Here is a 57671-nt window from a genome sequence, read left to right as displayed (position 1 = left end):
ATTACATCATTAATCAATTCGGCTTCTTTTTCTCCCTCAATCAGGTGAATCTCCATGCCTAATTCATTTCTGATTCTCTCTACGATATTGGCTCCGTTTTCGGCTTCCCGCATGGCCGATGTGGCACAAATCATGTAGGCATCTACTTCGTGAAGCTCCATCAGTAAGCGGTAGGCCATCAGCAGTTTTTTAATCCGTGCCTCGCTTTCGTAAGATATTTTTCCTGTATTGAATACGTCCATTCCCAAACGCAGGGCAAAACGCACATATTCTACCTTTTTAAAATTGATTTTCTTTTTATCATGCAATACCGACGAAATCTGCATTCGGGCTGCATTTGAACCTATGTCAATGGCTGCAATTTTCATTGAATCTGCTTTCCGTATTTAGTGGATTTGCAAAAGTACGTTTTTTATGAAAAAATCTGGCGATTAATTCCCTAAAACCTCCCAAACTTCGTCTTTATAACCTCTGCCAATCGGAATTTGTTTGCCATTTATCTCCACATCAGTAGCCGAATACGCTTCAATTTTATCTTTTGCCACAATAAAAGACCGATGCACCCGCACAAAATGCTCGTTTTGCAGAAGTTCTTCCACCTCATTCAAAGCTAACTTCGTCAGAATAGCCTGCGTTCGGGTAGCAATTTTTACATATTCTCTCTGACTTTCTATGTACAGTATTTCGTCATAAAATACTTTTACCATCTTTTTATTCACATTAAAAAAATGGTATTTCCTATCATCTGTCTGGGTAGAATTAGTAGTTGCGGCAGGAGTAGTGAGTTTATTGACTGCTTTCAGAAATCGGCTGAATTCAATGGGTTTCAGCAGATAATCCAATACATTGTGTTCGTAGCCTTGCAGGGCGTATTCATGGTAGGCAGTAGTAAGAATAATAGCAGGCGGACGTTGCAGGGTCTTGATAAAATCAAGCCCTTTGAGTTTGGGCAGATTAATGTCTAAAAAAATTAAATCTATCTGATTATTTCTGAGGATTTCTGTGGCAATGATAGCATTGGCACAAACGGCCTTTAGCTGTAAAAATGACACCTGAGTTACATAGTCCTGCAATATTTCGGCCGCCAATGGCTCGTCTTCTACAATAATACAGTTAAATTTTTGCATGGTTGTTCAGGTTTAATTCCAATACAATAGTGAAAGTAGAAGAAAGGTTTTCGATACTCAGTCGGTGGTCAGGATACATCAGTTCTAATTGACGCCGTACATTACTTAATCCAATTTTTTCGGTAATTACCAACTGACTATCTTCTGATTTAGAGTTTTCTATACTAAAATACAGATTCCCTTGCTTGAGTAGTATTTCAATCCTGATAGAAGATTCGTTGATAGACTCACCTGCGCCATGCTTAAAGGCATTTTCTACAAAGGGTAATAAAATGAGTGGCGCAATAGGTTCATGTTGGTTATCAACTGTTGCACTGAAATCTATTTTCAGCCGTTGGTTATAGCGTATTTTTTCCAGTTCAATGTAATCTTCCATTACCTTTAGTTCGTCTTCAATAGAGATAGAAGGCTTATTGGTTTCATACAGCATAAATCGTAAGAGCTTCGATAATTTCATGACGACCTCAGCCGTATCGTCAGACTTCTTGCGGGCAAGCCCGTAGATATTATTAAGCGTATTGAATAAAAAATGTGGATTGGTCTGTGCTTTCAGAAACCTCAGTTCGGCTTCTAACCTTTTTTTACTCATTTCCTGTTCGGCTTCTCTTGTACGGATATGCTGCCTGATTAATTTTAAGGTTAAGGCAATGCCGCTGGTAAACGACAACAGGAAAAAAGCATACAAGAAACTGGCAAAAGAAAAATAGTTCTCATTTTCCATCGAACGTTTCAGCACATACTGTTGCAATAGGCCTGATATATACAAAAACGCAATGATTGCTAAGAAAAAAGCTAAAAACAGAATGAAAATGGTTTTAAGCACATTCCATTTTTTGGAAAGAAACTGTGCAGTTATGTAGAAAACGGCATAAACCAGTGGGATTTTGATAGGGAGATAAGCTGATTGAATACCCACTGCTAAAAAGAACAGGTAGAATACACTTTCTTTAGGCATATTGTATTGCAACGACTCAAAATTGAGATAGGATTTAAACAAGACGTATGCTACCCAGAAAGCTATATGATACAATATTCGTTTTTGCATTAAAAGAAATTGGCTGACTTTAAAGAACATAAAATTATAAGAAAATATTCTTATAAAAAGATTTTGGTCTATCAATAGCAACTTCCTTACTATCAATAACAGTTTTTGTTGCAATTTCCACAAATAACCATACAAACGGCTTTCTATGGGGTGATAGTGGTTGTTTGTGCTGACTGATAGATTTTATAAAATGAAGCCTATACTTTTATGTTGATAAACCGAATAGCTATGCTTCTGAACAAAAAACTTCTATCAACATTTGTAATATTTATTGGTTCTTTGGCATTGAACGCCCAAAAAACGATTGCTCTGACTAACCCTCCGGCGCAAGCCGAAATCTTTGGAATGAGTACCGGATTCGGCGAACGTGATTTTGCTATATCGCCCGACGGTACCGAAATATTTTATACGTTACAATCGCCACAAGGTGTTTTCCAGACTATTGTGTATCGAAAGAAAAACGCAGATGGTACCTGGAGTAACCCCGAAATTGCTCCTTTTGCCGGAAAATTTAGTGATCTGGAGCCGGCTTTCTCTGCCGATGGAAAGAAACTCTACTTTGCTTCTAACAGGCCTACACAAGGCACAACCCCAAAAGATTTTGATATATGGGTAGTGAGCCGCGAAAATGGACAATGGGGCGAAGCACAAAACTTAGGCTCGCCTGTTAATACACCGGAAGATGAATTTTACCCGGCCATTGCCCGAAACGGAAATCTATACTTTACGGCAGCTTATAAAACTGCAGTGGGTAAAGAAGATATTTTCGTATCGAAGTTTGAGCAAGGTAAATACACGCAGCCTGTTCCCTTAGACACGGCCGTTAATTCAAAAACCTATGAATTTAATGCCTTTGTTTCGCCCGATGAAGATTACATCATTTTTACCTCTTATGGACGGAAAGACGACAAGGGTAGAGGAGATTTATACATGAGTATCAAAGACACCTCAGGTAAATGGCTGCCTGCACAGCATTTGAGTATGCTCAACTCTAACCGTATAGACTATTGCCCCTATGTAAGCCCGGATAAAAAGATATTGTTTTTTACCAGCGAAAGAATCAATATCCCGAATGCTTATGCAGGAAATGCCGCAAAGATTGATGATTTATTGAAAACTTATACCTCTCCGCAGAATGGCTCAGGAGATATTTATTGGGTAAGTTTTGAGAAGGTGATGGAAGGTTGGAAAAAGTAAGAACTTGAAAGTAAGGTTGTTTCAAATATTTTGCGAGTGAAGTGTATTAATTATGAGAAAGCTATTACTATTGATGAGCAAGGTACGGATATTTATCATATTCGTACCTCTGTTAAGTAGTTGTCGTAATTCAGAAAACCATAAAGTCAATGCAGAAACTATTATCACTCAATCGCTGGATGCTGTTGGACAGAAAGCGAGCAGAGATAAAATTGAGACTATTATCGCTTTCGCCAATTGTACTTCTCCTAAAGGTAACTACACTACCCAAATACACACCAGCGCCAAAGGTTACTCTTATTTCAAACAAACCTATAGCTATAATCCGCAGGATTTTGAAGTAAAAATATACAACAATACAAAAGGATTTGTGGTAGGCGATTCAACGCAGCCACTTACGAAAGAGGCCATATTTGCTATCAAAAGCCATGAATTCTATAACCTGATATTGGATATTCATGAACGGTTTAATGATTTTTCTGAGCCGGAAGAGCTGAAGGCAGATAAGCAACCAGTATATAGAATTGCGGCAAAAGACGAGTTAAATCACCTGAGCCTATTATTCTTCGACAAACGTACAGGTTTCTTAAACGAAATACATCTTCAGAATCCTGAGAACGAAAAAGAACTATTAATCATACGATTTTCAGACTGGAAAAAGGTAGATGATTTACAGTTACCAACTCATATATTAATTAACCAGAGTGAGAAACTATATACTTTTGACTTTACACAAATACGCTTCAATGCCCCTGATTTTGAAAAGATAACTTTGAAATAAACTTCACATCAATACATTTTAGAAACAATACTTATGAAACCCAATAATTACTTGCTCTCTTTTTTATTCCTCTTTTTTTATGCTTCAACCCTTGCCAATCAGGGTACAGATACCGTTTGGGTAGATGCCACAAAAATAAATACTAAATTTCTGAAAGAAGGCAATAACCGCTATCTGGTGTATTTTAAACTGAGTAAAGAGGGAGCGAGGGCAAGACCTCAATTCTGGACAAGAAATGTATCATTTGAAAACTACAATGGTAAAGAAGCCATAGTGGTAAAACAGGAATGGGAAGACCGTGATAGTGTAGTACATACCGTGAAATCGGTGTGTGATAAAAAGACTTTTGCCCCATTATATCACCAGAGTTGGTGGAAACAACGAGGCACAGGCGAATATGATTTTATTAATAAAACTGCTAAAATCAACGATTTACCCCTGACCGATGCCGATACTGCCAAAAATAGAAAAGGCCCCTGGCAGGCATTTCAGCAAGCCGTAACACAATATACACTCAACTGGCACCTCGACCTTGAGGTGTTTCCACTATTGCCCTATAAAATCAATACTACATTCATGATTCCTTTTTATGACCCGGGCTATATTGCGCCAAAATTTGAGGCCTATACCGTAACAGGCTCAGGGCAATTAGAAGGGTACGATAACCAGAAAGTAGATTGCTGGCTACTCACCCATGAGTCAAGAGGTTTGAAAGAAGTATTCTGGATAAGTAAGAAAACACAGGAGGTACTCAAATTAGAGAATGAAATAGGCAAAGACCGATGGAGATATAAAGTTAAATTAGGTTTCAGCGTATAACCACCAAATACCATGAAGCAATTACTTTATGTGTCAGGCATATTGTTGGCAAATACACTCTATGCCCAGGTTGATAGTTGTAGCTGTGCCGCTAACTATAACGATTTGGTTAGTAAAACCGAAGAAAACTACATTGCCTACCACCAGAAAGTGAAAGGTAAGCCAGCCGAGGAAAAAAAGTACGAAAACTTTAAGCAAAAACTCCAAAAGCAATCACTCATTACTGAAACCACAGCCTGTATTGAAGTATTAGAGAACTATGTAAAATATTTTAAAGACGGACACTTATTTGTAGCAGAATACCCTAAATATAACGAACAACAACTAAAACACTTTAAGAGCCAGCTAAAGGAATACCCATTGACGGAACCGGAAGCCCTTGCATATTTTAAGAAAAATCAGCCTCATTTAGACCCGATTGAAGGAGTATGGTATGCCGAAAATAATGCCTATCAGTTAGCAATCATACAAAACCCTGACAATGCAAGGCAATTTCTGGCAGTAGTACTAAACTTAACAAACACTAACTGGAGGCCGGGGTATATTAAGGCCGTTTTTACGAAAAATAAAGAAGGTTATCTTACTATCTATCTGTCAGGTAATTTCAGCCCTGCCCGCTATGTTGCTAACATTCATAAAGATGCTGTGATGAGTATTGGTTCCTCTATTTATTGGGGTAAATCGTATCCTTCTATTACAAAAGAGCAAGCATACATTCATAAAAACAATGCTTCATTGCCCACTCTCAACAGAGTAGATGCTGATAATATATTGCTGAGTATTCCTTCTTTTCTGGTAGAGTACAAGTATTTAGATAGTCTGATTAGGGCTAATAAAACCGCTATTACCTCAACTAAAAACCTGATTATTGATATCAGAGGTAATGGCGGCGGCAATGCTATCTATTTCCCTTTGATAATGCTTTATTATACAAACCCTTTTCAGGATAGTCAGGGGCTAGCCCTTTCTTCGCCTAACACAATAAAGTATTTCGAAAAACTGGCTTCTTACCAGAAGAAAGTGCCGGGCGATACAACGCTGAATTTATATGCCCGTGTAGTAAGAGATATGAAAGCCAATCGGGGTAAGATAGTAAAAGGTCCTCTATATCCGCAGAACTCAAGCCCTGCCATTTCTGAGTTTCCGAAGCAGGTTTGTATCCTTATAGACAGGGCTTGTGCCAGCGCAGCAGAATCGTTCATTTTGCATTCAAAGGGCTTTAGCAACAGGGTTACTACGTTTGGAGATAATACTTTTGGTATGATTGATTATACAAGTACTACAGCTGTGAGCCTATTATGCAAAACACAGAACTATTACCTGAGCTACCCTACAAGTACCTTACATAAAGATATACCTGAAAATGGCTATAATGCCCGTGGCATTGCTCCTGATATTAAAATACCCGATACAAAAAAAGATAAAATTCAATTTGTACTGAACTGGTTAAAAAAGAAATAATCGCTATGCCTGCTTATCTCAGAATCACCCTTTTGTCGTTTGTAACGCTACTGTTTTTGGTCAGTATGCAAAAAACTAAAGATACCAGACCTGAATTTTTGTTAATAGGAACCTTTCATTATATTCCTGATAGCCTTTCTTGTAACTGGTCAGACGCTTACCGGAAACTATTACAGTATAAGCCGGACCAGATTGCGGTGGAAGAAGTAATGCCAACAGATGAAGCAAGTCTGATACAGAATTATACTAAAAACTACCGTGCCGTGTGGGATTCTTTGATTCTGGTTTGGGTTGGTAAACACATAAACCCTGCCGATAGTATCAGGCATTACACGACCTTACTTAGTGTAAAAGAAAACCCTAAGCATCGGTTACAATTATGGAAGTATTATCACCTGGGTTTAGACATGGGCAACAGGAATTTTCAGAATTACCTGATTGCCCAGAATAGCAGGCAGTATGAGTCACTCATAGATACTACCAAAGGTTGGGATAAATACTTCTGGACAAGATACAAGCGTATGATAGAAGATAAAAAAGATAGTGAGTTTTTTAAACTGATTTACCCATTGGCTATAAAATCAGGTATTACCTACCTGTACCCGACAGATGATAGAATTACTTTCCCGATTCAAAGTGAGGCTTATAGTAAATTTGCTGAAGAGCTTGAAGGCACAGCCGCCATGAAAAAATTAGAGAATTTCTGGGCTGAATATAAGAAGGCAGAAACAGCGCAGTTAAGGCAATGTAATGCTATGCTTGCTATTAACTCAAAAGAGTGGGTAGCCAAAACAGATTATGGGCAGGCACATATTTTAGACGATACCCATAACAAACATTACAAAGCCTATGCTGATGTATGGTATCAAAGAAACCTATCTATTGCCAACCGAATTATAGCTGCTGCCAGACAGTCTAAGGCAAAGAAAATGGCTGTTTTCTATGGCAATATGCATATATTTCCGGTTAAGAAATACCTGGAAGAAAAGGGATATAAGGTAAAGTTATTAGAAGATATTTAGATGCAATAACCACCAATTTTAACAAACCAAAATCAGCCAAAATACGTTTATATTAAAAGAGAAATGATTCCATTTAATATAAAACCTTATGAATAAAGCTATTGCAAGTATCATTACGGTTGGGGCATTTATAGGCGTTTTTTCCTGTAGCTCAACTATGGATTCAACTAATGAAAAGACCGAAAAATATAAAGTTCCGGCAGTAGATAGAACCTCTTATGGCAAATTAGATACTGCCTATTTTGCCTCCGGTTGTTTCTGGGCAGTTGAGGGCATATTTGACAGCCTGAAAGGAGTGAAAGAAGCCGAGTCGGGATATAGTGGTGGAAACACCAGGAATCCTACCTATCGGGAAGTAAGCAACGAAACCACGGGCCATGCAGAAACGGTAGCAGTTTATTATGACCCAAAGATTATCAGTTATGCCACTTTATTAGAGGTTTATTTTGCTTCGCAAGACCCGACCCAGGTAAACGGACAAGGACCTGACCACGGTGATTCTTACAGGTCGGTAATTTTTTACAGCAATGCCGAAGAGCAGAAATCAGCTACTGATTATAAGAATAAGTTAGCGGCATCGGGCAAATATAAAAAGCCGATAGCTGTGCAGATTGTACCATTCAAGGCATTTTATAAAGCCGAAGCATATCACCAGAATTATGACCAGCACCACGCCGACGAGCCTTATGTGGCATCAGTTTCAATACCACGTATCGAACGAGCTCAGGCCATGTTTCCGAAGTTGTTGAAATGACCCCATCCTAACCTTCCCGCGCGGCGTCCGCCCAACAATGGGAAAGAACAAAAAAAGTCCCTCTTCCCATTGTTGGGGAGAGGGATTTAGGGTGAGGGGTCAACCTCCACGAAGGAATATCTTATATGTCTTTTTGGGACTTTATCACAAGTCTTTTATTACCAGAAATACCAGTATAAGAAAACAAGAATCACTACTACAGCCGTTGCGCCAACAGCAAATGTACCTTGTACTTTAAACATACTGGCATCTATTTCCAAGCCTTTGCCTTCGTCAGGTAATACAAAGCCTAATATGAACATCACGGCTACACAAATCAGGAATACGATTCCCATACGGTCAAGAAATGGTACGGTTGTCCAGTCAGTGATTGCAGAAAATGGTGGCCAGTTGTTGTGCATCGAAAGTGCAATCAAGAATCCACCCACAATGGCAAACAAAGCACCTGCCGAGTTGGTACGTTTCCAGAAAAAGCCCATGATGAAGGCAGCAAAAATACCCGGTGATAATAAACCGGTCATTTCCTGAATAAACTGAAAACCACCTTTTTTATCAATACCCATGTAAGGAGAAATGACAATAGCTAAAATCATGGATACAATAATGGTTACACGACCAATCCAGACAAGGTGTTTTTCGGTAGCATTTTTGCCGATATAATTTTTGAAAATATCTAATGTAAAGATAGTGGAGATACTATTAGCCTTACCTGCCAACGAAGCCACTACAGCCGCTGTTAAAGCCGCAAACGATAGCCCTTTCAACCCAATCGGCAACAGGTTTAATAAAACAGGATAGGCATTATCCTGATTCAACGTACCATCAGCCCCAAGCATTTCTTGTTGGAACAATCCTTTTTGATACAGCGTATAAGCCGCAATACCCGGAAGCGTTACAATCACAGGCATTAATAATTTCAGGAATGCTGCAAATAAAATCCCTTTACGGGCAGTATCAAGGTCTGCTCCGAGGGCACGTTGTGTAATGTATTGATTACATCCCCAGTAATTCAGGTTCACAATCCACATACCGCCAATCAGCACCGTTAAACCCGGTAATGCCATATAATGCGTATCTCCTTTCTTGAAAATCATATGGAAATGGTCTTCTGACTTTTCAGTCATCAATTTCAATCCATTGGTCAAACTCTCCACTCCATCATATTGACTTGAAACCAACATAACAGCCAGATAAGTAGTAGCTAAACCACCCACAATTAGAAAGAACACCTGAATTACGTCAGTAAAACCGATTACTTTCATCCCCCCAACGGTAATAATGATGGCAAAAATTGCCAATCCAATCATACAGGCCGTGAAGTCAATACCAGAAATACCTGATACCGCCAAAGCCCCCAGGTACAAAATAGAAGTAAGGTTTACTAAAATATATAATGCCAGCCAGAAAATAGCCATAATCAAGCTCACAGTAGAGTTGTAGCGTTGATTAAGGAATTGTGGCATCGTAAAAATCTTGTTTTTCAGATAAATAGGCATAAAAACGATACCTACTACAATAAGTGTAGCCGCCGCCATCCACTCGTAAGTAGAAATGGCTAACCCCATTGAAAACCCATTGCCCGACATCCCAATCATTTGCTCGGCCGAGATATTGGAAGCAATCAAGGAAGCACCAATGGCCCACCAGGTAAGCGAACCCTCTGCCAGAAAAAAGTCTTTGGTAGAAGTTTGTTTGGCCTGTTTTTTCCTATAAATCCAGTAGCCGTAACCTGACACTAAAATAAAGTAGAAGAGAAATACAACGTAATCGAGGGTTTGTAATTTTTGCATAGTGCTTAGGGAAATGAAAAACTTTAATTTTATAGAATAAGATTCTTTGAGCAAGGCAAATAAAGGTAGAAAATTTGCTTTTTCAAAGGGTAAACAACGATTTTAAAAGAATATTTAGATTTTACATCACTTTTTTAATAACCACTCACTAAACTTCTCATTAATTTTTTGTCATTAATTCTTCTTTTATCTAATTTTACGAAAAAACTATCCCGTTTTGAACAGAAATACCATCCGACTTCTGATTATACTCGGCACGCTTTCGATTACGGGAATTATTGCAGTGCAGGCCTATTGGGTTAAGCGTGCTTTCGATTTAAAAGAACAACAGTTTCGGCAAACTGTAATGATTTCTTTACGAAATGTTGCGAACAAAATCTCTTCACTGTACAAACTATCCAGTATCGAAAACCCCGTCAGTCAGCTTTCTTCCGATTATTACGTAGCCAATTTAAGAATCCCTTTAGATGCCGACGTTTTAGAGCATTACCTGAAAGAAGAATTTAAAAAACAAAACTTACAGACTGATTTTGAATATGGTATCTACGACTGTGATACCGACAAAATTGTAGATGGGGCGCATATCAATTCTGATTTTGAAGAGAGTACAGCCTTGAAAAAGACTTTACCTAAAACCGATAAATACCTTAATTATTTTGGTGTCAGGTTTCCGAGTAAAACAAGTTTTCTGGCGGCTCGTCTGGATATATGGGTCATTTCATCGCTTATTACTTTAGTGGTAACAGCCTTTTTTGGCTATTCAATGTTTGTGATTCTGAGACAGAAACGCCTGAGCGAAGTACAACGTGATTTCATCAATAATATGACGCACGAGTTTCAGACACCTATTTCAACCATCAGGGTAGCCACAGATGTTTTGAGCCAGACTAAAATAATGGAACAGCCCGAGCGTTTGAAAAAGTATGTGCATATTATCAGGCAGGAGAATAACCGACTGAAAAATCAGGTAGAATCAGTGCTGAATACAGCACGCATGGAACGTGGCAAGATGGAACTGGATATTCGGTTACAGGAACTCCATTCGGTGATTTATGATGTAACAGAGGGGGTAAAAGCAGAGCTGGAAGATGCGCTGAGTATAGAACTGAATGCCACCCGCACAAGTATCTATGCCGACCGTATCCAATTGATAAGCCTGATAAGAAACCTGCTCGAAAATGCCATCAAGTATTCGGGCAAGAAACCCTGTATACGGATAAAAACAGAGAATATTGCGGATACGCTCGTGTTTTCAATCAGTGATAATGGTGTGGGTATAGCTAAAGAACACCAGAGTAAGATTTTTAATAAGTTTTACCGGGTACCTACCGGAAACACCCATAATGTGAAAGGATTTGGTTTAGGATTAAGCTATGTAAGAGAGATTGTAAGAGCACATAAATGGGCCATAAAAGTGGATAGCGAACCAAATAAGGGGAGTACATTCAGTGTTATTATAAAACAAGAAGTTTGAAAACCATAAAATATGCCCAAAATATTATACGTCGAAGACGACCCTAACCTTGGCTATGTAACAAAAGATAATCTTGAAATGGAAGGTTATGAAATTGTCCATTTTCAGGACGGAAAAGAAGCCTGGAAGAGCTTTACCAAAGAAAAATATGACCTTTGTCTGCTGGACGTCATGCTGCCCGAATTAGATGGTTTTTCATTGGCCGAAAAAATCAGAAAACAGAACCAACAGATACCGATTATATTTCTGACTGCCAAAGGAATGCAGGAAGACCGCATTGCCGGACTGAAAGTAGGCGGAGACGACTACGTAACCAAGCCCTTTAGTATTGAAGAACTCAACCTGCGCATTAAGGTATTTCTGAAACGAAAAGAGGTAAACAAAGAAATAACCGAAGGAAACGGCAAATGGAAATTAGGCGATTATGATTTTAATTATGACCAGCTTTCGCTGAAATCAGACCATAAGGCCGAGCAACTGACTCACCGTGAGGCGGAGGTATTGAAGTACCTATGCGAAAGAAAACATCAGGTAATTAAACGGGACGAGATACTGACAGCCATCTGGGGCAGAGACGATTATTTCTTAGGCCGAAGCCTGGATGTATTCATCACCCGACTGAGAAAAATGCTCTCCGACGACCCAAAAATCAAAATCGAAAATGTACATGGGATTGGGTTCAGGTTTACTTGTTAAGCATTAGATAAGATGATAGATATGAATCCCATCGGCTTGGCTGGTGGGATTTTTTTTGTGGGGAATTGACCGATACATAAAATCAGCAGTTTTAATTAGGTAGCTTATAGTGCCAAATTTATATTTGTTTACTACTATATTAGGAGTACAAATACATAGAAAACAAAATTTAGAAATTATGATAAAAGTTGAAGCACAGAAATTTGCAGAGGAATGGGTAGCTGCGTGGAACTCGCATGATATGGATAGAATCATGAGCCATTACAGCAATGATTTAACCATTACGACTCCAATGATTAAAACTATTATGGGGATTGAAGAGGGTGCTTTATCAAATTTGGAGGCTATCAGAAACTATTGGGAAACAGCTCTTAAAAAAGTACCTGATTTACATTTTGAATTATTCGATGCCGTAGCAGGCGTAAATTCAGTAGCAATCTATTATAAATCTATTATGGAGAAAAGAGTGATTGAAGTGATGTTTTTGGATGATAATGGGAAAGTGAATAAGATGTATGCGCATTATTCATGAGGGGAGTTTTAAAGATACTGTAATCCCATCGGCTTGACTGGTGGGATTTTTTTGTGGGTAAAAAGTACAAATATGCCTTCCAATTAACAAGTTTTCTGCTTATATTTGTTTTATGTATCTGATACTACGAGCAACTCAGGAACGCATTGAAGCAAGGATTGATTTGTTGGATACAAATGACTTGCTAAAACTTAAAAAAGGCTGGCTTTTCGACTGGAGAAAGGAATATGAAGCAGATGGTAATTATGTTTATAAAGTAATTACTCCTAATAATGATGTGATTCATGGCCTTCTTTCTGTAAAAAGAAAAAATGACCATCTATATGTTAATTTGTTAGAAAAATCAAACCTTAATAAAGGTAAAGAAAAAGCCTATGACAATGTTGCGGGAATTTTACTGGCTTTTTCCTGTCGTTTAGCATTTGCTTACGATTATGATGGTTTTGTTGTCTTTGACTCAAAAACTATTCTTATTAATCATTACAGCAAATTTTACGGAGCAAGAGTATTAAGCGGGCAAAGAATGTATTTTGATACAGTAAGTGCTAAATTATTAATTGAAAAATTTTTATTGTAATGAAAAAAACAACTTATAAAGACCCGGATGTAGATATTTCAATTCGTTCAAGACCCCTAACAAAAGAGGATGAAAAAGAAATATCTGAGTTTATTGCAAAAAGGAAAAAGCAGTTGCAAAAAATGGGTAAGTTAGCAAGTGCTTGATAATTTAGTTCTCTGATTGATAAATACAATGAAAAAACAATATTCAGGGCTATTTCATTAAGAGATAGCCCTTTTTTATTAATTTGGTATATAAATTAAACCTGCTATGATGAAAGGATTTTTATTTATTCTGTTTATTGTATTGGTGGCATCTTGTAACTAGCCAAAAAAGGAAGACAAAAGGCTTGTGAAAGATAGTGTTGTAATAGACCAATGGGTGCCTTATGATACTACTACCAAGAGTGTAACCATGTGTAAAATAGACGGTAGAGTATATTTTTATAACACTCTTGCTGATAAGTCGGTATTCAAAGAAGAATTGCTCCCTGATACCATAGAAACAGGCGTAAAGTTGACCTATATGAATCCGGGCTTATCAACTATGGGCGAGTATTATCTGATTGATAAAGAAGGTAAACTAAGATATTTTGGCGCAGATGGTACCGAATATTCAAAAGAGGTACCTAAGTTCTGACATGAGACAGAAGAATAGTATTTTGAGACTACACCCTTTTTTGTTAATTTTGAGGTTCATATTTAAACCTAACCTGATGGGACGATACTTACTGTTGTTTTTTGTTGTGATGCTTACATCGTGCGGACAATTAAAAGAGAAAGCCCAAACTGTTCATGCGGCTGATAGCACAGCCCTCGGGCAATGGAGACCACCCAATGAAAGTGTTGTAGATGTAACCATTTATAAAAAAGAGGGCAAGGTGTTTCTTCATGAAAATTTTAATGACCAATCAATATTGAATGAAGAAATGGTAGTGGAGTCAACGGAGAATGTGATAAAATTAAAATACAAAGAAGTAATAGCAGAAGAATACATGATGATTGATAAAGAAGGAAATTTGAGGTGGTACACAGGCGAAGGCAGAGAATTTGCCAAATCAAAGCCTAAACAATAAAATGTAGTATGAAAATTGCTTAAATTACTCACACAAAACTGATTTTTTCCAAAAGAGCCACACAAAAAATCCCTCAGAATTGCCTCTGAGGGATTTTTTGTGAAGCGATTAAACGTTACCGTTAACAATTTTTAATAATTTCCTACAACACCGTCTTAATCTTCAATTCGTCCATTTGTTTCTGGTCAATGGTTGAGGGTGAGTCAATCATCATATCACGGCCTGAATTATTTTTAGGGAAAGCAATGAAATCCCGGATTGAATCGGCTCCACCAAAGATTGAACAAAGGCGGTCGAACCCGAATGCAATACCTGCATGAGGGGGTGCACCAAATTCAAAAGCATCCATCAGGAAGCCGAATTGTTTTTTGGCTTCTTCTTCCGTAAACCCTAATATCCCAAACATCTGTTGTTGTAAAGGTCTCTGGAAAATACGAACAGACCCCCCTCCTACTTCTGTGCCATTAATGACCATATCATAAGCATTGGCTCTTACTTTACCTAAATCTCCGGTCTCTAATAGTGGAATATCTTCCGGTTTCGGACTCGTAAACGGATGGTGCATGGCAAACCAACGGTCTTCTTCTTCGCCATACTCCAACAACGGAAAGTCTAATACCCACAACGCCTTAAATTCGTCAGGCTTGCGTAAACCCAGACGGCTACCCATTTCCAGACGTAAATCATTGAGTTGTTTACGGGCTTTGTTGGCTTCGCCTACGATAATCAAAATCAAATCACCCGGTTTTGCATCAAATTTGTCAGCAATGTTCTTCAAAGCGGCTTCATCGAAGAATTTATCGAACGATGATTTAAGCGTACCGTCGGCATTGAATCTGATATAAGCTAATCCTTTTGCTCCAACCTGCGGACGTTTCACCCATTCTGTCAATTCATCTAACTGTTTACGGGTATATTCCGCACAACCAGCAGCATTGATACCCACTATCAGTTCGGCAGAATCAAATACCACAAAGTCTTTGCCTTTAGCCACGTCGTTCAGTTCTACAAACTCCATCCCGAATCTGGTATCCGGTTTGTCTGAACCATACAGGCGCATGGCATCTGCATAGGTCATACGAGGCACTTCGGGCATATCAATGTTCTTCACAGTCTTGAATAAATGACGAATCAAGCCTTCAAACATCTGTAGAATATCTTCCTGTTTCACAAACGACATTTCGCAGTCTATCTGTGTAAATTCCGGTTGGCGGTCGGCACGTAAGTCTTCATCACGGAAACATTTGACTATCTGATAATAACGGTCGAAACCTGATACCATCAATAATTGCTTGAAAGTCTGTGGCGATTGCGGCAAAGCATAAAACTCACCGGGATTCATACGGCTCGGTACTACAAAGTCTCTGGCACCTTCCGGTGTCGATTTAATCAATACCGGCGTTTCTACCTCAATAAAATCCTGTCCATCGAGATAAATACGGGTTTGTTGTGCCATTTTGTGGCGCAACTGTAAGTTCTGACGCACGACATTCCGGCGTAAATCGAGGTAACGGTATTTCATCCGAATATCGTCGCCGCCGTCTGTTTCGTCCTGAATCAGGAATGGAGGTAATTTGGCCGGGTTCAATATCTCTAAAGCTGAAACTTTAATTTCAATATCACCTGTGGCAATTTTATCATTTTTTGATACCCGCTCAACCACTTCGCCCATAGCCTGAATCACAAATTCACGGCTTAATGTACGCGCTTGTGCAATTACGTCAGTATCGCTGCTATTTTCATTCAATATTAACTGTGTAATACCATAGCGGTCACGGAGGTCAATATAAATTATACCACCTTTATCACGAACAACTTGTACCCACCCGCATAAGGTAACTGTCTGATTTACATCTGCGACACGCAATTGTCCACAGGTATGAGTTCTTAACATTAGGTCTGAAGAATTATGTTGAGCAATTTTTTTGCAAAAGTAAGCATTTTAAAGCAAAGGTTTTAGCGCACCTTTAAAAATTACCGCTTTTCTGAAAATACCGGATTTCAGCTAAATACTACCAACTACTCGCCTAACCTACCAAATACTCATTTAGGCTTTCAGCAAATTTTACAATTCATTTATTTAGCGTTCTCAAACGCTTCTAAACCAGTTTTTGCCATGAAAAAAATCTTTACCCTTTTGGTTACCTGCCTGATAGCCAGTACTTATGCTATTGCCCAACACTCAGAGGCTACCCCCGGAACACTAAAAGCGTCTACCCTTGCGGGGGTCGGCAAACGTCCTGTTTTTTCAGATACTGCCGGGGTATTGGTGAATCAGTTCACAGGTAGCGAATTGTATCTTTCAATTCCGGCTGCCGACTTCCGCAGTATCAACGACCAGGGACCTGTTAATTTTACTATTGGTGAAATAGCCGGCAATGGGGGTACCAATATGCGGTTGATAGCCCCTGCCGGATACTTACCTTATATAGTAAGAGTAAAGAAAATGCGGGTTTGTGTGAAAGACAATCTACCCTCAAATTTAACGGTAGATTTATATCAGGTGTACCCCGACCCAAGCCTTACCGCACTTACCACAACAACGCTGACTACTGTTGCCTCCTCAGGTGCTGACCCTAAATACCGTTGCTTCGATAAAGAAGTCAATCAGGTTTTCGACTATTCCAAATTCAGTTATTATTTACAGGCAAGACCTGTTCCCGGTGGAACAGATAATGGGATATGGGGGTATAAAATCGAAGAAATGTCGTTAGTGCATGTGATTCTGTTCTATGAATATTTATAGTAGTAGAATTGGAGAAAATATCACCATTAAATAATTTTAACTCGGATTTGTTAGAGCTAAATTTTAGCTTACCACAACTTTACTAATCATTGATGAATAAGTATGTACATTTTTAATAAAGTGGTATCAAACTTATTTTAATATGAAACACATACTTTTGATAATTTTAGGAAGTTTGTTGTTTGGAGCTTGCAAAGAAGCAGTGCCTCCAACAAACGCTGACGGTTTTCTGCTTGAAAGAGAGAGAGCCGAGTTTCGTGGTATATATCTGGACAAAGAAGTAGTAATTATCGAAAATGATTCTACTATAAAAAACCTTTCCGGTAAAGTTTTATCAGGAGGCAACCCTAACGAATTTTATACTGAGTTTCCTGTTGGTATTATACTTTCATGGAATAATGGTAGGCAGTTTTTAGGGATTCAGTTGTACCCTGTGCGATTTTATGCTCGTGATGGAAATAAAGATAGTAGTTTTAATCAATTAAAGAAATTATGCACATTAGGAAAAAAGCCAAAACGTAATGAACAATGGTCTATTTTTAGAGAAAATCCAAATGGCATAAACTTAAACTATCTTTATGGTAACGGAGATATTGAAATTATTGATGTTCGCGAAGTACCAACCGAAAAAATCACGATTGCTTCCGGTTATCATCCTAAAACACTATGGGTAACATATAAAATAAAGGTCAATTTCGAAAACTCAGATTCAATTGATGGAACATTGAAAGTGAGATATAGTATATATTGGTAATTAGGCTATACAATTCTATAGGACTTTATATTTATAGTTATCAGTAGAAATGTAACTACAGAAAAACCATAAAATCGTAAGGAAATCTGAATGATTTGATGCAGATAATCGACACATTGGACAGATTTGTTGTCTATTAAAAATATAAGTCGTAACTTTCCACTTTAGTCACAGCAAAACATTTTGGAATAGGGCTACTCACTTGAGTAGCCATTATTTTTTTGCGTAACTTCAAATGCCAATTCAGGAGCAGAAAACAGGAGAATTGTGTTCGTGATTTTTTTTGTTTCCGGATTTTACGTAATTGCGGATAACTATACAGGCTTCGAAATATTCTTTCATTTCGTAGAAGCGTAGCAGCTCATGAAGTTCTTCCATATCCAGGCCACATACAAATTGACCTAAATCTTCTAAGGATAAGCTCAACAGCAGTTTTTGTGACGGCAATGTAAGCACATTGCCCCCATTTCGTTGGTAGGGATTTGACATTTATCTGGGATTCTATTAGTAAAAGTAACTCGGGCTATATCGAAATTGTTTAACAAAAATAAAAAATATTATGTAATAATTTACACAATTTAAAAAATAGCATTTGTTATTTAATCTTTCCCTCGTTTACCACCTTATTAACCATATCAAAAAACCGCTCTAATTCTTTTTCCCTGCCTCGTAGCCATACCATTCGCATTTCAGATTTTGCCCTGATGTCTGTCAGTTCAATATGTCTTATATTCATATTCTGCCCGCTCAGGGCCGATTTTGGCTCTATAGAAACGCCAACGCCTGCCTCTACCAATCGCAAAACTGTATTGGTATTGCCTGATTGATAAGCTACTTTCGGAATAAATCCATAATTCTGGCAAAGTGCCTCTATGCTTTCTACATAGCCCGAACTCTCACTGCGTGAGGGCAATATAAAATTCTCGTCGGCCAACTGGGCTAATGAATGAAAATTGCTATCATTCAGCCAATGGTTTTCGGGGAGTAATATCACAAAATTTTCGGCATAGAGTGTACGTGCATTGATTTCTTTAGGTACAATCATGTTGGGGCCAAAGCCTACATCAATGGTTCGGTTGAGTAATGCATTGATTTCATAAACATTGGTTGACTCCAACAGCACGGTTTGCATAGAAGGTATTTCTTTCTGAATTCTGGTCAGAATAGCCGGCAATAAAAACTGCATAGACGAACTTGAATGGGCAATACGAATCTCTCCACCCTCGCCCCTATGTATCTGGGCGGTGTGCTGGCATACCCTTTCAAAATCTTCTAAAATTCGTTTGGCTTCGTCTCTGAAATAAATACCAGCCTCAGTAAGTTCTACCTTTCTTTTGTGGCGGTTAAAGAGTACTACTCCTAAATCTTCTTCCAATTGCATTATCTGACGGCTCAAAGCAGGCTGGGCAATATAAATATCTTCTGCGGTTCTACGATAATTGAGTCTTTCGGCCAGTTTTAAAAAATTCTCTATGGTCCGTAAATCCATAACGTCTATTTAAAAAGAAAAATAAATAATGCCTTAAACGCATCATTTAATCAAAATTAAGTATTTTTTGTTATCATAAATAACTATTTGCTTTGCAGTTGTAAATCATACCTCTATGCAAAAGCTATTACAACCCATTACCCTTACAGAGAATCTTGAGATTATACAGGCCGATTCAGCACACGTTGCCGCAGTTGCCGAATTATTTGATGCTTACCGCCGATATTATGGACAGGCATCAGATATGGAAGGAGCTAAAAAGTTTTTAGCAGCACGCATAGACAATCAGGAATCGGTTATTTTTTTAGCCTTAGAAAACAATCAGCCCATCGGATTTACCCAGTTATATCCCATGTTTTCGTCGGTTTCCATGCGTCGCTCCTGGACACTCAATGATTTATTTGTGAAAGAAACTCTCAGAAGCAAAGGCATTGGCAAAGCCTTGTTAACTACTGCACAGCATTTTATCACACAACAAGGGCATAAAGGTTTATTATTAGAAACCACACCCGACAATACCCAAGCGCAAAGTTTATACGAGCGTTTAGGTTGGGTACGTGAGCAAAACCATTACTATTTCTGGCAAGCCTGAACATTTATAGGTTGTCAGTTATTAGAAAAAAATAGAAATTATAGATTGAAACAGTTGCAGTAAAACAGATATATGGCATGGAATCTCCCTTACAAAAAGCATTTTCTTCAGATAGTTTCCGTCAACAGGCACATACTTTAGTTGATTTACTGGCTGACTATCTCGAACAGGTCCAAAGCGGTAGTTTAGAGACGGTTATCCCCTATAAAGACCCTGAAGAAAACCTAACTTTCTGGCAGGAAGATTATGAGCAAGGGCAAGGTGATGTAACTGAATTTTTCAGAAAAACTATCAATCATTCTATTCATCTGCATCATCCACGCTATATGGGGCATCAGGTTACCCCACCTGTACCTGTTTCTGCATTGGCAGGTATGCTTACCGGGCTGCTTAACAATGGCATGGCAGTATATGAAATGGGCCTGGTCTCAAATCCTTTAGAACGTATTCTTTCTGAATTATTAGCCCAAAAGATAGGATTCGATAACCATGCCAATGGCTTACTTACTTCGGGTGGAACTTTGGCTAATCTGACGGCTTTATTGGCGGCAAGAGCTGCTAAAACCGATGTATGGGAAAATGGCAATACTGAGCATCTGGCAGTAATGGTATCAGAAGAAGCACATTATTGTATAGACCGGGCGGCACGCATTATGGGTATGGGCAGCGAGGGAATCATTAAAGTACCTACTAACGAACGTTTACAGATAAGAACCAATTTATTAGAACAATACTATCAGGAAGCAACAGACAAAGGTTTGCAGGTAATAGCTATCGTTGGTAGTGCCTGCTCTACCTCAACCGGAAGTTACGATGATTTAGAAGCCATTGCCGCCTTTGCACAAAAGCATCAACTCTGGTTTCATGCCGATGGAGCGCATGGGGGTGCCGTTGTTTTTTCTGACCGATACAAGCATCTAATAAAAGGCATGAATCAGGCTGATTCAGTGGTGATTGACTGGCATAAAATGCTGATGGCGCCTGCCTTAACAACTGCTTTAATTTTCAAGCGTGGTGATGATGCTTTTAAAACTTTTCAGCAAAAAGCGCAGTACTTATGGGCGAATCAACATTCGAAAGACTGGTTTAATTCGGGCAAGCGTACGTTTGAATGTACCAAGCTGATGATGAGCGTAAAAGTTTATGCCATACTGAAAGCACACGGCGAACAGATTTTTACAGATAATGTTGAATATCTCTACGACTTGGGCAAAACATTTGCCACACTCGTGAAAGCCAGACCCAATTTTGAATTGGCTTTAGAGCCTGAAAGCAATATTGTCTGTTTCCGTTTACTCCATGAATCAGCATCTTTGAATGAATTAAATGCCAATATCAGAAAAAGAATATTAGAAGAGGGCAAATTCTATATTGTGCAAACTACTTTGGGAGATAAATTATACTTAAGGGTATCCATCATGAATCCACTTACTACTGAAACAGATTTAGTGGCTTTGTTGGATGAAGTAGAAAGGTTGGGAAAAGTTGTTGCTTCTTAAATTAGTCAAAAAACGCTATCTTCGCCCCTTTTAAAGCATAAAAGGGTGCCAAAATCTTATTTCCAGTTCAAGCAATTCATCGTCCATCAGGATAAATGTGCCATGAAAGTGTGCACAGATGCCTGTATTTTAGGTGCCTATGCTGATGTATCAGCAGCAAATAAAATTCTGGATATTGGCACCGGGACAGGGCTTTTGTCGCTCATGCTTGCTCAGAGAAGCAAGGCAACTATTGATGCCGTTGAAATAGATAATGATGCCTACACACAGGCAAAAATCAATATTGCCGAAAGCCCATTTGCTGAGAGGATAACCCTTCATCAGCAACCTGTTCAGCAATTCAGCCGTGAACAGTCAGGTGATGTCAATCCTCTATACGATTTAATTATCTCAAATCCGCCTTTTTATCAGAACTCCCTGCCATCGCCTGATGCGCAGACCAATAAAGCACTACATGCTGAGACTCTGACTTTCAGTGAATTAATTGAGGTAGTTGTCAGCTTATTGGCTGCTGATGGTCGTTTTATTGTGCTACTCCCACCGTTTGAGGCAGACCAATTAACAAGAGTAGCTCAGAAAAAAGCATTATATTTGTCAGAAAAACTACTGATACAACATAATCCTCAGAAAGCGGTGTTCAGGGTTATCATGACCTTTCAGAAAAGGTCTATATCAGAATACCGGGAAGATACGTTAGCGATTCATGAAAAAAATTCAAATACGTATGCGGATAAATTCCGTCAACTGTTGAGCGATTATTACACGATTTTTTAGAACTTTGCCTTTAATGAACCAAGCACTTCAAATATCAGTCGTTATCCCTTTATATAACGAAGCAGAATCTTTACCCGAACTACACGACTGGATTGTGAGGGTGATGCAGGAAAATAACTTTACTTACGAAATTCTTTTTGTTGACGATGGCAGTAATGATGATTCCTGGGAAGTAATTCAGAGCCTTGCCAAGCGAAATACCAAAGTAAGAGGCTTTAAGTTTGTGCGTAATTATGGTAAAACTGCTGCTTTACAAACGGCTTTTGTACAAGCTAAAGGCAAAGTTGTTATTACAATGGATGCCGACTTACAGGATAGCCCCGACGAAATTCCTGAATTATACCGGATGATTACCGAAGAGAAGTATGATTTGGTATCAGGATGGAAAAAGAAACGCTACGACCCTATTACCAAAACACTTCCTACCAAATTATTCAATGCGGTATCCCGTTGGGTGTCGGGTGTACATTTACACGATTTCAACTGCGGGTTGAAGGCTTATCAGTCGAGAGTAGTAAAAAATATTACGATTTATGGCGAAATGCACCGGAATATACCTATTATAGCCAAATGGAATGGTTTCAGGAAAATAGGTGAGAAAGTAGTACAACACCGGGCCCGTAAATATGGCACCACCAAATTCGGATTAGAGCGTTTTATCTTTGGTTTTCTCGATTTACTGACCGTTGCCTTTGTTAATAAATTCGGTCGCCGCCCTATGCACTTTTTTGGTACGATGGGCGTACTTTCGTTTATGGTAGGTACAATACTGGCACTCTACCTGATTTTTGAAAAATTGTATAATATCAGTCAGGGATTACGCTACCGGAATGTAACCGATAACCCGATGTTTTTTCTGGCATTAGTAGCCATTATTATCGGTTCACAATTATTTTTAGCAGGCTTTATCGGCGAATTATTTGTTAAACAGACTTTTAAAAAAGACGAATATCTGATTGAACAAAAAACAGACGATTAATATTTATCAAATTCATCAAACTAATATGCAAATCATCAGACTAACCCTTATCCTCTTTCTTATCACGTATGTCTCTCAGGCTCAAAAGGTCAACAAACTCATTAAAGAAGCAGAAGTAAAACGCATCATCAGTACTTTAGCAGCCGATGATATGATGGGAAGAAACTCCATGCAACCCCGGCAGATTGAAAAAGCCACCGCTTTTATTGCTGATGAATTTAAGAAAATTGGCTTACAGCCCTTGAAGGGGCTGAGTGGCTATCGGCAGGAGTTTCCGATTACCAAAATTGACGGATTTGTGAGTGCAGAGGTAATGATTAACGGTCAGGTGATACCTAAAGATAAATATGCGTTATTGTCGGATAATGAAGAAATAAACTGGACGTCGAATATTCCTGTAGTAATCGTAGGCGCAGGCGATACTTTTAATCCTAACCAGTATATGAGCGATTCTACCAGTAAAATAGTGGTAGTAGATGCCGCCCATGAGTCTAAACTGGCAGGTATTAAACGTTTCCTGAATCGCACGAGATTATTGTCTAAGCCTTATCCGAAAATGGCAGGTAATATTTTGCTTGTATCGGGTATCAGTTCGGTAGAAAATTATTCTGTAAAAATCAAACAACGCAAAGAAGCGTTTATGATGACCAACGTAGTAGGTGTGTTACCGGGCAAAAGCAAGCCTGATGAAATGGTTGTGTTTTCAGGTCATTACGACCACCTCGGTATTCAGAAAGCGGTAGATGGCGACTCGATTGCGAATGGTGCTGACGACGATGCTTCGGGTACAACGGCAGTTATTGCTTTAGCCAACTATTTCAAAAAGCTGAAAAATAACGAAAGAACCATCGTTTTTGCAGCCTTTACAGCCGAAGAAATCGGTGGTTTTGGGTCTAAATATTTCTCGCAACAATTAGATGCCGACAAAGTAGTGGCCATGTTTAACATTGAAATGATTGGTAAAGCCTCTAAATGGGGTATCAATTCAGCCTTTATTACAGGCTTTGAACGCTCTGATTTTGGCACTATCTTACAGAAAAACCTGAAAGGTACTGCTTTTACGTTCAACCCCGACCCGTATCCGCAACAAAACCTTTTCTATCGTTCTGATAACGCTACGCTGGCTCGTCTGGGGGTTCCGGCACATACCATTTCTACCGACCAGATTGATACGGATAAATTGTATCATAGCGTAAATGACGAAGTAGAATCATTAGATATACAGAATATTGTGGCTACTATCAGAGCCATTGCGCTGAGTTCTCAAACCATTGTAGCAGGCACAGATACCCCTACAAGGATTGATAAGAGTACGGTGAAGTAAAATATGAATTACATACAGAGTAACAGCGACTGAAGTCGCCGGCTAAGATAACAAAGGTAATTTTTGATACACGCCCGACTTAAGTCGGGCTTTTATATAAAAATATTCCTTTGTTTTTTTAGCCACCGAATTCATTCGGTGAAATTCATATTAATAAGTTTTTTAACAACCCTACCCCACACAATAATTAACCAAATCTTTCGTATGATAGGTATCATTTGCATAGGTTATATGTACAGAAATTGAGATTTTAACCCTGTAACCTTTTGCAACAATACACAAAAATGCTTACGTTTGCTTTATATAACACCCTTTCCTCACCAAAATGAAGTTTACATTCCCGGAATTAGAAGCAGGTAGATATAAAAAAATCATTTCAAGAATCTGGAAGTTTACAGGCTTTACAGCACTGGCAGTTGTTGTATATCTGATAGCCGTGAGTTTCAACCTTTTCTGGCTGTTTGGTAAAATGCCCAGCCCCGAAGAAATCGAAAACCCGAAAAGCGATGTAGCTTCTGAAATTATTTCTGCCGATGGAAAAGTAATCGGTAAGTTTCTTTACGAAAACCGTAGTCCTATCGAGTTCAGTGAACTCTCTCCCAATATTATTAATGCCTTGGTAGCTACCGAAGATGCCCGTTTCACGGTACATTCAGGGATTGATGCCCGTAGTACTCTGCGTGTGGTAACAGGGCTTTTTACAGGCCAGAGAAAAGGGGGCGGTAGTACTATTTCGCAACAGTTGGCTAAAAACTTGTTTAAACTGCGTGAAATTGATTATTACAAAGGTCCTTTGTATGCAGTGCCGGGTATCAGACAGATTATTATTAAAACCAAGGAATGGATAACCGCCATTAAACTGGAGCGCAGATATACCAAGCAGGAGATTATGGAGAAATACCTGAACACGATTGAGTTCAGTAGTGGAGCTTTTGGTATTCGTTCGGCCACCAAAACTTACTTCAAAAAAGAACCAAGCGAAGTAACCCTTGAAGAGGCCGCCGTATTGGTGGGCATGATTCAGAACCCTTCACGTTTCAATCCTAAATTTCATCCGCAAGCCTCTAAGGGTCGTCGTAATATTGTTTTCGACCAGATGGTGAAATATGACAAGTTATCACCTGCCAGAGCAGAATCATTGAAACAAGTACCTATTACCCTGAATTATCAGCCTGAAAGCCATAATACAGGTCCTGCACCTTATTTCAGAGAGTTTCTGAAAGGCTGGCTGAAAGACGAAATTGCGAAAGAAGGCTACGACCCCGACGATATTTATACCAAAGGTTTCAAGATATATACGACCATAGACTCTCGTATGCAGCTTTATGCCGAAGAAGCATTAAGAGAGAACATGAAAGACCAGCAGAAGAAATTTTATGAACACTGGAAAGGCCGTAACCCGTGGACAATTGAGAAACCGGGTACTTCAGGGGTTTATACAGAGATTCCTAATTTCATAGAAAACATTGCTAAAACTACCCCTCGTTACCGTGAATTAAGAGAAGAGTATGATGGAGATATGGATAAGGTGTGGAAAGAGATGAACCGCCCTACCAAAATGCGTGTATTTTCGTGGAATGGTGAAAGAGATACCGTGATGTCGTCGATGGATTCTATCCGATATTATAAATTTTACCTACATTCGAGTTTTCTCGCAATGGACCCACGCAACGGACAAATCAAGGCATGGGTAGGTGGTATTAATTATAAATATTTTAAATACGACCACGTAAAACAAGGAAAAAGACAACCGGGCTCAACCTTTAAGCCGTTTGTATATGTTACGGCCATTGATAATGGCTTTTCGACCTGCGAACACGTAGTTGACCAGCCTATTACGATTTCAGTACCGGGCGGAAGCTGGACACCTAAAAACTCTGATGGGGTCTATAGCTATCGTTCGCTCACGCTACGACAGGCTTTAGGACAATCTATCAATACCGTGAGTGCTTATCTGATTAACCAGTTCAAAGCAGGAAATGTCATTAATTATGCCCATAAGTTGGGTATCAAGAGCAAATTAGATGAAGTACCCGCGCTTTGTTTGGGTATCAGTAATGTTTCTTTGTATGAAATGCTGGCCGGTTATTGTGTATTTGCCAACTCGGGCAAATATACCGAGCCTATTTTTGTAACACGTATTGAGGATAAAAACGGAGAGTTAATCAAAGAATATTATTCAGATAGCAAAGAAGTAATCAGTCAGGAGACGGCTTACAAAATGATTCACCTGATGCGTGGAGCTACACAACCGGGTGGTACGGCCTTTGGCGGACTTTCAAGATACGGCGTTTTAGACGGAAACGAGGTTGCCGCTAAAACGGGTACAACCTCCAACTATTCAGACGGCTGGTTTATGGGAATTACACCTACGCTGGTGGCAGGAGGCTGGACCGGTGGAGACGACCCGACCATACACTTCCGGACAATTGCCCTGGGGCAAGGAGCGAGGGTATCGTTACCGACGTGGGGAATGTTCTTTCAGAAAGTATATGCCGATAAAAATCTGGAATACAAAAAGGGCTCATTTCTGAAGCCCTCGACTGTCTCAATATCAGGAGACTGCGTATTTGCGGCAGGAGAAGGGTATCATATTGATTCAACTCAAAAGTACACTCCGCCTACTGCAAAACCTGCTGATGACGACCAACTATAGCCTAAGCTACTGACCTGTAAAACGTTTCGTTTCAGGCAGCCATTGGTACTAAGTTCATATCCGGTATTGCTTCTACTTCTGTAGATTCAACGACCATATATGCTTTCTTAGGTTGTCTCTTAGCTGCAAATTCGTTCCAGTTCGAAATAACAACGCTGATTCCGCAGACTAAACTTAGTATGATATACGGAATTTGGATTAGTATTACAAAGAAGTGTGACATACAAATATTAGTTTCATGGTATTATACCTTAAAACCAAAATTCTGTGCCATAGCTAATGTATGCGAATGTTTCAAAAGGTGAGGAATGTTTTCCTCACCTTTTGCCTTATTATGAACTACCTCATAAAATATACCTTGCGTTTTCTTCTATTGTGCGTGTTTGAAGCCCCCAATTACGTAGCAAGACAACGTTAATCTCCCCCTCATGCCTGGTCTCCTTAACAATTGCTTAATAGCCTGATAACATTGGCAGAATACTAAAAGACTACTTTTGCGGCTGAAAATTAATAAAATCAAGGTTAAAGGTAACAAAGTGCAGGAAATTTCATCAACCAATAGTGTTAGTCTTCCAATTGTCAATTATTTCCATTTTTTGACCCGATTTCTCAAAAGATTTAAAACGTTTGCGCAACGATTTAAAACGTTTGCATAAAACATCTTAAAAATAATAATATTTTTTATTGTTATAATGCAACAAATTTCAAGAAATCACTAATTAACACCCGTAATCTGAAGATTCAAAATATACCTTGCCGGAGCAGTCTGATGTAAGGTAGAAATTGTTTCACTTTTCTTATGCACTATTATTTATCGCAATACCTCACCCTTTGTAAGTACACTGTTAGAACATCTAATTGTTTAATTAATCATCTTATTATGAAACACCTTTCTACCTCTCCCCCACCATTGAAATTCCTTTTGGGGGTATTTTTGTTTGCCATTCTGTCTATGCCACAGGTATACGCACAAAAGGCAATATTCGCCAGTGTGAAAGACTCACGTAATAGCAGTCAAGTTGATAGCAAGGCTGTAGAAATTTCAGTTAAAGGAACTGTAACAGATGCCGGAACAGGCGAGCCTCTGGTAGGTTGCAGTGTGATTCTGAAAGGCACTCAGAAAGGCGCCACTACTGATGCAAACGGTAACTACTCTATCTCAGTACCTGACGAAAAATCTGTACTCGTATTCGGATTTATTGGTTATAGCAAACAGGAAATAACCGTAGGCAACAACACTACACTTGATGTAAAACTGGTATCCGAAGCATCTGACCTGGCTCAGGTAGTGGTAATCGGTTATGGTAGTGCGGCTAAAAAAGATATGACAGGTGCCGTAAAATCGCTGAAAAGCAGCGAGTTTAACAAAGGTATCATCAACTCTCCTGAGCAATTATTACAAGGTAAAGTAGCGGGTGTAAACGTTACCTCTGCCAGTGGTGAGCCGGGCGCTGCGCAAAGCATCACTATCCGTGGTCCGGGAGGACTTCGTACAGGTAGTACCCCTTTATTTATTCTGGATGGTATGGCGCTGGATAACTCAGGTACAGGTGCTGCCATTAACCCTTTGACCTTCCTGAACCCACAGGATATTGAGTCAATAGATGTATTGAAAGATGCTTCTGCTACAGCTATCTACGGTTCTCGCGGTGCTAATGGCGTTGTTTTAATTACTACCAAAAAAGGTAAAGCAGGCTTCTCAACGCTTACTTATTCAGGAAGTGTAGGTATCTCAAAAGTTGCCAGAGCATTACCTGTATTTACGGCTGATGAATTCAGAACTCAGGTAAAAGCGGTAGGTGGTGTATTAGAAGACTTAGGCGGAAATACCGACTGGCAAAGTGAAGTAATGCAAACAGCTATTACACAAAACCATAACATATCGTTAGGCGGTGGTGCAGATAAACTGACTTACTATGGCTCATTTGGTATTCAGAATCAGGAAGGTATCCTGAAAAACAGCAATCTGAACCGTTATACAGGTCGTATTAACGTTACACAAAAATTCCTGGACGATCGTCTGACTGTTGATGTGAATCTGAACGCTACTTATACAACTAACTCAAGACCTCCGACCGAAAGTTTAATCGGTGGCTCTATTTCAGCCAACCCGACATATCCGGCGTATGACGATAACGGTAGACCTCGTAACTATCCGAACTTTACCAATCCGTTAATTACACTCAGATTACAGAAAGATGCCTCTACCGTTAACCGTGTAATTGGTAATATCTCTCCTTCGTTCAAAATCACAAAAGATTTAGTATATAAACTAAACTTTGGTATTGATAACTCGACAGGGGTACGTGATATTCAGTCTTTGGCCAATTTAGAGCCACAACAAGATGGTAGATTAGAAACTTACAATACCTGGAACAGAAATAAGCTGATAGAAAATTATCTGACTTATACGCTGAACACAGGTGCGCATAACATGACGGCATTGGTAGGTCATTCTTACCAGAAAATATTTGTGCAAGGTCGTAATACAAGCATCAACAAATTCCCGATTACAGACATTGAGCCTATTTATAACCCGGGCTTAGGTCAGGAGTTGACATTGGCTAATAACAAACCGGGTGGCTATGCACTGGTAAATGAACTACAATCGTTTTTCGGTCGTGTAAACTACCAGTACAAAGACAAATACCTGGCTACTGCTACTGTGCGTGCCGATGGTTCGTCTAAATTCGGTGCTAATAATAAGTATGGTGTATTCCCGTCGTTCTCGTTGGGCTGGAGAATCTCTGAAGAAGAGTTTATGAAAAACGCAGGTTTTACAGATTTGAAACTGAGAGCAGGTTGGGGACAAACCGGTAATCAGGAGATTCCTGCAAAAATTACCCAGGCCTTGTTTACTTCAACTGTATCTTCTTCTACCAGTTATCCGTTATATCCAACAGGTGCATTCCCTGCCGGAACATCTTATACCCGTTTGGCTAATCCTAATATTCAGTGGGAGGTATCAACCCAAACAAACGTAGGTCTTGATTTTGGTTTGTTCCGTGGTGCTTTAACAGGAGCTATCGATTATTTCCAAAAAGTATCTAATAACATTTTATTAGAAGTAATCCCTGCTGACCCTGTTCAACCGGCTGGTACTTTCTGGACTAACGTGGAAGACATGAAGATTATCAACAAAGGTCTTGAAATCGAATTGAATTACCGTTACACTGCCGGAAACGGATTAAGATTTGATATTGGTGGTAACATGACTTTCATCAACAATATTGTTAAAAACTCTCCATATACCGTTATTCCATCAGGTAGTGCTTCGGGTTCTGGTTTAACTTCTGCCACTATCAATGGTTATGTAAGCGGACAGCCTATCGGTACTTTCTTCCTGAAAGAATTTACCGGATTTGACGACAAAGGTATCAGCACTTACAGAGACGTGAATGGTGATGGCGTAGTAGGCGACAACGACCGTATTGCCGCAGGTAGTGCTCTACCAACCAAACAATACAATATCAATGGTAATGTTTCTTTCAAAGGCTTCGATTTAGCTGTTAACTTCAATGGTGTATCAGGTAACAAAATCTATGATAATACGGCCAATGCTAACTTCTATAAACTGAGATTATCAAAAAGTTTGAATACCACCCCTGAAGCTATCGCTAACCCGACTGAATCAATCAACAACTCGGCTCCGGTTTCTACGAGATTCCTGAAAGATGGCGCATTCTTCCGTTTAAACAACCTTTCTTTAGGCTATAATGTCAATACAAAAGCCATTGGCCTTGGTAAATGGGTATCAGGTTTAAGACTATCAGTAACCGGACAAAACCTGTTTGTGATTACTAAATACGATGGTTTCGACCCAGAGGTAAACATTGACAGAACTATCGGTGGTATTACTTCTTATGGTATTGATTATTTAAGTTATCCTAAAGCCCGTTCGGTAGTATTCGGCCTGAACGTTTCATTATAAAATTTTAGAACACATGAAAAAGAAAATATATACAACATTAGCACTTGCCGGCTTGTTGGTTTTGAATAGCTGTACAGACCTGAATGAAATAATTCTGGACGAAACGTTTGGCTCAAACCTGACTGATAAACAAGCGGTAGAGGGAATTATAGCTCCGGTATATGCCCGCCTTCCCGATATCTTTAACCACACAAACCATTTTGCCTTACAGGAGATTTCGACTGACGAAGCTATCTTACCCTATCGTGGTGGTACTGACTGGGGTGATAACGGTATTTACCTGGCCATGCACGCCCATACACACGGTGCCAATGACCCGAATATCCGTAATACCTGGAACCTGATTCTACAAGGTATGTCAAGAGCCATCACGGCTATTAATACGTTGCCAACCATGAACGACCCATCAGCCAAAACTTTTTTAGCTGAAGCCAGAGGCATGAGAGCTTATTACTCAATGCTTACTCTGGATTTGTTCGGTCTTGTTTTCGTTAAAAATGATGTGGGCGAAACCTCAAAAATTATCAGAGGTGAAGAAGCCTTTGAGTACATTAAAAGTGAATTGCTGGCAGTTGAACCAAACCTTGAAACAAATGTAGGACCAGGCAGATTAACCAAAGGGGGTGCCTGGTCTCTATTAGCCCGATTGTATCTGAATGCAGCCGTATATCGCGACAGATATGCTACACAATTCAACTTCAAACCTGAAGATATGGATAAAGTGATAGAATACTGCGATAAAATCATTTCATCGGGTCAGTATCAGTTATCAAGAGATTATTTTGCTATTTTTAACGATGATAACCACGATAACAAAGAGTTGATTTTTGCAGTTGACCAGAGAGCCGAACTGAACGGCCACAACCGTATGGCTTATTTCTCTATCTCAGGCGACCAGTTTCCGCTTTATAATTTCCCGGCTGCTAATGGTACCGATGGCCCTGCCATTACTTCTGACTATTATCGCACCTGGGTAAATGCCTATGGTGATAAAGACCCTTCAGTTGACCCACGTTTCTATAAACAGAATATTTCTATCTATACCAATCCTGCTGACTCTTGTGTAGCCGGACCGGATTTCAATATCGACCGTGGTATCTTACGTGGTCAACAGTATGGGTTAGTGAGAAAAAATGGGGTTTTTGTAAAATGCTCAAATGGTAATTTTAAAGTTGCCAAATTAAATTACGATACCCGTAACAGATCGGATCTACCGGTTAACTTCTCAGAAAAAGTTGACTTTACAGTAGAAGGCAGTAACTATAATACAGGCTACCGTGTTGAAAAATATCAGTTCAGCAAAAAATCGGCCAGTGGCAGAAACTTCGGTGATGCTGACATTGTAATCACTCGTCTGGCAGATATTTATCTGATGCGTGCAGAAGCTAAATTGCGTAAAAGCAATGATGCTGCTGGTGCATTGGCTGATGTAAACACTGTGCGAGCCGCAAGAAACATTACTACACCTCCGCCAGCATTAGCTACTATGACATTAGATTTATTGTTCCGTGAGCGTGGTTTTGAATTCTACTGGGAAATGGTACGCCGCCCGGATATGATTCGTTTTGGTAAATATGAAGGTACCTGGACAGAAAAAACCAATAACGACCCTAAGAAAAGAATCTTCCCGATTCCTCAGACAGCTATTGACGGAGCGTCTAATATCCCGGGTTATTTAAAACAGAACGAAGGATATTAATCGCTTACTTACCTATTCTTTAATTAGTGGATTAAACCCCACACCCCAACCCCTTTCCCCAACTGTGGGGAGAGGGGCTTTTTTTTGTCCCTTCCCCATTGTTGGGGAAGGTTAGGATGGGGTTGTCCTACCCTACCACAAAATTACTCTTATCTTTCAGGTAGAAACCAATCCAGGCTAAGGCTATCAGCGCAAATGCAACCGGATTAGCACCGCCACCAAGTTCTACGGCAGCCGCACCACCCAGATAAGATACTATCAGATAGAAGCCGATTTTATAGGTTTTGGGTATCCAGAATAAAATCACAAAAACGATTTCGGCAATACCCAAAATAGTAATATAAGGCCCATAGCCTCCTTTGGTCATACCTGTTACCACTTGTTCACTGCCTATAATTTTCATTACACCACTCATAACCAACATGAATGATGGAAGTGCCATAAAGATAATGGCCAGAATTTTTTGTGTTTTGCTTGACATGATTTTTTATGTTTTAAGTATTTAGAAATAAAGTCTATGGTAATACACAAAACAGAGAGAATAAGTTTACGTTTGGAAGTTAATTTCTTTTAGAAAGTAGTTTCCTTTAAGAAACTATCTATTAAGGCAAAAGTAGGAGAATAATTTGTTTAGATAGTAACAGGTAAGAAATCAGATATACTTTCGATAGTGTACAATGATAGAATTTGTGATTATATTTGTTATTCTTACTAACGCCAAGCAGATAAGATTTTTAAAATGATGACAAAACAAGTCGCTGATACAACAGATACACAAGAACACAACCCTGCGCAATGCAGCCAACACATGGTGGCTGTTCAGGATGCAATGGATATTCTGAGCGGTAAGTGGAAGATTATGATTATAGGCTCATTGAGCTTTGGAAAAAAGCGTTTTATGGAATTGATTCGTGATGTAACTGGTATTGGTGCTAAAATGCTTTCAAAAGAACTGAAAGACCTCGAAGACAACGATTTAGTGAAACGTACGGTTTATGATACCAAGCCTGTTACGGTAGAATATGAGCTAACCGAATACGGCCACACCTTAAAAGAGGTTATAGGTTCTATAGCCCAATGGGGCTCCGAGCATCGGAAGCGGATTTTTGGGAAGTAATTTTCTCCAAAATCATTTCTACCCGCTCCTCCACACTATAATCTCCCCTAATTTCTAATACAGGGCAGGTTTGTTGAGCCAGCCAGTTTTCATGTGCGGCGAGGGTTCTTCCTTGGGTAGTATTATTATCATACCCTTCAGCCCAGTTCAGAAAATCATTGTACTGCTGGTTTCTGGTAGGGTCAGTAAAAATAATATCGCCATATCTTTCTAACTCCCGTTTTCTGAGCCGCTCCATTCTTAGCTGATGTGGGATATATAAAAACACAATCAGGTCAAAAGCTATGGCTAAATCCCATTTTAATAAGGAGCCACCTATTATCCAGCTATCATATTTCAGACTGTCTGTTTCAAGCATCTGGTTTCTTACCGCCGGATTTCGTTTGGTGGTAAAAGGAGGATTGGTTTTTTCCCAGAAATACGCATCACTGTCAAAATAAGGAATATTAAGGTAATTGGCTAATGCTTTGCCTAAAGTTGTTACCCCGCTGCAAGAGGCCCCTAAAATATGGAGTTTCATAAAATGTGTAATGTGCTTAGGGTGCAAAGATACAGAATAAGAATTTTGAAGGAATCCTTTTAAAAAAACTATTACGCTTTTATTGTTAAAATCTTAACTTTGCAAATTGTTATCAAAATACTTTTCCTTAGCTGGAATCCATAAGGGAATAATCATTAATAGTCTGAAAGATGTTTGAAAATTTAAGTGATAAACTCAATAAAGCTGTCAAAACCCTCAAGGGGCAAGGTAGAATCTCTGATATTAACATTGCTGCAACGATAAAAGAAGTACGCCGTGCCCTGATGGATGCCGACGTAAACTATAAAGTTGCTAAAGACGTAACCGACCGTGTAAGAGAAAAAGCCATCGACCGCAAGGTAATGATTGCCGTAGAGCCGGGTCAGTTATTCGTTAAAATTATTCAGGAAGAATTGACCGAGTTGATGGGTGGACAAGCCCAGAGTGCTAACCTGAAAGGTTCTCCTGCCATTGTGTTGATTGCGGGTTTACAAGGTTCAGGTAAAACCACTTTCTCGGGTAAATTTGCCAATTACCTGAAAAAACAGGGCCGCCAGATATTATTGGTAGCCTGTGATATTTATCGTCCTGCGGCTATTACCCAGTTACAGGTATTAGGCGAGCAGATAGGCGTAGAGGTGTATGCCGAGCCTGAAAGCAAAAATGCCGTTGACATTGCCAGAAATGCCATTGCTTTTGCCAAAAGTAAAGGAAAAAATATAGTCATCATAGATACAGCCGGACGTCTGGCTGTTGATGAGGTGATGATGAAAGAGGTTGAAGACATCAAAAAAGCAGTAACCCCGAGCGAGATTCTGTTTGTGGTTGACTCCATGACAGGTCAGGATGCGGTGAATACGGCCAAGACTTTTAATGAGCGTCTGGATTTTGATGGAGTAGTACTAACCAAACTTGATGGTGATGCCCGTGGTGGTGCGGCACTTTCTATTAAAACTGTGGTAAATAAACCTATCAAGTTTATTTCGACAGGTGAGAAAATGGAAGCGCTTGATGTGTTTTATCCTGATCGTATGGCAAGCCGTATCTTAGGTATGGGTGACGTTATCTCGTTGGTAGAACGTGCACAACAAGCCTTTGATGAAGACGAAGCCAAACGTCTGAACAAAAAAATGCGTGAGAACAAGTTTGACCTGAACGACTTTCTGACGCAACTGGAGCAAATCAAGAAAATGGGTAATATCAAAGACCTGATGGGGATGATTCCGGGCGTAAGCTCGCAGATTAAAGACCTTGACATCAGTAATGACTCTTTTAAACCGATAGAAGCCATTATTCGCTCTATGACACCAAAAGAGCGTGAAAAACCGGATATTATTGACGGTAGCCGTAAGAAAAGAATTGCTACTGGTAGTGGAACACAGATTTTGCAGGTAAACAACCTTCTGAAACAATTTGACCAGATGCGGTCTATGATGAAGAAAGTAAACCAGATGCAGACAAGCGGTAAAATGAAGAGTTTTAAATAATAGGATTTGCCAACACTATAAATGACGGTTCGCCGTCATAGTTGGTGAGCATAAAAAAATACCTCGTCAATCGGCGAGGTATTTTTTTATGCTGGAATTATGATTCTTATTTTGACACAATTTTTATATCTGCTTTATCGCCACTACCCTGAATACCAATGGCATCAATACGGGTGTCGGTTATGCCTGCAACCAATAGCCTTTTCTTGATAGCAAAGGCTCTTTTGGTAGCCATCACTTTATTATCAAGACCTACGGCATCTGTCGAATGTCCCTGAATTCTGATTTGCATCTTAGGGTATTTCTTCAGCAACTCGGCTAACTCATTGATGGAAGCCGTTGACTTATCATCTAATGCCTGCGAACCTTTCACAAATGACACCTCTTTCATGGTAAAAATCTGGCCTGCCGGTTTGGTTTTATCAGTCAGATACGGGTCCAATTCTTGTGTTAAAGAGCCTCCTCCAACAGGTGTTGCAGGTGTTGTCGCTTTCAGAGTATCTTTCAAACCTACCGAGTCAACTGCTGCTGTCCCTGAACTATCCAGACTTGCAATAGTTGAATCCATCACTATCGTTTCATCGGCAGTTGTGGCTACCTGAGCAGGCTTATAGTAGTTTTCATAATAATAATATCCTCCGGCCGCTGCGGCAATTACTACCAGGAAAATCAACAACCATTTTACCGGAAATGCTGAACCCTCGCTTGAATATTCCTCCTCTTCGGTTTCTACTACCTGTGGGGTAGTGGTAGGCACACCTGCAACCGACTTAGGTTTTACCGAAGCAGGCTTAGGAGCAACCACACGTTTGTTGCTTGAATTAGAAGTAAATTTAGGAGAAAGCAATTCCTGCAAACCTAATTGCGGAATCATCTTTTCAACCAATTCCTCTGGTGTTCTTTTAAACAATGGCTCATGGTGTTCGGCTAAATAAGTAGTCAAAGCATCCACATCCATTTTATTATTACTGATTTCTCTGCTTAAAGCATCAATCAGAACTGGAGTAGCCAAGCTCGAATACATCGTTGATGAATTCTTCTTGATTCCGGCATACGTCCCTATCATACTGATTAATGGGCTCTTGTAAGCAGGGAAAACCTGACTTATCAATCCATCACCAGTCTTTAATATCCCATCTAATTTATCTTTCTTACTTAAATAAGACATTATGTCTCCTATCAGTTCTCCCCCTTGGTTACCCTTCTGTACCTGGTTGTAAAGCATGTTTACACTCATGGTACTTCCGGTTCGTCTTACTAATCCTGCAATTAACGTGCAGAATATTCCATCAATTGCTTTTTTAGTTTTCGTAGGCTCTTCGTCGGTCAACTTGGCAATTTTTGATACAACTTCATCAGTCATTGCCTCGTTCAACGTATCAAATAAGTTCATAATGTTCAATTTTTAAGTCATTCAAAATTAATTCCAACAAATTTCTTAATTTGGTTGCAAAACAACACAAAAATAAGGATTATTGATAAATTTTTTTGCGTTTTTCTCTAACTTAAATTATGACCTCTGAAAATACAACAAAACTTCGTAGCCAGGACTGGTTCGGAAAAGAAGGAAAAGATGGATTCATTTACAGAAGCTGGATCAAGAATCAGGGCTACCCTGCACATCAGTTTAAAGGCAAACCTGTCATAGGAATCTGCAATACATGGTCAGAAGTAACCCCCTGCAACGGCCATTTCCGGGAGCTGGCACAATCGGTTAAAAATGGTGTTTATGAAGCCGGGGGCTTCCCTTTAGAGTTTCCGGTAATGTCATTAGGCGAAACACTGATTCGCCCTACGGCCATGCTTTACAGAAACCTCGCTGCCATGACCGTAGAAGAGAGTATCAGGGGCAATCCTTTCGATGCCATTGTATTACTGACAGGCTGTGATAAAACCACGCCATCGTTGGTAATGGGCGCCGCAAGTGTTGACTTACCTACCATTGTAGTACCGGGCGGCCCCATGTTAAGCGGACGTTTTCAGGGCAAAGCTATCGGTTCGGGAACTGATGTATGGCGTTTTGCAGATGATGTAAAAACAGGCAAAATGACACTTGAAGAGTTTGAAGATGCTGAAGCCTGTATGAGCAGAAGTATCGGGCACTGCTCTACAATGGGTACCGCTTCTACAATGGCAGTAATGGTAGAGGCTTTAGGCCTTACCCTACCGGGGGCATCTGCCATACCTGCGGCAGACTCCCGTAAAAAAGTATTGGCGCACATGTCGGGCATGAGAATTGTAGAAATGGTGAAAGAAAATATGCTCCTCTCGTCGGTTCTTACACGTGAAGCCTTTGAAAATGCCATCATGATGAATGCGGCTGTAGGTGGCTCAACAAATCTGGTATTACATTTGCTTGCTATTGCCGGGAGAATAGGTGTGGAAGTTGATTTGGAAGATTTTGATAAAATAGGCAGTAAAATGCCATTCCTGTTGAACCTGATGCCGTCGGGCAAATACCTGATGGAAGATTTCTATTACGCAGGCGGGCTTCCGGCAGTAATTAAAGAAATGTCTGGCTTTTTACATAAAACAGCTATTACGGTTAATGGCAAAAGTCTGATTGATAACTCGAAAGGTGCCAAGATATGGAATGAAGAGGTAATTGCTACTGCTGAAAACCCTATTCTACGTGAGGGAGGAATTGCAGTGGTAAAAGGTAATCTGTGCGAAAACGGCGCAGTAATCAAACCTTCGGCCGCATCGGCACATCTGATGCAACATACAGGCAAAGCCGTAGTTTTTGAAACCATAGAAGACTATCATGCCCGCATTGACGACCCCGATTTGGAGGTGGACGAAACCTGCGTACTGGTCTTGAAAAACGTAGGACCCAAGGGTTATCCGGGTATGCCCGAGGTTGGCAACATGCAATTACCCAAAAAGATATTAGAAAAAGGTATTACCGACATGGTGCGTATTTCAGATGCCCGTATGAGTGGTACCGCTTATGGAACAGTATTCCTTCATGCTTCTCCTGAATCGGCCGTGGGTGGTACGCTCGGATTAGTACAGAATGGCGATTTGATAGAGGTAGATGTACACAATCGTAAAATACACCTGCATGTATCAGACGAAGAACTGGCAGAAAGACGCAAAAACTGGAAACCTGTTGATTTAGGCTATAACCGTGGGTATGTTCAGCTTTATATTAATACGGTTACTCAGGCAGACAAGGGGGCAGATTTAGACTTTTTAGCCGGAAAATCAGGCCATGAGGTTCAGAGAGAATCACATTAGTTGAACTTAAATATTTGAGCCTGTATGTCATCATGCAGGCTCTATCTACCCTGATGAATACAAGATACATAACTGCTACTTTACTCTTACTGATTTTAGAATTTTTTCTGCTTGACCTACCAGAAAAAGAAAGTGTTTTCTGGATAGCCATTGCAAGAATTATTGCAGCTATTATATTGACAGTCTGGTACTATCAACACCGCAAGCCCTTACCTACCCTCATTGATAAACTTTTTATCCTGACACTGATATTACCGATTCCTATCTCTTTATGTGTCATCTTCTTTCCGGCTTTAATAAAAGATTTTAATCTCATTATCCACGCCTGTATTTTATGCCTCTGGGCAGGTATTTTTAAGCTTATGGGTTCTAAAATAAAATATCAGGGAGCATTGTACAAGTTCCTGCGTGTCTTCCCGATCTATGCAATAGTACCCCTCTTGTTTTATATATTTACACTGCATACAGCCTTACCGGTCTTAGATAAAATTCTGCTTTTATGCTATGCTTTCATCTATATATATACAAGTACATTAGCTTCTTTTTTACCCATTAGTGAGTCAGACAGGTTCTGGATAAGCTGGAGTGTGGTATTAATGGCATTTGCCAATTTTCTTGTTTTCTACAGCATTTTCATCGAACAATTGCCGTGGTTGGGTTTCATTCCCCGAACCATCGTAATTGTAGCCCGTTGCATCCTGATTTTAGGTATGGTCGATTATTTCGCTGTCAAACAACCTGCGAAGGCAGCTATGTGATGAGTGATTAATTGCGAATTAGTGAATGCGGACGCGCGGCGTCCGCATTCACAATTCACGATTAATTCTATCACTAAATTATGCTTCCTACGTATGTATCGGTCGGTTATCAGTAGCAGCTAAAGCGGCTTCTTTGACAGCCTCCATATAAGTCGGGTGAGCATGAGAGGTGCGTGAAATATCTTCGGCACTGGCTCTGAATTCCATTGCCATCACCGCTTCGGCAATCATGTCGGCGGCTCTGGCGCCTATAATATGTACACCTAAAACCTCGTCGGTATCTTTATGGGCTAAAATCTTTACCAAACCATCTGTGTCTCCACTGGCAGTAGCACGTCCGAGAGCTTTAAATGGAAACTGACCCGATTTATAGCTGATACCTTTGGCTTTGAGTTCTTCTTCTGTTTGCCCCACAGAGGCCACTTCTGGCCAGGTATAAACTACTCCCGGAATAAGGTTATAATTGATATGCGGTTTTTGGCCGCTCATGGTTTCAGCTACCAGCACACCCTCTTCTTCGGCTTTGTGTGCCAGCATTGCTCCACGTACCACATCACCAATGGCATAAATGCCTTTTACGTTGGTTTCAAGCGTATGCTCGTCAACAACTACTTTACCTCTGTCGGTAGTTATACCTACGGCTTCTAAATTCAAGCCATCCACATAAGCTCTTCTACCGATACATACAAGACAGTAATCACCTTTGATTTCTACAGGTTTGCCATCTGCGCCATCGGCCGATACCAATACTTCTTCGCCTAAATTTTCAATTTTAGTAACTTTAGTATTGAAGTAAAAATCAGTACCTAATTTCTTTACTGCCTTCTGCAACTCTTTGCCCATTGTTTTATCCATCGTCGGAATCATGGAATCGGCAAATTCTACAAAGGTTACTTTAGCTCCTAAACGGGCATATACCGAGCCTAATTCGGCACCTATTACCCCTGCCCCTATCACAATCAGATGTTTGGGTATTTCGGTTAAAGTTAAAGCCTCAGTACTGGTAATAATCCTTTTTTTATCATAATTCATAAAAGGCAGAATCGTAGGTTTTGAGCCTGTGGCAATAATCACTTTCTCAGTACTTATCTGTTCTTCAGAACCGTCAGCCTTTTTAATTTTGATGTTATTTTTATCAATAAAAGAACCAAAACCGTTATAAACCGTAATTTTATTCTTTTTCATCAGGAAGTTAATTCCGCCGTTCATCTTCTCTACCACGCCTTTTTTACGGGCCATCATCTGCTCAAGATTTACCTTAGGCGCAGGGATTTCAATGCCGTGTTCGGCAAAATGATGCGTTGCATTATAGAAATGTTCTGACGAATCGAGCAAGGCTTTTGAGGGAATACAGCCCACATTCAGGCAAGTACCTCCTAAAACATTGTATTTTTCAATAATGGCGGTTTTCATACCTAACTGGGCAGCTCTGATAGCCGCCACGTATCCTCCGGGACCGGAGCCTATTACCGTAACGTCGTATTGCATTAGATTAGATTTTTATTCGTTTTCTGTCTTCAGATAAGCATTTCAGCCTACGTTTATAGTACTAATATTAATAAGTTTAGATATGGGGGTCTCTTCTTGTTTTGCAAAATTACCCCTATTTGACTTTTTTTATCATCTTACAGAGAATATTTTTTAGACCCAGAAAATAAAAACCGTCTTAGCTCTTGCTTAAACAAGACATTTTGACCAATATTGTTATACAATACTTTCGATGTCTCAAAATGAAGTTCGGTTTGCTTTATAAGCAAATTCTGAACCGGACTATATTTCCTGAAGTTACTTCCCTATCCCGTATAATTACTATACCCAATCTATAAAAAAGTCTGCTGTTTACTATTGCTGTTTGATGAAACTTTCATCGGACAGGCTAATAGGCTGAAACGAACAAATTTAAACGGTGATTGGCATGAAAAAAGTTCTGTACATTTCAGTTCTGACTTTTTTAATAGGCGGCTCATGTAAAAAAGATGGTGAGTTAACGCCAAAGACTTGCGGCACGCTGATTGCGTTTGAAGAAAAAGGGCATTTGTCCATTCAGCAAATCATTGCAAATGTAGATCAACTCTCGGTTCAGGATATAGCGAAACATGAAGTAACTCTCTACGCCATTACCTATCGAACAGAATGCAGAGGCGAACAAATAGACACCAAAGGCCTGATTATGGTGCCTGACAACGTCAGCTCAGCCTATTTAATTGCTTACTTTCATGGCACACAGCTACCCGTGCATGTAGGTAGTCTCTTCAATGTGGATAATACTGTTCCATCCAATTACTCAGGAGGTAGTACTGATTTTTCAGAAATCAGGAATATGGGATTAACCTGGGCATCGGGCGGATATACTGTTTTCTTGCCTGATTACATTGGCTATGGAAGTACCCATAACAGAGAACACCCCTACCTCAATTACCCGGAAATGTTCAAGTCAAATATTGACGGGCTTTTGGCAACCAAAGCATTTTTAGAAGGAAAAGGCATTGATTATGACAATCGGCTTTTTCTAAGCGGTTGGAGCCAGGGAGGTGCAGCTTGCTTATCTGCCCATAAATATATTCAGGAGGCTTACTCATCTCAATTCAATGTGGTTGCCAGTTCAGGTCTTGCCGGGCCCTATCATTTCATCAAGTTTATTGATGATATTTTATTGAAAAAGAATGAAGATTCAGATATTATCAACATTTTTTCCTGGAGTATCTATGCCCTGAATAAGTTTTCGCCTTCGCCCCGCCCTACCGACCAGATTTTTTCATATCCGGTATTCGACCAGTACGCCGCCATTTTTGCTCCTTCTAAAAAGCCGAAGGACATTCTGAATAATTTTTTTCTGTCAAAAATAGTGGATGGAACAGACACCCGATTCAGGTCAATTCTGGAGAATAATACCTTTTCTGCAGGATGGAAGCCTGTGGGAAAAGTATTTTTGCATCATGGAGATTCAGACAAGGTAGTGCCTTATTCCAATTCGATAGATGCTAAAAACGGCTTGCAGGCAGCAGGGGGAGATATTAAATTCTATACCTATTCAGGAGGCGGACACGATACGAACCTGAAAGAATACATTACCAATACATTGAATGATTTTAATCTTTTAAAATAGTCAGCGTATGAAATATACTTCTATTACTATTTTATTGACGCTCATACAGCCTGTTTTTGCCCAGAACACCTTACGGCCTAATATCTATCTGGGCAATCTTAACTTCTATAATGCAGGTGCAGGTCTCAATGATGATACGCACAATCATTACCTATCTCTTTACCTGAAAGATAAATTTGTGCCGCAGGAAAACAATGCTGTCTGGACTAAGCCGCTTAATATTTATCTGAACTATCTGGGCAATATCAACCAGAAGAGCTTTTTCAATCTTTCATATATACACGATGGCTATTCCTTTTATAATAAACATACCTTGTATGGTGGTTATGGGAGAAAATATGAGTTAGGAAAAGGCCGGATTAGTTTTGGTTTGAGGGCAGTCATTGATTTCAATTATATCAACTGGGAGACGTTAGGTGCTTTGCAGGTAGCGTCAGGCAAAAGTCTGCGCGTAAACCCTAATTTAGACTTTGGCCTATTTTACCAACGGAAGGGCTTGATTCTGAGTTTTTCGGGTAAAAACTTATTTTCAAACGAAGTAAAGAAAGACAATGAAACACTTATCAAAAACTGGCAGGAATTTTACTTCAATGCCTCATACAAGCTTAACCTTTTCAAGGAAAATCTGGCAATAACACCCTTTCTACTTTATTTTAAGGAGAGAAATATGGATATAGATGTAGGGCTGAATATGGCACTATTCAAAACATTAGATATGTCTTATGCTTTACGTATCCTTGAATTACGAAGTATTTATACGGCAAGACTTTCTTTAGGTAAACGATTGCAGATTGGCGCTGCATTTGACCATTCAGCACTACTTTCTGATACCAATGTTGATTTTCTGTTGGGGTATCGGTTCTAAGTTAGTAATTATCAACTCTAATAGTCTGGTCTGAAATTTTCCATTCAGCGCGCTTATTGGCGTCGATAAACACCATCCCGACACGATAATCTCCGGCCGGAATTGCATTTTTGAAATATTCATACTTCACACCGAAGCCAACTCTGTCGTAGAATAAGCTTTTATATTTAATGACCCCTCTGATACCATTAAATGTTGGGGTGGCGCCGAAAAAATACTTCCGGTTAGTAGAATCATTGACGATAAAACCATATCTTTCTTTATATATTCTGTCGTTATCATTCGGGTTCTTTGGAGTATACTTTATAATGGTAGCATAATGTTCGGCCGATTTTTCAATGATGAACGTGGTCTTTTCGCTTTTTCTTTTATCGAAAACCTGATTGCTTAAAGGTGTTTCGGGTAGTACGTACCAACCCTTTCTGATAAATTCATTAGTTTGTTGATTATGTCTTTCGTAAAACTGTACTCCTTCCTGAGCTGTCAGGAATGACCAGTATTGGTATCGCCGAAAATTAACCACGTCGGCTTCAAAGGTTGATTTCATGTACTGATAGCTTATCAGGTTTTTTTCTGCTGATGAGTACCAAATCCCTACTCCGTACCAAATAAACATTCCAAGAATAGCTCCTTGTAGATACTCATTCACTTTAAAGTTTATCAGAAACAGGTAAATGGTTGTAATAAACAGAATCGAATAGTTTTTGTACCAATCAGGTATTTCAACCTTATGAATAGCCCGAACAATGGCTGTCATCATGGCTGTACAGGCCAAAAACAGAAATACACCTAAACAAAACAATAAGACTTTATTTTCGACAGGTTTGAATTTGGTTTTTATCAGATTAACGAAGAAATAAATAAAGTAGATAACTATTCCAGTCACGGCAATGATACTTAAGGCCACAGAAACTGAATTAATATCAGTAAAGAAAGCAGCTCCTAAAAACCGAAACGCATATAGGAAAGTATTACCGTTTAAGGTGGCCTCCCCAGAATTCATCTGAAACCCATTGAAATAGATTGCCAGACTCAGGGCATAGACAATAGCCGTATAAATGGCCTGCCGGAATCTTTGTTGCAATAGTAACAGAATGATAGCCACAAAGAATACCACTATCCCATTCCCATTAGAGAAAGTAGCAAAAAAACCGACTATCCATAGCCAATAGCTGCGTTTGGGCGTAACAAAACAGGCCAGATAAAAAGTAAGTATAGCTAAAAAAATGACGCTCATATTGGGTACATCATAGCTAACAATACTATTATACATGAACTGGTATTGAAACATCAGGAATGGAACCGGCAGAAAATAGACCCAGGAAATAGCTATACGCCTGAAAGCAAAAGCATAAACAGCAAAAATGCCGAAAAGGCTTATATTACCAACTAATATCAGATGTCTGAAATTAAGATTTCCTTCTAACTGAAATAGTTCTAACAATACGGCTCTGAAATAAATAAAACGATGCTGGTTGTGTTGCATCAACAACATCCTGATTTTATCTAATACGGAATCTTTCTGAATGTAAGTTTCGATGTAGTCGAAACCCCAGAAAAAATCGTCATAAAAAGGAACATTGGAAGAGAAATTAAAGATAACGTAGCAATAAAACAGGACAGGGATAATACCTATCAGTATAGCAAATTTCTGCAGTCGGGATAGGGTAGTAAAAATTAGAGCCATACAAAATTTTCAATATGAACAACACAGGGCTTCTTTTTTACGAAAATACCCTGTAAAACGCATAGATAAAATCCAGTAGATAAAAATCAGCGTTTATTTTTATCTACTGGATTCATTGCTACATTAAAATCCTATTCCTGCATATAATTTTACGTCGTCAAGCGTAATAGTAGGTCCGCACATAATTACCAGACGTTCTACAACGTTGCGTAACTCACGCACATTACCTGTCCACGGCAGGCTTTTCATGTACTCCATCGCATCTGGCTCAAATTCTTTTACAGCATCGCCGTATTCATCGGCCACATCGTGCAGAAATTTATCTGCCAGCAGTGGAATATCACTTTTGCGGTCGGTCAGTGCAGGTACATGAATCGGAATTACATTCAGACGATGGTATAAGTCTTCACGGAAATTCCCTTCCGCAATTTCTTTTTTCAGGTCTTTATTGGTAGCCGCAATTACACGTACATTCACTTTTATTTCTTTGTCTCCGCCCACACGTGTAATCTTGCTTTCCTGCAGGGCTCTTAACACTTTGGCTTGTGCCGAAAGGCTCATATCACCAATCTCGTCTAAGAAGAGTGTGCCACCATCTGCCTGCTCAAACTTACCGATTCTTTGTTTGATAGCCGAGGTAAAAGCACCTTTTTCGTGGCCGAAAAGTTCACTTTCTATCAATTCTGAAGGGATAGCCGCACAGTTTACTTCAACAGAAGGCTGATTGCAACGGTTACTTTTTTCATGAATCTGCTTGGCAACCATCTCTTTACCCGAGCCATTGGGTCCTGTAATCAATACACGGGCTTCGGTAGGTGCTACACGGTCGATAGTATCTTTTACTTTTTTGATAAGGTCTGACTCTCCGACAATCTCATTGATTTTGTAGATTCTGCGTTTCAGTGTTTTAATCACTTCTACGTCTTTACTCTTTTCTATGGCATTGCGCACAGTTACGAGTAAGCGATTCAAATCAGGTGGTTTGGTGATGAAGTCAAAAGCACCACGCTTGGTGGCTTCCACAGCATTCTCGACGTTTCCAAAGGCAGAAATCATGACGAACTGGGTCATTACCCCTTCTTCTTTCGCTTTCAGCAACATTTCCAGACCGTCTAATTTGGGCATTTTTATATCGCATAAAGCCACATCATAATGGGTTTTCAGTACCATTTCTAATCCTTCTTCGCCATCTTTCGCCTCATCTACTTCGTATTCTTCATATTCCAGGATGTCTCTTAAAGCATCCCGAATACTCTTTTCATCATCAACAATTAATAATTTAGCCATTTGGGTTATTAAGGAGAGTGTATAATTAAGTAAGTAAGGTTCTCTATTTTAGACGCAAAGTAATGAAAAAATAACAAAAAACTTTAAAAAATTCTTTTAAAATAGATTTTAATCGATGAAATCACCCAAGATTTTATTCTGCGGATATATCCATCTCACAAACACCACTTTATGAACAACCCCCTTTCGATTAGAAGAAATAAATCGTCTGTTAATCTGAAATTTACTTTCCGGTTTATTCCGATTCGGCTACGATTCAAATACAATTTTTCGTCATTCAAATGAAAAAAATTTACCGGACATCTCCCATCAAATATTTTTGAGCCATCAATCAGAAATAGAAGTATGGTTTGAAAACTGTGTTTAATACCCGCCAGAGGCTGGATGGTCTGACGAACATACTCCGGCCTGTGAATGAAGCCGACAATGTCTTATTAAACAGTATTTATTATAAAGCTTTAGAATAGTCGGTGAGATCAAACAAAACAGGAAATAATATAAAGTACTCTATATTTTTTAATTTTCAATTCATTAAAACCATGAAAAAATTATTATTCTTATTAATCATTCATCTCCTCTCTTTCAATACTTTTGCCCAATCGGGCACCATGCTACCTGATGGTTTCATTGTTCCGAATTTAGCAGAAGCCCCGGCTTGCACCGTTGACGATAAAGGCAAAATCTATTTTAATACCACTACCAGCTTAATTATGGCCTGTGATGGCACCCAATGGAGAACCACGATTTCACAATGGCGTACCATTGAGGCTCTCCCTCAAGCAATCAATTTTACTGGTAAAGTAGGAATCAATACGGATAACCCTCAATTTGACCTGGATGTTAATGGTAGTGCTAAAATTTCAAATGCGCTTAGTGTTAGTAAATTAGGCATAGGCACAGCTTCTCCTGAAACAGCCTTAGAAGTCGTAGATGGTGATGTAGCCATTACCAGTACCCTTGATTCAAAGACTTGGAAATTCGATTATTCAGACGAAAATGATTATTTATCGCTTCAGGAAAACGGCACTACCAGAATGATATTTGCCAATGGTGGTAATGTGGGCATTGGCCCTGTTGTGCCGACTGCTAAACTTTCAGTAGATGGTACGGGAAGTTTCACCGGAAACCTGACCGTAAATGGTGGGAATGGTATTGTCAGAACCACCACGGCCAATTCATTAAAAACGCATTTAGCACAGGTAAATCTTGGATCCTCGTTTACGGTTCTTGCAGGCAATTGCGCTACCAATTCTCCGGCATTAAATGTAAGTTCTGCCGGCTTTTCATCTGCTCCCACAGTACAGGTCGGAAATCTGGTTTCAGGTACAGGTAATTTTGGTAAATTAATTATCAGCATTCAGTCAGCCACTTCTTCGGCAGTAACTGTCCGTTTTTGTAATACTACCGCAAGCAATATTTCGCTTAGTAATATTGTCTTCAATATCCTGTGTATTGGCCAATAGGTAAAAGATAGAGACTACTCAAACATTCATTAAAATTTCTATAGAGTCATGAAATTAAAACTCTTCATTCTGAGCATTGTGTTTTTTTCACAGAAACTATCCGCCCAGTTTACAGTTATTCAGCCGGAGGCTTTCAGGCTGGCAAGTAATAATATCAGTACTCACTGTCCTGATTCTTATATAGGTAGAATTTTTTATGATATAAATGACAATACGGTTAAGTATTGTATAGGTAATCTTGATTCAAAAGCGACTATACCTATCTGGGAAGGGGAGGCAGATATATATTATATGGGCAAAGTTGGCATTAGCCAGAATATCCCTTCTTATGAACTGGATATTTTGGGCAAAGCGAATATCAATACGTTATCCATTGATGGGAAAGTCGGAATTAATACCGAAACGCCTGTTGAAAAATTGGAATTAGTAAACCGGGATATGGTCATTAGAAGCAGTGCTGACACGAAATCGTGGGTATTAGCTACTATATTCGGATCAAACAGGTTTGAGTTCCGTGAACAGGGAGCAGGGGGAAGAATGATTATAAAAAATAATGGTAACATTGATATAGGCACTATTTCCGTCACCACAGATAAGCTGAGAGTAGATGGTAATGTGAGCTATGCCGGAAGTTTATCAGTACAAGGAAAAGGGACTTTAGCAAATACCAGCAGCGCCCAGTTGAAAATGATTACCATTACATCTCCGGCTACATCAGCCAATTTCTATATTGACGGCAACACTTGTAAAACTTTAGGATTTTCGTTTGGGAATAATTCTATATTTACCCAACCACCGGTTGTCGTTATTGGACAGAAAAATACAGGTTCTTCTAATGTCGAAAAAATTGTTCTGAGTGTTGAAACAATAACAAACACAGGTGGGTATATCAGATTTTGCAATATCACAAGTGGAGAAATATCTATTCCGAATGTAAGTTTTTCATTAATGGCTATCGGACAATAAAAGGTTATTGCAGAGTTTTCGATAATTACTCGTAAAATAGTGTCCTGAAAATATCTGAATGCCTTAACAATTAGCCCCCGTATATGGTTAATAGTTGACAAACCATTTTGATGACAACCCGGACTCTATGAAAGCAGGCATTATTGGTGCAGGGATTGGTGGCATTGCTACGGCCATACGTTTACGCAACAAAGGTTATGAAGTAGAAGTATTTGAAGCCAATCATTATCCGGGTGGTAAACTCAGCAGTTTTGAGCAGGGCAAATACCGTTTTGATGCGGGTCCATCTTTATTTACGATGCCCCGTTTTGTAGAAGAACTTTTTGAATTATCAGGTAAATCTGTTAATGATTATTTTGAATATAGCAGACTACCCGAAATATGCCGCTATTTCTGGGAAGATGGTACCCGATTGAATGTATCTGCTGATACGCAGGAATTTGCGCAGGAAGCCGAAAAACAACTGGGCGAGCCTGCCGAAAAGGTGCTAAAAATGCTGCAAGACAGTGCTTTTAAGTACGAGATATTAAGCGGCCTTTTCTTAGAAGACTCTCTACATAAACTTTCCACCTGGACATCAGCAAAGGCTTTCAAAGGTTATCTGAATCTACCCAAATTAGGGATTTTTAATACCATGAATGCAGCTAATGAGCAGTTTTTTTCTACGCCTAAGGCGGTGCAGTTATTTAACCGATATGCCACTTACAATGGGTCTGACCCCTACCAGACACCTGCTACGATGAACATTATTCCGCATCTGGAATATAATATCGGGGCATTTTTTCCGAAAAAGGGTATGTATGGCATTATCGAAAGTCTGGTGGCTCTGGCTCAAGATTTAGGCGTGAAATTTCATTTCAATACCCGGGTGAAAGAGATAGTAGTGATAGATAAAAAAGTAAAAGGATTGAAGATTGAGCAGGCAGATACTAATAAAACTGAAGATTTTTGTGCGTTTGATATAGTGGTGAGTAATATGGATATTACGCCTACCTATCGTAAACTCTTACCCCAGGCAAAGCATCCTGAAAAATTACTGAATCAACCCAAAAGCGGTTCGGGATTGATTTTTTATTGGGGAATTAAAAAAGAATTTCCTGAATTAGGCTTGCACAATATTTTCTTTTCAGATAATTATCAAGCAGAATTTGAACATCAGTTTCAGCAAAAAACCATTTACCACGACCCAACTATTTACCTCAATATTACTTCCAAGTACAAAAAAGATGATGCGCCAGCAGGCTGTGAAAACTGGTTTATCTTACTGAATGCTCCTGCCAATGAAGGCCAGGACTGGGACAAATTGATTGCAGAAGCCCGACAGAACGTAATCACCAAACTCAGCAGAAACCTGAAAACAGATATTGCCCCACTGATAGAATCAGAAAGCATTCTTGACCCCAGAAGCATTGAAATGAGAACTTCTTCGGTTCAGGGGGCTTTGTATGGCAATAGTTCCAACAACAAATTTGCAGCATTTCTCCGCCACGCCAATTTCTCATCTCGTATTAAGAATTTGTATTTTGTAGGCGGAAGTGTCCATCCGGGCGGTGGGATACCATTGGCATTATCTTCGGCTAAGATTGTTGGGGAGATGGTTGGGAAATAAAAATGCGTTGTGTAGAGACGACTTGTAGGCGTCTCCTCGGGTCTTTGCAGAAAGATATATTGTAATATACTTAGGCTAAATATCTGTTTAATTAACGTAAATTGCGTATTACAGACCAATGGAGACGCCTACAAGTCGTCTCTACAATAAAAAATATACTTCGATAAACACCCTACCCAATAAACCCAACCACAGCCCCCGTTCGGCTAAATTTTAATTTAGTCAAAGTGTCAGCCGTTTTTAAAACGGCTTTAAAAAAAATACCGCTCTAAGAACGCCTGACCCACCGACTAAATAAACATTTAGCCGAGCAGAGACAAAAAATTACTTTATTTTAGTCAGAAAGTCTTCCAGATTTTTTAAATAATTGGTGTCCACTGCCCTGAATTTATCATTTGTATATTCAATGAATATAGTAGGAATTGCATTTTGTTTGAATTTTTGGATTAGAAAGTCAGACCATAATTCTCCTTTATCTGCAAATCCCCCATAAATTAATGAATCAGCCTTGCTTAATTTTTTAGGGCTATCTACCAGCAAACAAACAAAAATATATTTTTCCTCAAGTAATTTTCGAACTTCTTTATGGTTAATGAATTTAAAGACCTGATCTCTTATATTTGTTCTAAAGTTATAACTTGTAAATAATATCAATAATGGTTTACCTGTTTTTATCGATTCTTCGTGTGCAGTTTTATAATCGTCGTATATATTGGTATACGATGGGAAAAATATTTTCAAATTATTCGATTTAACTTCCTCTTTTCTTTGAAAGAATAGTATCATCAGACACGCAAAAATTAGTGTAACTGCTATTAGTATTATTCTTTTCTTCATACATAAATCGCAGATAAATATTTAGCCGAACAGATGCTTAATTCCTACTTAGGATATGTAAATGTCCAGTTATTCTTTTGAAGTTCGGCTACTGTTAAGGCTCTTGTTTCTAATAAATAGGTTTTTAATTTTGTAGTATCACAGTTATCTTTCAGACTATGGGGGTCTATTGAAAATATATAAACCTCTAATTTACCACCTCTGAATGTGCCATTCATATGTTTTTCATAACAATTATCTCTTATTGGCTGATTTACTACTTTTTCTCTACTTGAATTGGCGGGTACAAACTCCGATAGTGTTGTATAACAACCGCCTACAAACTTCCCATTTTTATCGCTTCTATAAACCCAAATATCCTTTGAGCTATTATTGATAACACCAATACTTTTATGACAATTTGGTCCCTCTTTTGGAATACACCCGTTTATACCTAAATTTAAAAAGAATAAAATCAGATAGTTTTTCATATTAAAATTTACTTTTATATCCCTAATGAAATTATTAGTCATAGCATCAGCCTTTTTTAAAAAGGCTATTAGAAAAATACCATTCTAAGAATGGCATATACATCGACTAACAACTTCGTTGCGGATAAATATTTAGCCGAACAGAGAAATAGAATTAAAAAGCCTCACCCAATAAATCCAACCACAGCCTCCACAAACTCATTAGGTTTTTCGGCTTGAATCCAGTGGCCTGCGCCTTCTATGGTTTCTACAGTGGCATTAGGGAATATTTTTTTGATGGCTGTTACATCTTCGTCATAAATATAGCCGGACTCGCTACCACGCAGGAATAAAACTGGTTCAGAGATTTCACGGGTATCTGTAAAATCGCCACCAATCTGGTAGATTTCCTTGCTTAGTACGGGTAAATTAATACGCCAGTCGAATTTACCTAAATCATTGCGGTAAAGGTTTTTTAGCAAAAACTGACGTTCGCCTACACTGGTTACATAGCGGTCCAATTGTAGTTCAGCTTCTTTTCTGTTGGTAAGTTTATCTAAATCGATAGAATTGAGTCCTTGTATGATATGTCCGTGGTGAGAAGGATAATATTTAGGCGCAATATCCACAATAATCAGTTTGCTGAATTTCCCTTCATGCTTCATGGCAAAGTGCATCACGGTCTTCCCTCCCATCGAATGACCAATAATAATCGGTTTATCCAATTGATGTTCGTCAATAAATTCGTTCAAATCCTCGGCCATGAGTTCATAACTGAATTCTTCACTGCGTGGCGACTGTCCATGATTACGGGCATCTAAAGCATAGACAGCAAAGCCCTTATCGGCTATCATTTTACTAATGGTAAACCAGTTGTCGGAAGAGCCAAAAACGCCGTGTAGAATCAATATAGGCTGTCCTTCACCTGTTTTTCTGTAAAAAAGTTTCATCTGTTGGTTATAGTTAAGCTATTTGTGGTAAAGGTAAAAAATATTGAATGAGTGATTTTGTGATGTCTTGAACTATGATTTAACTGATTGACCTGATTTATATGATTTGATTGATTATGAACATGATTTTAAGGATAAACTATTAATCAGTGTAATCACAAAAATCAGGTAAAACGGTACGCCGTCGCGGCACAGTTCAAGACTAATCACTGCGCGGCGGACCGCACAATCTCCACCCCCCAAGTCCTCTCAAAATTTTCTTTTGCATTCAATTGATTTATCCCCTCTTTCTCTGTCAGTTGCTGGTTATGACTGACACTATCTGCAATACCACACCAGGGCTCAATGCACACAAAATCGGCATCTTTTGCCGCCCAGATACCTAAAAACGGGAAGTCTTTGAAATAAAACCGTAATTGGTGATGGGTTTTATCAGATTTCAGCACAACACTATCTGATTGCAGGTGTTTAAACACAAGGGCATCCTGATAAAATAATTCTTTGGTTAAGGGTATGCGGTTATTGTTTACTGGTAGTTTTTCAGGCATAGTCTCTATCAAACCTCCGTCAGCCAAAGGCCAGCGCATCAGGTCTTCTTCGGCATTAAACTCCAGATAGTAATCTTCATAACTGGTTCCGTCTGCTAATGGCACACGAAAGGCCGGGTGTCCACCTACCGAAAAGAACATTTCAGCATCACCCGTATTGGTAACCTCGTATTTCACATGCAACCGATTTTCGTCTAAAGTATAGTGCAGGCGAAATTCAAATGTAAAAGGGAAGACCTTTTTTGAGGCTTCATCAGATTTCAAAAGAAAGGTAACACTATTTTCTGTCTGGCTTTCTACTTCAAACACACGCTCACGGGCAAAACCATGACGAGGTAAAGTGTATGTTTCTCCTTTATAAATAAAATTATTGTCTTTCAAAGCTCCTACCACAGGAAACAAGACAGGTGAAGATTTCCCCCAGAAAGCCGGGTCAGCCGACCACATATAGTCTATTTGTGTGGCTTTATGGATAAGGTTTACTAATTCGGCCCCTTTGGGGTTAATCGTAGCACTAATAACAGCATTTGTTAGGGTTATCATACAATTGAAATAGGAATAATCGCTTTGCAAGATACATATCTCTGTTTATTCTTAATCAAAAGACTCAGATTATTTATACTCAACCAATCAAATGCCGGAATGTTTCAGACCAAAACTCTATAAAAAAACAAAGGGTAAGGTTATTACCTTACCCTGTCCTTTACGAAAAAGCATTATTAATAAAACTCATTTATTAATCTCTTCTACCATCTACCTTTGCTATAACGGTCGTTGTAACGGCCATTGGCATATCCTCTGCTATATTCATCATAGGTAACTCTCTCTCTGTCACGTTTCTCACGGGCAATCCAGCTATGCAATACAGCTATATCCTGCTCCAACTCACGGCGTTCAAAATTATCTATTCTGCCATCACGTTTGAAACGATTTTCTTTTACCTCAATTCTTTCTGCTTCACGTAACAAAGGTTTGGCTTCTCTTGAAGTTATTCTACCTGACTTAATGCCTTGCGCAATCTCATTGCGTGCCTGAATCTGGTAGCTATCTACAACATTATCATTTCTTCCGTAACGACCACCATCACGTCTGTCATATCCTCTTTGCGCATTAGCACCGATGGCTCCTGCCACCAACATTGCTATCATGATTAACTTTCTCATAGTGAAATTCCTGGTTATTGTTATTTTTTGTTTTTTTAAACTTATTTGATTCTTAGATGTAAAAGAGAAGCCGATAGTTTATTGCCGTTTTGTTAATGATTCGTTAAGAGATTTAATTGACTGAAAATGAGTAGATTATAAAAACAGAATAGTAAAATTCTAATTAAAAGAGTGTTTTTGAGGCAATTGGTTTAATGTAGATAGGGATTATTTTCGTCCTGAGTGTCAGCGAATAGAAACGGACGCCGTCGCGGTCGCCGACTATATTAACAAATGTTTTTTTGCATACCACGCCGGACTTAAGCGGCCGCCGCGCGGTCCGGCTTACATAATAAAATATTCCGTTGTTTTCTTAGCCACCGACTTCAGTCGGTGAAAATCAGCGTTTAGGAAATCAATACCTCTCAATACCCAATCATGAGATTTTATAGGGCTTTTCTTCCGTCTTATCAAAATATTTATACGCCCGTTTTGATAAGTATATACATTTGAAAAAAAATTGAATTATGATACGCCTTATTCTATCTTTTATATTTGGCTTTACGCTATCCGTTGCATTTTCTCAAACCCTTACGCTTGAACAGGCTGTTCAGAAGGGTCTGGAGAATCGCATAGAACTAAAATCACAAAACCTGAATGTGCAGATTGCTTCTGCCGAAAACGAGAAAGTAAAAGCCCGATGGCTACCACAGGTAAACGGGAATGCCGATGTACGCTGGAACACCCAGCTACAAACAACGGTATTGCCTTTTGCGCTACCCGGTTCAGGTGAATCGCAGACTGAAATAAAACTGGGTCGCCCCTTTAATAATTCCTTTATGGTGCAAGCCGAGCAGAAGGTTTATGATGCCAATAAAAAGATTGACCGTGCCGTAAATGACACGCAAGTGGAAGCACAGAAAAACAACCTTGAACAGCTACGCATTAACTTACGACAGGCTATTACGGAGGCTTATTATAATAGTGTGTTTGCCAAAGAAAGGCTTAGTTTATCAACCTTGGCTTTGCAGCGAGCCAATAGTTATTTTGAAGTAGGTCAGGCTCGATTTGACCAGGGGGCGGTTCTGAAAAATGATTTGGATAAACTTGAATTAGATGTAAGTAATGCCAGACTGGCTCAGACTAAAAACCAGCAGGATTATGACCTTAGTCTGATTTCATTACAATACCAGTTAAATACAACAGACAAAGTAGAACCCGGCGAAGATTTGCAGGCCATTTTCAACTATTCACAGATTATTGACAATCAATCGAATATTGAACGACGGACGGAGATAAAGGCAGAAGAGTTGAATTTGCGCATAAACCAGTTAAATGTACAGAAGCAACTGGCAAGAAATAAACCTATGGTTTCGGCCTATGGCAATTATTCTTATTTTCAGTTGGCTGAAACACTTAACCCATTTGAGAAAGGCACATGGTTTCCGGCTAACTATATAGGCATCAGAGCCAGTGTACCTATTTTTGATGGCCGACAAGCCAGATTAGCCTCTAACGACTTTAAAGTGCGTCAGCAGATAAATACCTTAAATACTGAGCGACTAAAAAGTGATTTCAGCTATGAATCTAAAAGTACCTGGAATACTCTGCAACAGTCAAAACTGAATCTGGAAGAAGCCAGGAAAAACATTGCCCTTGCCCAAAGAATTTTAGAAACAGATAAATTCCGTTTCGAGAAAGGGGTTATTTTGTTATCAGACTTAAAGAACACAGAATATGCTTTACAAAGTGCCGAAAATCAATACTTATCAAGCATTTATAATTTTCTGATAGCCAGCGTGAGATATAAGAAAGCGAGTGGGAATTTGTGAAACCGGGAGTAGAATTGCTACTCCCTCCTCAATTCATTGACTTAAGAAGATACATAGGCTCTCCTTTAATAGGGTAACGATTTGATTAGCAATATTTTAGCAAATAAATAAACCCCGAATATGCACGAACTTGACATATTTCGGGGTTTTTCGTATTTTTCTTCTGCTAAGAATTAAAAATACAGATGCAAGGTACATTATTTGATTTGGATTCTCCAAATTTTTCCAGATTGCACATTTTCAAGAATAAGACAGAATTAGGTGCGATTTATCAAACCATAGATTGGGTAGCTTTAGACAATCTTCTTCCAAAAAAGAAAACCAAAGTTGGTTCTCCTTCCATTTTACCACCACGAGGATATTTTGGTTTAATGTTTCTGAAGCATTATCTGAAACTGAGTGATGAAAAGCTATTAGAGCGATTAAATACTGACTGGGCTATACAAATGTTTTGTGGCATTCAATTGTGTGATAATCAAATGGTTCGGGATAATGCTTTTGTCTCTAATGCACGAACTTACCTGGCAAAGCATATTGATTTAGGCGTTTTACAACAAACCCTTATTGCAAATTGGAAGCAGGAAATACCTGATAAACAAGTAGTACTAATGGATGCTACCTGTTATGAGTCTTATATTCGCTTCCCTACAGATGTGAAATTACTTTGGGAATCTTGTCAATGGTTATGGGAAAAACAGATTCCCACCCTGTGTCAAACTTATCGAATCAAATTACCTCGCTCAAAGTTTAAAGACCAAAAGACTAAATATATCTCTTACAGCAAACTGCGAAAGAAAAGTTATAGAAAAACCAGAAGCAGGCAAAATGCTTTACTAAAATTGTTGGATAAAGGAATAGAAGCCTATCAATCCCTGCTCAATCAAACTCAAGCGAAAGGATTAAGTATGGTAGACGCTGAAACATTTAAGACCATTAAACTGGTTTATCAACAGCAAAAACAGCGATACTTACACCCACAAGCCAAGATACCAAACCGGATAGTAAGTTTGTACAAACCCTACCTCAGACCCAT

Annotated in this window: 52 protein-coding genes (1 of these 52 running past the window's edge); 34 read left to right on the top strand and 18 right to left on the bottom strand. The window is 39.2% G+C overall.

What is annotated here, in order from left to right; genetic code table 11:
- The 3 genes from EWM59_RS19895 to EWM59_RS19885 form a co-directional block, all read right to left on the bottom strand.
- Positions 1-368, bottom strand: partial view of a Ppx/GppA phosphatase family protein gene (locus EWM59_RS19895; RefSeq protein ID WP_130023004.1) — the beginning only. 517 nt of this gene lie to the left of the window's left edge; only the first 368 of its 885 coding nucleotides appear in the window; its start codon is at positions 366-368; its stop codon lies off the left edge, out of view.
- A gap of 63 nt (positions 369-431) precedes the next feature.
- Entirely contained in the window at positions 432-1127 is a 696-nt protein-coding gene (locus tag EWM59_RS19890) for a LytR/AlgR family response regulator transcription factor (protein WP_130023003.1), read from the bottom strand.
- Positions 1114-2172, bottom strand: a complete 1059-nt coding sequence (locus tag EWM59_RS19885) for a sensor histidine kinase (RefSeq protein WP_165372237.1) — start codon at positions 2170-2172, stop codon at positions 1114-1116. Before EWM59_RS19885 ends, EWM59_RS19890 begins: the two co-directional genes overlap by 14 nt.
- Positions 2173-2400: 228 nt before the next feature.
- On the opposite strand from EWM59_RS19885, the gene EWM59_RS19880 reads away from it, so the two are divergent.
- The 6 genes from EWM59_RS19880 (at position 2401) to msrA (ending at position 8206) form a co-directional block, all read left to right on the top strand.
- Positions 2401-3369 carry a TolB-like translocation protein gene (locus tag EWM59_RS19880; protein ID WP_165372236.1) on the top strand — a complete coding sequence of 323 codons (969 nt, stop codon included), beginning with the start codon at positions 2401-2403 and terminating at the stop codon, positions 3367-3369.
- A gap of 52 nt (positions 3370-3421) precedes the next feature.
- Complete coding sequence (locus tag EWM59_RS19875) at positions 3422-4150, top strand: DUF4292 domain-containing protein (protein WP_130023000.1); 729 nt, start codon at positions 3422-3424, stop codon at positions 4148-4150.
- Positions 4151-4183: 33 nt separating this feature from the next.
- On the top strand, positions 4184-4969 hold the full coding sequence (locus EWM59_RS19870; protein ID WP_130022999.1) for a DUF3108 domain-containing protein: 786 nt from the start codon (positions 4184-4186) through the stop codon (positions 4967-4969).
- 12 nt (positions 4970-4981) lie between these two features.
- Entirely contained in the window at positions 4982-6430 is a 1449-nt protein-coding gene (locus EWM59_RS19865; protein ID WP_130022998.1) for a S41 family peptidase, read from the top strand.
- A 5-nt stretch (positions 6431-6435) separates the two neighbouring features.
- On the top strand, positions 6436-7452 hold the full coding sequence (locus EWM59_RS19860; protein WP_207220031.1) for a DUF5694 domain-containing protein: 1017 nt from the start codon (positions 6436-6438) through the stop codon (positions 7450-7452).
- An 88-nt stretch (positions 7453-7540) separates the two neighbouring features.
- On the top strand, positions 7541-8206 hold the full coding sequence (gene msrA / locus EWM59_RS19855; protein ID WP_130022996.1) for a peptide-methionine (S)-S-oxide reductase MsrA: 666 nt from the start codon (positions 7541-7543) through the stop codon (positions 8204-8206).
- A 158-nt stretch (positions 8207-8364) separates the two neighbouring features.
- Here msrA and EWM59_RS19850 read toward each other — a convergent pair whose 3' ends face one another.
- Complete coding sequence (locus EWM59_RS19850; protein WP_130022995.1) at positions 8365-9996, bottom strand: sodium:solute symporter family transporter; 1632 nt, start codon at positions 9994-9996, stop codon at positions 8365-8367.
- A 217-nt stretch (positions 9997-10213) separates the two neighbouring features.
- Here EWM59_RS19850 and EWM59_RS19845 point away from each other — a divergent pair, with 217 nt between their 5' ends.
- From EWM59_RS19845 to EWM59_RS19820, 7 genes are all read left to right on the top strand, one after another.
- Positions 10214-11470, top strand: a complete 1257-nt coding sequence (locus EWM59_RS19845) for a sensor histidine kinase (protein WP_130022994.1) — start codon at positions 10214-10216, stop codon at positions 11468-11470.
- A 12-nt stretch (positions 11471-11482) separates the two neighbouring features.
- Complete coding sequence (locus EWM59_RS19840; protein ID WP_130022993.1) at positions 11483-12166, top strand: response regulator transcription factor; 684 nt, start codon at positions 11483-11485, stop codon at positions 12164-12166.
- Positions 12167-12344: 178 nt separating this feature from the next.
- A complete protein-coding gene (locus tag EWM59_RS19835; RefSeq protein ID WP_130022992.1) occupies positions 12345-12698 on the top strand; it encodes a nuclear transport factor 2 family protein in 354 nt (117 codons plus the stop codon).
- Positions 12699-12810: 112 nt separating this feature from the next.
- Positions 12811-13275, top strand: a complete 465-nt coding sequence (locus EWM59_RS19830) for a hypothetical protein (protein WP_130022991.1) — start codon at positions 12811-12813, stop codon at positions 13273-13275.
- Positions 13275-13421, top strand: coding sequence for a hypothetical protein (locus EWM59_RS27720; RefSeq protein ID WP_165372235.1), 147 nt, complete (start codon positions 13275-13277; stop codon positions 13419-13421). Before EWM59_RS19830 ends, EWM59_RS27720 begins: the two co-directional genes overlap by 1 nt.
- A gap of 187 nt (positions 13422-13608) precedes the next feature.
- A complete protein-coding gene (locus EWM59_RS19825; RefSeq protein WP_130022990.1) occupies positions 13609-13896 on the top strand; it encodes a hypothetical protein in 288 nt (95 codons plus the stop codon).
- A 76-nt stretch (positions 13897-13972) separates the two neighbouring features.
- Positions 13973-14332, top strand: coding sequence for a hypothetical protein (locus EWM59_RS19820; RefSeq protein WP_130022989.1), 360 nt, complete (start codon positions 13973-13975; stop codon positions 14330-14332).
- A 142-nt stretch (positions 14333-14474) separates the two neighbouring features.
- Here the strand turns inward: EWM59_RS19820 and aspS are convergent, their stop codons facing one another.
- A complete protein-coding gene (aspS, locus tag EWM59_RS19815) occupies positions 14475-16226 on the bottom strand; it encodes an aspartate--tRNA ligase (RefSeq protein ID WP_130022988.1) in 1752 nt (583 codons plus the stop codon).
- Between the two features lie 222 nt (positions 16227-16448).
- Here aspS and EWM59_RS19810 point away from each other — a divergent pair, with 222 nt between their 5' ends.
- Entirely contained in the window at positions 16449-17078 is a 630-nt protein-coding gene (locus EWM59_RS19810; protein ID WP_130022987.1) for a hypothetical protein, read from the top strand.
- Between the two features lie 142 nt (positions 17079-17220).
- On the top strand, positions 17221-17832 hold the full coding sequence (locus EWM59_RS19805) for a hypothetical protein (RefSeq protein WP_130022986.1): 612 nt from the start codon (positions 17221-17223) through the stop codon (positions 17830-17832).
- A gap of 243 nt (positions 17833-18075) precedes the next feature.
- On the opposite strand, the gene EWM59_RS19800 is transcribed toward EWM59_RS19805, so the two are convergent.
- Positions 18076-18321 carry a hypothetical protein gene (locus EWM59_RS19800; RefSeq protein ID WP_130022985.1) on the bottom strand — a complete coding sequence of 82 codons (246 nt, stop codon included), beginning with the start codon at positions 18319-18321 and terminating at the stop codon, positions 18076-18078.
- A gap of 106 nt (positions 18322-18427) precedes the next feature.
- Complete coding sequence (locus EWM59_RS19795) at positions 18428-19321, bottom strand: LysR family transcriptional regulator (RefSeq protein ID WP_130022984.1); 894 nt, start codon at positions 19319-19321, stop codon at positions 18428-18430.
- A gap of 115 nt (positions 19322-19436) precedes the next feature.
- Here EWM59_RS19795 and EWM59_RS19790 point away from each other — a divergent pair, with 115 nt between their 5' ends.
- From EWM59_RS19790 to EWM59_RS19755, 8 genes are all read left to right on the top strand, one after another.
- Positions 19437-19913 (top strand): GNAT family N-acetyltransferase, encoded by a 477-nt coding sequence (locus tag EWM59_RS19790; protein ID WP_130022983.1) that lies wholly within the window; start codon positions 19437-19439, stop codon positions 19911-19913.
- 77 nt (positions 19914-19990) lie between these two features.
- The gene (locus EWM59_RS19785; RefSeq protein WP_130022982.1) at positions 19991-21412 is read left to right on the top strand and encodes a pyridoxal phosphate-dependent decarboxylase family protein; all 1422 of its coding nucleotides are present in this window, start codon (positions 19991-19993) and stop codon (positions 21410-21412) included.
- 45 nt (positions 21413-21457) lie between these two features.
- Positions 21458-22186, top strand: a complete 729-nt coding sequence (locus EWM59_RS19780; protein ID WP_130022981.1) for a tRNA1(Val) (adenine(37)-N6)-methyltransferase — start codon at positions 21458-21460, stop codon at positions 22184-22186.
- 13 nt (positions 22187-22199) lie between these two features.
- The gene (locus tag EWM59_RS19775) at positions 22200-23165 is read left to right on the top strand and encodes a glycosyltransferase family 2 protein (RefSeq protein WP_130022980.1); all 966 of its coding nucleotides are present in this window, start codon (positions 22200-22202) and stop codon (positions 23163-23165) included.
- A gap of 25 nt (positions 23166-23190) precedes the next feature.
- Entirely contained in the window at positions 23191-24489 is a 1299-nt protein-coding gene (locus EWM59_RS19770; RefSeq protein WP_130022979.1) for a M20/M25/M40 family metallo-hydrolase, read from the top strand.
- Positions 24490-24814: 325 nt separating this feature from the next.
- The gene (locus EWM59_RS19765) at positions 24815-27145 is read left to right on the top strand and encodes a penicillin-binding protein 1A (RefSeq protein ID WP_130022978.1); all 2331 of its coding nucleotides are present in this window, start codon (positions 24815-24817) and stop codon (positions 27143-27145) included.
- A gap of 880 nt (positions 27146-28025) precedes the next feature.
- Positions 28026-31076, top strand: coding sequence for a SusC/RagA family TonB-linked outer membrane protein (locus EWM59_RS19760; RefSeq protein WP_130022977.1), 3051 nt, complete (start codon positions 28026-28028; stop codon positions 31074-31076).
- 13 nt (positions 31077-31089) lie between these two features.
- Positions 31090-32775, top strand: a complete 1686-nt coding sequence (locus EWM59_RS19755) for a RagB/SusD family nutrient uptake outer membrane protein (RefSeq protein WP_130022976.1) — start codon at positions 31090-31092, stop codon at positions 32773-32775.
- Between the two features lie 127 nt (positions 32776-32902).
- Here the strand turns inward: EWM59_RS19755 and EWM59_RS19750 are convergent, their stop codons facing one another.
- A complete protein-coding gene (locus tag EWM59_RS19750) occupies positions 32903-33256 on the bottom strand; it encodes a DoxX family protein (protein WP_130022975.1) in 354 nt (117 codons plus the stop codon).
- Between the two features lie 258 nt (positions 33257-33514).
- On the opposite strand from EWM59_RS19750, the gene EWM59_RS19745 reads away from it, so the two are divergent.
- Positions 33515-33892: a winged helix-turn-helix transcriptional regulator gene (locus EWM59_RS19745; RefSeq protein ID WP_229239396.1), complete on the top strand. Its 378-nt coding sequence runs from the start codon at positions 33515-33517 to the stop codon at positions 33890-33892.
- Here EWM59_RS19745 and EWM59_RS19740 read toward each other — a convergent pair.
- The gene (locus tag EWM59_RS19740; protein WP_130022974.1) at positions 33843-34412 is read right to left on the bottom strand and encodes a P-loop NTPase family protein; all 570 of its coding nucleotides are present in this window, start codon (positions 34410-34412) and stop codon (positions 33843-33845) included. The two genes, EWM59_RS19745 and EWM59_RS19740, sit on opposite strands and share 50 nt — an antisense overlap.
- Before the next feature lie 170 nt (positions 34413-34582).
- On the opposite strand from EWM59_RS19740, the gene ffh reads away from it, so the two are divergent.
- The gene (gene ffh / locus EWM59_RS19735; protein WP_130022973.1) at positions 34583-35899 is read left to right on the top strand and encodes a signal recognition particle protein; all 1317 of its coding nucleotides are present in this window, start codon (positions 34583-34585) and stop codon (positions 35897-35899) included.
- A 106-nt stretch (positions 35900-36005) separates the two neighbouring features.
- On the opposite strand, the gene EWM59_RS19730 is transcribed toward ffh, so the two are convergent.
- Positions 36006-37292 (bottom strand): OmpA family protein, encoded by a 1287-nt coding sequence (locus EWM59_RS19730; protein WP_130022972.1) that lies wholly within the window; start codon positions 37290-37292, stop codon positions 36006-36008.
- Between the two features lie 119 nt (positions 37293-37411).
- Here EWM59_RS19730 and EWM59_RS19725 point away from each other — a divergent pair, with 119 nt between their 5' ends.
- Together EWM59_RS19725 and EWM59_RS19720 are read left to right on the top strand one after the other, a co-directional pair.
- Positions 37412-39139: an IlvD/Edd family dehydratase gene (locus tag EWM59_RS19725; RefSeq protein ID WP_130022971.1), complete on the top strand. Its 1728-nt coding sequence runs from the start codon at positions 37412-37414 to the stop codon at positions 39137-39139.
- A 53-nt stretch (positions 39140-39192) separates the two neighbouring features.
- Positions 39193-39897, top strand: coding sequence for a hypothetical protein (locus tag EWM59_RS19720; RefSeq protein WP_130022970.1), 705 nt, complete (start codon positions 39193-39195; stop codon positions 39895-39897).
- An 87-nt stretch (positions 39898-39984) separates the two neighbouring features.
- Here the strand turns inward: EWM59_RS19720 and lpdA are convergent, their stop codons facing one another.
- Entirely contained in the window at positions 39985-41385 is a 1401-nt protein-coding gene (gene lpdA / locus EWM59_RS19715) for a dihydrolipoyl dehydrogenase (protein WP_130022969.1), read from the bottom strand.
- 427 nt (positions 41386-41812) lie between these two features.
- Here lpdA and EWM59_RS19710 point away from each other — a divergent pair, with 427 nt between their 5' ends.
- Together EWM59_RS19710 and EWM59_RS19705 are read left to right on the top strand one after the other, a co-directional pair.
- Positions 41813-43003, top strand: coding sequence for an alpha/beta hydrolase family protein (locus tag EWM59_RS19710; protein WP_130022968.1), 1191 nt, complete (start codon positions 41813-41815; stop codon positions 43001-43003).
- Between the two features lie 7 nt (positions 43004-43010).
- Positions 43011-43868 carry a type IX secretion system membrane protein PorP/SprF gene (locus EWM59_RS19705; protein WP_130022967.1) on the top strand — a complete coding sequence of 286 codons (858 nt, stop codon included), beginning with the start codon at positions 43011-43013 and terminating at the stop codon, positions 43866-43868.
- Between the two features lies 1 nt (position 43869).
- On the opposite strand, the gene EWM59_RS19700 is transcribed toward EWM59_RS19705, so the two are convergent.
- The gene (locus EWM59_RS19700) at positions 43870-45555 is read right to left on the bottom strand and encodes a hypothetical protein (RefSeq protein ID WP_130022966.1); all 1686 of its coding nucleotides are present in this window, start codon (positions 45553-45555) and stop codon (positions 43870-43872) included.
- Positions 45556-45678: 123 nt separating this feature from the next.
- Entirely contained in the window at positions 45679-46842 is a 1164-nt protein-coding gene (locus EWM59_RS19695) for a sigma-54-dependent transcriptional regulator (protein ID WP_130022965.1), read from the bottom strand.
- Positions 46843-47381: 539 nt separating this feature from the next.
- Here EWM59_RS19695 and EWM59_RS19690 point away from each other — a divergent pair.
- The 3 genes from EWM59_RS19690 to crtD all read left to right on the top strand — a co-directional run bounded on the left by EWM59_RS19690 (position 47382) and on the right by crtD (position 50880).
- Complete coding sequence (locus tag EWM59_RS19690) at positions 47382-48305, top strand: hypothetical protein (protein ID WP_130022964.1); 924 nt, start codon at positions 47382-47384, stop codon at positions 48303-48305.
- Positions 48306-48353: 48 nt separating this feature from the next.
- Positions 48354-49271 carry a hypothetical protein gene (locus tag EWM59_RS19685; RefSeq protein ID WP_130022963.1) on the top strand — a complete coding sequence of 306 codons (918 nt, stop codon included), beginning with the start codon at positions 48354-48356 and terminating at the stop codon, positions 49269-49271.
- 127 nt (positions 49272-49398) lie between these two features.
- Entirely contained in the window at positions 49399-50880 is a 1482-nt protein-coding gene (gene crtD / locus EWM59_RS19680) for a 1-hydroxycarotenoid 3,4-desaturase CrtD (protein WP_130022962.1), read from the top strand.
- Positions 50881-51204: 324 nt separating this feature from the next.
- Here crtD and EWM59_RS19675 read toward each other — a convergent pair whose 3' ends face one another.
- The 5 genes from EWM59_RS19675 to EWM59_RS19655 form a co-directional block, all read right to left on the bottom strand.
- On the bottom strand, positions 51205-51717 hold the full coding sequence (locus EWM59_RS19675) for a thioredoxin domain-containing protein (protein WP_130022961.1): 513 nt from the start codon (positions 51715-51717) through the stop codon (positions 51205-51207).
- Positions 51718-51761: 44 nt separating this feature from the next.
- On the bottom strand, positions 51762-52229 hold the full coding sequence (locus EWM59_RS19670) for a hypothetical protein (protein ID WP_130022960.1): 468 nt from the start codon (positions 52227-52229) through the stop codon (positions 51762-51764).
- 122 nt (positions 52230-52351) lie between these two features.
- Positions 52352-53116 carry an alpha/beta fold hydrolase gene (locus EWM59_RS19665; protein ID WP_130022959.1) on the bottom strand — a complete coding sequence of 255 codons (765 nt, stop codon included), beginning with the start codon at positions 53114-53116 and terminating at the stop codon, positions 52352-52354.
- Between the two features lie 206 nt (positions 53117-53322).
- Positions 53323-54207, bottom strand: coding sequence for an aldose 1-epimerase family protein (locus tag EWM59_RS19660; protein WP_130022958.1), 885 nt, complete (start codon positions 54205-54207; stop codon positions 53323-53325).
- A gap of 203 nt (positions 54208-54410) precedes the next feature.
- Complete coding sequence (locus tag EWM59_RS19655) at positions 54411-54827, bottom strand: hypothetical protein (RefSeq protein WP_130022957.1); 417 nt, start codon at positions 54825-54827, stop codon at positions 54411-54413.
- A gap of 506 nt (positions 54828-55333) precedes the next feature.
- On the opposite strand from EWM59_RS19655, the gene EWM59_RS19650 reads away from it, so the two are divergent.
- Together EWM59_RS19650 and EWM59_RS19645 are read left to right on the top strand one after the other, a co-directional pair.
- Positions 55334-56638, top strand: a complete 1305-nt coding sequence (locus tag EWM59_RS19650) for a TolC family protein (protein ID WP_130022956.1) — start codon at positions 55334-55336, stop codon at positions 56636-56638.
- A gap of 185 nt (positions 56639-56823) precedes the next feature.
- A partial coding sequence (locus EWM59_RS19645) for a transposase (protein WP_130022580.1) occupies positions 56824-57671 on the top strand: 848 nt, incomplete at its 3' end.

Origin of the sequence: Emticicia agri (assembly GCF_004168285.1) — a bacterium.
Classification (GTDB): domain Bacteria; phylum Bacteroidota; class Bacteroidia; order Cytophagales; family Spirosomataceae; genus Emticicia; species Emticicia agri.
This window is presented reverse-complemented; position numbering and strand designations above follow the sequence as displayed.

Coding starts and splice junctions, on each gene's coding strand:
- lpdA (WP_130022969.1), bottom strand. CDS start 41,385: ATGCAATACGACGTTACGGTAATAGGCTCCGGTCCCGGAGGATACGTG.
- EWM59_RS19760 (WP_130022977.1), top strand. CDS start 28,026: ATGAAACACCTTTCTACCTCTCCCCCACCATTGAAATTCCTTTTGGGG.
- EWM59_RS19745 (WP_229239396.1), top strand. CDS start 33,515: ATGATGACAAAACAAGTCGCTGATACAACAGATACACAAGAACACAAC.
- EWM59_RS19655 (WP_130022957.1), bottom strand. CDS start 54,827: ATGAGAAAGTTAATCATGATAGCAATGTTGGTGGCAGGAGCCATCGGT.
- EWM59_RS19675 (WP_130022961.1), bottom strand. CDS start 51,717: ATGAAGAAAAGAATAATACTAATAGCAGTTACACTAATTTTTGCGTGT.
- EWM59_RS19750 (WP_130022975.1), bottom strand. CDS start 33,256: ATGTCAAGCAAAACACAAAAAATTCTGGCCATTATCTTTATGGCACTT.
- EWM59_RS19650 (WP_130022956.1), top strand. CDS start 55,334: ATGATACGCCTTATTCTATCTTTTATATTTGGCTTTACGCTATCCGTT.
- EWM59_RS19830 (WP_130022991.1), top strand. CDS start 12,811: ATGTATCTGATACTACGAGCAACTCAGGAACGCATTGAAGCAAGGATT.
- aspS (WP_130022988.1), bottom strand. CDS start 16,226: ATGTTAAGAACTCATACCTGTGGACAATTGCGTGTCGCAGATGTAAAT.
- EWM59_RS19725 (WP_130022971.1), top strand. CDS start 37,412: ATGACCTCTGAAAATACAACAAAACTTCGTAGCCAGGACTGGTTCGGA.
- EWM59_RS19800 (WP_130022985.1), bottom strand. CDS start 18,321: ATGTCAAATCCCTACCAACGAAATGGGGGCAATGTGCTTACATTGCCG.
- EWM59_RS19840 (WP_130022993.1), top strand. CDS start 11,483: ATGCCCAAAATATTATACGTCGAAGACGACCCTAACCTTGGCTATGTA.
- EWM59_RS19805 (WP_130022986.1), top strand. CDS start 17,221: ATGAAACACATACTTTTGATAATTTTAGGAAGTTTGTTGTTTGGAGCT.
- EWM59_RS19705 (WP_130022967.1), top strand. CDS start 43,011: ATGAAATATACTTCTATTACTATTTTATTGACGCTCATACAGCCTGTT.
- EWM59_RS19730 (WP_130022972.1), bottom strand. CDS start 37,292: ATGAACTTATTTGATACGTTGAACGAGGCAATGACTGATGAAGTTGTA.
- EWM59_RS19775 (WP_130022980.1), top strand. CDS start 22,200: ATGAACCAAGCACTTCAAATATCAGTCGTTATCCCTTTATATAACGAA.
- EWM59_RS19810 (WP_130022987.1), top strand. CDS start 16,449: ATGAAAAAAATCTTTACCCTTTTGGTTACCTGCCTGATAGCCAGTACT.
- EWM59_RS19890 (WP_130023003.1), bottom strand. CDS start 1,127: ATGCAAAAATTTAACTGTATTATTGTAGAAGACGAGCCATTGGCGGCC.
- EWM59_RS19865 (WP_130022998.1), top strand. CDS start 4,982: ATGAAGCAATTACTTTATGTGTCAGGCATATTGTTGGCAAATACACTC.
- ffh (WP_130022973.1), top strand. CDS start 34,583: ATGTTTGAAAATTTAAGTGATAAACTCAATAAAGCTGTCAAAACCCTC.
- EWM59_RS19875 (WP_130023000.1), top strand. CDS start 3,422: ATGAGAAAGCTATTACTATTGATGAGCAAGGTACGGATATTTATCATA.
- EWM59_RS19685 (WP_130022963.1), top strand. CDS start 48,354: ATGAAATTAAAACTCTTCATTCTGAGCATTGTGTTTTTTTCACAGAAA.
- EWM59_RS19785 (WP_130022982.1), top strand. CDS start 19,991: ATGGAATCTCCCTTACAAAAAGCATTTTCTTCAGATAGTTTCCGTCAA.
- EWM59_RS19710 (WP_130022968.1), top strand. CDS start 41,813: ATGAAAAAAGTTCTGTACATTTCAGTTCTGACTTTTTTAATAGGCGGC.
- EWM59_RS19690 (WP_130022964.1), top strand. CDS start 47,382: ATGAAAAAATTATTATTCTTATTAATCATTCATCTCCTCTCTTTCAAT.
- EWM59_RS19665 (WP_130022959.1), bottom strand. CDS start 53,116: ATGAAACTTTTTTACAGAAAAACAGGTGAAGGACAGCCTATATTGATT.
- EWM59_RS19880 (WP_165372236.1), top strand. CDS start 2,401: ATGCTTCTGAACAAAAAACTTCTATCAACATTTGTAATATTTATTGGT.
- EWM59_RS19720 (WP_130022970.1), top strand. CDS start 39,193: ATGAATACAAGATACATAACTGCTACTTTACTCTTACTGATTTTAGAA.
- EWM59_RS19770 (WP_130022979.1), top strand. CDS start 23,191: ATGCAAATCATCAGACTAACCCTTATCCTCTTTCTTATCACGTATGTC.
- EWM59_RS19860 (WP_207220031.1), top strand. CDS start 6,436: ATGCCTGCTTATCTCAGAATCACCCTTTTGTCGTTTGTAACGCTACTG.
- EWM59_RS19755 (WP_130022976.1), top strand. CDS start 31,090: ATGAAAAAGAAAATATATACAACATTAGCACTTGCCGGCTTGTTGGTT.
- EWM59_RS19765 (WP_130022978.1), top strand. CDS start 24,815: ATGAAGTTTACATTCCCGGAATTAGAAGCAGGTAGATATAAAAAAATC.
- EWM59_RS19700 (WP_130022966.1), bottom strand. CDS start 45,555: ATGGCTCTAATTTTTACTACCCTATCCCGACTGCAGAAATTTGCTATA.
- EWM59_RS19740 (WP_130022974.1), bottom strand. CDS start 34,412: ATGAAACTCCATATTTTAGGGGCCTCTTGCAGCGGGGTAACAACTTTA.
- EWM59_RS19660 (WP_130022958.1), bottom strand. CDS start 54,207: ATGATAACCCTAACAAATGCTGTTATTAGTGCTACGATTAACCCCAAA.
- EWM59_RS19670 (WP_130022960.1), bottom strand. CDS start 52,229: ATGACTAATAATTTCATTAGGGATATAAAAGTAAATTTTAATATGAAA.
- EWM59_RS19795 (WP_130022984.1), bottom strand. CDS start 19,321: ATGGATTTACGGACCATAGAGAATTTTTTAAAACTGGCCGAAAGACTC.
- EWM59_RS27720 (WP_165372235.1), top strand. CDS start 13,275: ATGAAAAAAACAACTTATAAAGACCCGGATGTAGATATTTCAATTCGT.
- crtD (WP_130022962.1), top strand. CDS start 49,399: ATGAAAGCAGGCATTATTGGTGCAGGGATTGGTGGCATTGCTACGGCC.
- EWM59_RS19790 (WP_130022983.1), top strand. CDS start 19,437: ATGCAAAAGCTATTACAACCCATTACCCTTACAGAGAATCTTGAGATT.
- EWM59_RS19885 (WP_165372237.1), bottom strand. CDS start 2,172: ATGCAAAAACGAATATTGTATCATATAGCTTTCTGGGTAGCATACGTC.
- EWM59_RS19820 (WP_130022989.1), top strand. CDS start 13,973: ATGGGACGATACTTACTGTTGTTTTTTGTTGTGATGCTTACATCGTGC.
- EWM59_RS19850 (WP_130022995.1), bottom strand. CDS start 9,996: ATGCAAAAATTACAAACCCTCGATTACGTTGTATTTCTCTTCTACTTT.
- msrA (WP_130022996.1), top strand. CDS start 7,541: ATGAATAAAGCTATTGCAAGTATCATTACGGTTGGGGCATTTATAGGC.
- EWM59_RS19835 (WP_130022992.1), top strand. CDS start 12,345: ATGATAAAAGTTGAAGCACAGAAATTTGCAGAGGAATGGGTAGCTGCG.
- EWM59_RS19870 (WP_130022999.1), top strand. CDS start 4,184: ATGAAACCCAATAATTACTTGCTCTCTTTTTTATTCCTCTTTTTTTAT.
- EWM59_RS19695 (WP_130022965.1), bottom strand. CDS start 46,842: ATGGCTAAATTATTAATTGTTGATGATGAAAAGAGTATTCGGGATGCT.